The 41,832-nt window shown below is 71.6% G+C and carries 36 protein-coding genes and 1 pseudogene; 14 read left to right on the top strand and 23 right to left on the bottom strand.

Features of this window, described 5'->3' with window-relative positions; genetic code table 11:
- Positions 1-376 precede the first annotated feature (376 nt).
- From AC07DF_RS06740 to thyX, 3 genes are all read right to left on the bottom strand, one after another.
- Positions 377-2,062, bottom strand: a complete 1,686-nt coding sequence (locus AC07DF_RS06740; RefSeq protein ID WP_478967516.1) for a ribonuclease J — start codon at positions 2,060-2,062, stop codon at positions 377-379.
- A 158-nt stretch (positions 2,063-2,220) separates the two neighbouring features.
- Positions 2,221-3,120 carry a 4-hydroxy-tetrahydrodipicolinate synthase gene (gene dapA, locus AC07DF_RS06735; protein WP_478967514.1) on the bottom strand — a complete coding sequence of 300 codons (900 nt, stop codon included), beginning with the start codon at positions 3,118-3,120 and terminating at the stop codon, positions 2,221-2,223.
- A 212-nt stretch (positions 3,121-3,332) separates the two neighbouring features.
- A complete protein-coding gene (gene thyX, locus AC07DF_RS06730) occupies positions 3,333-4,073 on the bottom strand; it encodes an FAD-dependent thymidylate synthase (protein WP_478967512.1) in 741 nt (246 codons plus the stop codon).
- A gap of 175 nt (positions 4,074-4,248) precedes the next feature.
- Between thyX and AC07DF_RS06725 the strand changes: the two genes are divergently transcribed.
- Positions 4,249-4,488, top strand: a complete 240-nt coding sequence (locus tag AC07DF_RS06725; RefSeq protein WP_454362381.1) for a hypothetical protein — start codon at positions 4,249-4,251, stop codon at positions 4,486-4,488.
- A 112-nt stretch (positions 4,489-4,600) separates the two neighbouring features.
- Positions 4,601-5,155 (top strand): PH domain-containing protein, encoded by a 555-nt coding sequence (locus AC07DF_RS06720; RefSeq protein ID WP_478967510.1) that lies wholly within the window; start codon positions 4,601-4,603, stop codon positions 5,153-5,155.
- A 69-nt stretch (positions 5,156-5,224) separates the two neighbouring features.
- On the opposite strand, the gene AC07DF_RS06715 is transcribed toward AC07DF_RS06720, so the two are convergent.
- From AC07DF_RS06715 to rpsO, 5 genes are all read right to left on the bottom strand, one after another.
- A complete protein-coding gene (locus tag AC07DF_RS06715; protein WP_382496714.1) occupies positions 5,225-5,680 on the bottom strand; it encodes a tetratricopeptide repeat protein in 456 nt (151 codons plus the stop codon).
- A 13-nt stretch (positions 5,681-5,693) separates the two neighbouring features.
- Entirely contained in the window at positions 5,694-6,446 is a 753-nt protein-coding gene (dapB, locus tag AC07DF_RS06710; RefSeq protein ID WP_478967508.1) for a 4-hydroxy-tetrahydrodipicolinate reductase, read from the bottom strand.
- A 29-nt stretch (positions 6,447-6,475) separates the two neighbouring features.
- Positions 6,476-7,855 (bottom strand): M16 family metallopeptidase, encoded by a 1,380-nt coding sequence (locus AC07DF_RS06705; RefSeq protein ID WP_478967506.1) that lies wholly within the window; start codon positions 7,853-7,855, stop codon positions 6,476-6,478.
- Positions 7,852-10,068 (bottom strand): polyribonucleotide nucleotidyltransferase, encoded by a 2,217-nt coding sequence (locus AC07DF_RS06700; RefSeq protein ID WP_478967504.1) that lies wholly within the window; start codon positions 10,066-10,068, stop codon positions 7,852-7,854. Before AC07DF_RS06700 ends, AC07DF_RS06705 begins: the two co-directional genes overlap by 4 nt.
- A 295-nt stretch (positions 10,069-10,363) precedes the next feature.
- Positions 10,364-10,651 (bottom strand): 30S ribosomal protein S15, encoded by a 288-nt coding sequence (gene rpsO / locus AC07DF_RS06695; protein WP_391102924.1) that lies wholly within the window; start codon positions 10,649-10,651, stop codon positions 10,364-10,366.
- A gap of 296 nt (positions 10,652-10,947) precedes the next feature.
- Here rpsO and AC07DF_RS06690 point away from each other — a divergent pair, with 296 nt between their 5' ends.
- Entirely contained in the window at positions 10,948-11,244 is a 297-nt protein-coding gene (locus AC07DF_RS06690) for a DUF397 domain-containing protein (RefSeq protein ID WP_399023094.1), read from the top strand.
- 153 nt (positions 11,245-11,397) lie between these two features.
- Positions 11,398-11,724: pseudogene (locus AC07DF_RS06685) on the top strand (hypothetical protein); the annotation flags it as partial.
- Between the two features lie 23 nt (positions 11,725-11,747).
- Here AC07DF_RS06685 and AC07DF_RS06680 read toward each other — a convergent pair.
- Positions 11,748-12,113: a hypothetical protein gene (locus AC07DF_RS06680; protein WP_478967623.1), complete on the bottom strand. Its 366-nt coding sequence runs from the start codon at positions 12,111-12,113 to the stop codon at positions 11,748-11,750.
- A gap of 370 nt (positions 12,114-12,483) precedes the next feature.
- Between AC07DF_RS06680 and AC07DF_RS06675 the strand changes: the two genes are divergently transcribed.
- The 6 genes from AC07DF_RS06675 to AC07DF_RS06650 all read left to right on the top strand — a co-directional run bounded on the left by AC07DF_RS06675 (position 12,484) and on the right by AC07DF_RS06650 (position 21,553).
- On the top strand, positions 12,484-15,420 hold the full coding sequence (locus AC07DF_RS06675) for a MinD/ParA family ATP-binding protein (RefSeq protein WP_478967615.1): 2,937 nt from the start codon (positions 12,484-12,486) through the stop codon (positions 15,418-15,420).
- A 297-nt stretch (positions 15,421-15,717) separates the two neighbouring features.
- Positions 15,718-17,568 carry an ABC transporter substrate-binding protein gene (locus tag AC07DF_RS06670; protein ID WP_478967501.1) on the top strand — a complete coding sequence of 617 codons (1,851 nt, stop codon included), beginning with the start codon at positions 15,718-15,720 and terminating at the stop codon, positions 17,566-17,568.
- Positions 17,569-17,587: 19 nt separating this feature from the next.
- The gene (locus AC07DF_RS06665) at positions 17,588-18,634 is read left to right on the top strand and encodes an ABC transporter permease (RefSeq protein ID WP_478967499.1); all 1,047 of its coding nucleotides are present in this window, start codon (positions 17,588-17,590) and stop codon (positions 18,632-18,634) included.
- Complete coding sequence (locus AC07DF_RS06660; protein ID WP_478967497.1) at positions 18,631-19,545, top strand: ABC transporter permease; 915 nt, start codon at positions 18,631-18,633, stop codon at positions 19,543-19,545. The genes AC07DF_RS06665 and AC07DF_RS06660 overlap by 4 nt, the downstream gene beginning before the upstream one ends.
- Positions 19,542-20,552: an ABC transporter ATP-binding protein gene (locus AC07DF_RS06655; protein ID WP_478967495.1), complete on the top strand. Its 1,011-nt coding sequence runs from the start codon at positions 19,542-19,544 to the stop codon at positions 20,550-20,552. Before AC07DF_RS06660 ends, AC07DF_RS06655 begins: the two co-directional genes overlap by 4 nt.
- Positions 20,549-21,553, top strand: coding sequence for an oligopeptide/dipeptide ABC transporter ATP-binding protein (locus AC07DF_RS06650; RefSeq protein ID WP_478967493.1), 1,005 nt, complete (start codon positions 20,549-20,551; stop codon positions 21,551-21,553). The genes AC07DF_RS06655 and AC07DF_RS06650 overlap by 4 nt, the downstream gene beginning before the upstream one ends.
- A 4-nt stretch (positions 21,554-21,557) precedes the next feature.
- Here AC07DF_RS06650 and AC07DF_RS06645 read toward each other — a convergent pair whose 3' ends face one another.
- The gene (locus tag AC07DF_RS06645) at positions 21,558-22,292 is read right to left on the bottom strand and encodes an NAD(P)-dependent oxidoreductase (protein ID WP_478967491.1); all 735 of its coding nucleotides are present in this window, start codon (positions 22,290-22,292) and stop codon (positions 21,558-21,560) included.
- A 105-nt stretch (positions 22,293-22,397) separates the two neighbouring features.
- On the opposite strand from AC07DF_RS06645, the gene AC07DF_RS06640 reads away from it, so the two are divergent.
- Positions 22,398-23,117 carry a TetR/AcrR family transcriptional regulator gene (locus AC07DF_RS06640; protein WP_478967489.1) on the top strand — a complete coding sequence of 240 codons (720 nt, stop codon included), beginning with the start codon at positions 22,398-22,400 and terminating at the stop codon, positions 23,115-23,117.
- 20 nt (positions 23,118-23,137) lie between these two features.
- On the opposite strand, the gene AC07DF_RS06635 is transcribed toward AC07DF_RS06640, so the two are convergent.
- The 9 genes from AC07DF_RS06635 to rimP form a co-directional block, all read right to left on the bottom strand.
- Positions 23,138-24,094, bottom strand: a complete 957-nt coding sequence (locus AC07DF_RS06635) for a bifunctional riboflavin kinase/FAD synthetase (RefSeq protein ID WP_478967487.1) — start codon at positions 24,092-24,094, stop codon at positions 23,138-23,140.
- 113 nt (positions 24,095-24,207) lie between these two features.
- Positions 24,208-27,693 (bottom strand): trypsin-like peptidase domain-containing protein, encoded by a 3,486-nt coding sequence (locus AC07DF_RS06630; RefSeq protein ID WP_478967485.1) that lies wholly within the window; start codon positions 27,691-27,693, stop codon positions 24,208-24,210.
- A gap of 266 nt (positions 27,694-27,959) precedes the next feature.
- On the bottom strand, positions 27,960-28,865 hold the full coding sequence (gene truB / locus AC07DF_RS06625; RefSeq protein WP_478967483.1) for a tRNA pseudouridine(55) synthase TruB: 906 nt from the start codon (positions 28,863-28,865) through the stop codon (positions 27,960-27,962).
- Positions 28,862-29,314: a 30S ribosome-binding factor RbfA gene (gene rbfA, locus AC07DF_RS06620; protein WP_189728170.1), complete on the bottom strand. Its 453-nt coding sequence runs from the start codon at positions 29,312-29,314 to the stop codon at positions 28,862-28,864. The genes truB and rbfA overlap by 4 nt, the downstream gene beginning before the upstream one ends.
- 45 nt (positions 29,315-29,359) lie before the next feature.
- Entirely contained in the window at positions 29,360-29,653 is a 294-nt protein-coding gene (locus AC07DF_RS06615; protein ID WP_184598380.1) for a DUF503 domain-containing protein, read from the bottom strand.
- Between the two features lie 236 nt (positions 29,654-29,889).
- The gene (gene infB / locus AC07DF_RS06610; RefSeq protein ID WP_478967481.1) at positions 29,890-32,952 is read right to left on the bottom strand and encodes a translation initiation factor IF-2; all 3,063 of its coding nucleotides are present in this window, start codon (positions 32,950-32,952) and stop codon (positions 29,890-29,892) included.
- 146 nt (positions 32,953-33,098) lie between these two features.
- Complete coding sequence (locus tag AC07DF_RS06605; protein ID WP_193482018.1) at positions 33,099-33,395, bottom strand: YlxR family protein; 297 nt, start codon at positions 33,393-33,395, stop codon at positions 33,099-33,101.
- 115 nt (positions 33,396-33,510) lie between these two features.
- A complete protein-coding gene (gene nusA, locus AC07DF_RS06600; protein ID WP_478967478.1) occupies positions 33,511-34,509 on the bottom strand; it encodes a transcription termination factor NusA in 999 nt (332 codons plus the stop codon).
- A 2-nt stretch (positions 34,510-34,511) separates the two neighbouring features.
- Positions 34,512-35,012 (bottom strand): ribosome maturation factor RimP, encoded by a 501-nt coding sequence (gene rimP / locus AC07DF_RS06595; RefSeq protein WP_478967476.1) that lies wholly within the window; start codon positions 35,010-35,012, stop codon positions 34,512-34,514.
- Between the two features lie 206 nt (positions 35,013-35,218).
- On the opposite strand from rimP, the gene AC07DF_RS06590 reads away from it, so the two are divergent.
- Genes AC07DF_RS06590 through AC07DF_RS06580 form a run of 3 tightly spaced genes read left to right on the top strand, consistent with a single transcriptional unit; the run spans position 35,219 to position 37,160 of the window.
- The gene (locus AC07DF_RS06590; protein ID WP_478967475.1) at positions 35,219-35,752 is read left to right on the top strand and encodes a hypothetical protein; all 534 of its coding nucleotides are present in this window, start codon (positions 35,219-35,221) and stop codon (positions 35,750-35,752) included.
- Positions 35,749-36,213: a ferritin-like domain-containing protein gene (locus AC07DF_RS06585; RefSeq protein WP_478967473.1), complete on the top strand. Its 465-nt coding sequence runs from the start codon at positions 35,749-35,751 to the stop codon at positions 36,211-36,213. Before AC07DF_RS06590 ends, AC07DF_RS06585 begins: the two co-directional genes overlap by 4 nt.
- Before the next feature lie 47 nt (positions 36,214-36,260).
- Positions 36,261-37,160: an aminoglycoside phosphotransferase family protein gene (locus tag AC07DF_RS06580; protein ID WP_478967471.1), complete on the top strand. Its 900-nt coding sequence runs from the start codon at positions 36,261-36,263 to the stop codon at positions 37,158-37,160.
- A 42-nt stretch (positions 37,161-37,202) separates the two neighbouring features.
- Here AC07DF_RS06580 and AC07DF_RS06575 read toward each other — a convergent pair whose 3' ends face one another.
- The 4 genes from AC07DF_RS06575 to ispG form a co-directional block, all read right to left on the bottom strand.
- Complete coding sequence (locus tag AC07DF_RS06575; protein ID WP_478967469.1) at positions 37,203-38,903, bottom strand: proline--tRNA ligase; 1,701 nt, start codon at positions 38,901-38,903, stop codon at positions 37,203-37,205.
- Between the two features lie 69 nt (positions 38,904-38,972).
- Positions 38,973-39,503, bottom strand: a complete 531-nt coding sequence (locus AC07DF_RS06570; protein WP_478967467.1) for a GNAT family N-acetyltransferase — start codon at positions 39,501-39,503, stop codon at positions 38,973-38,975.
- 116 nt (positions 39,504-39,619) lie between these two features.
- Complete coding sequence (locus AC07DF_RS06565; RefSeq protein ID WP_478967465.1) at positions 39,620-40,468, bottom strand: GNAT family N-acetyltransferase; 849 nt, start codon at positions 40,466-40,468, stop codon at positions 39,620-39,622.
- Between the two features lie 140 nt (positions 40,469-40,608).
- Entirely contained in the window at positions 40,609-41,766 is a 1,158-nt protein-coding gene (gene ispG / locus AC07DF_RS06560) for a flavodoxin-dependent (E)-4-hydroxy-3-methylbut-2-enyl-diphosphate synthase (RefSeq protein WP_478967463.1), read from the bottom strand.
- Positions 41,767-41,832 lie beyond the last annotated feature (66 nt).

Raw genomic sequence — 41,832 nt, 5'->3', positions numbered from 1 at the left:
TATCAACATATCTGGCGTTGACTTTTGGCACGCTGTTGAGTTCTCAAGGAACGGTCGCTTCCTTTGTACTCACCCTCTCGGGCTTTCCTCCGGGCGCTTCCCTTCGGTCTTGCGTTTCCGACTCTATCAGATCTTTCCGATCCGATTTCCTCGGTGCTTTCCAGGTTCCCGCTTTCGCGTTTCCCTTTCCGGCGGTTCCGACTTTATCAGAAGTTTCTGAGTCGGATTTCCCCTCCCTAGTCCGGAGCATGATCCCCGGCGCTGAGTTGGCCGGGTGCCCCGTCGGGAGGAGTTGTAAACCTACTGGAGCGGGGCTCCTCGATGCAAATCGAGGAGCCCCGCTCCCAGTTGGCGCCTGCTCGGACCCGACGGTCCGTCAGACCTCAACGACCACAGGCAGGATCATCGGCCGGCGCCGGTAGTTGTCCGAGACCCACTTGCCCAGCGTGCGGCGAACGAGTTGCTGGAGCTGGTGGGGTTCGACCACGCCGTCCTGGGCGGATCGTTCGAGCACCTCCGTGATCCGGGGTGCCACGTCGCCGAAGGCGGAGTCATCGATGCCGGAGCCGCGGGCCTGGATGTGCGGGCCGCCGGTGATCTTTCCGGTGGACGAGTCGATGACCACGAAGACCGAGATGATGCCCTCGTCGCCGAGGATCTTGCGGTCCTTGAGGGCCGGCTCGCCCACATCGCCGACCGAGAGGCCGTCGACGTAGACATAGCCGGCCTGGACCTTGCCGGAGATCTTCGCCTTGCCCTCGATGAGGTCGACGACCACGCCGTCCTCGGCGATGACGATGCGGTCGTGCGGGACGCCGGTCAGGGCGCCCAGTTCGGCGTTGGCGCGCAGGTGGCGCCATTCGCCGTGCACCGGCATGAGGTTCTTCGGGCGGCAGATGTTGTAGAAGTACAGCAGCTCGCCCGCAGACGCGTGGCCGGAGACGTGGACCTTGGCGTTGCCCTTGTGGACCACGTTGGCGCCCCAGCGGGTGAGGCCGTTGATCACGCGGTAGACCGCGTTCTCGTTGCCGGGGATCAGGGACGAGGCCAGGATCACCGTGTCGCCCTGGACGATGCGGATCTGGTGGTCCCTGTTGGCCATCCTGGAGAGCGCCGCCATGGGCTCACCCTGGGAGCCGGTGCAGACCAGGACCACCTCGCTGTCCGGGAGGTCGTCGAGCGTCTTGACGTCCACGACCAGGCCCGGGGGGACCTTCAGATAGCCCAGGTCCCGGGCGATGCCCATGTTGCGGACCATGGAGCGGCCGACGAAGGCGACCCGGCGGCCGTACTCGTGCGCCGCGTCCAGGATCTGCTGGATGCGGTGCACATGGCTGGCGAAGCTCGCAACGATGATGCGCTTGCGGGCGCCGGCGAAGACCTGGCGCAGGACGTTGGAGATCTCGCGCTCGGGCGGGACGAACCCCGGGACCTCGGCGTTCGTCGAGTCCGAGAGGAGGAGGTCGATGCCCTCTTCGCTCAGACGTGCGAACGCGTGGAGGTCCGTGAGGCGGCTGTCCAGCGGGAGCTGGTCCATCTTGAAGTCGCCGGTGTGGACCGCCATGCCCGCGGGGGTGCGGATGGCCACGGCCAGCGCGTCCGGGATGGAGTGGTTGACCGCGACGAACTCGCAGTCGAAGGGGCCGATGCGCTCGCGGTGCCCTTCCGCCACCTCGAGGGTGTACGGGCGGATGCGGTGCTCCTGGAGCTTGGCCTCGATGAGGGCGAGGGTCAGCTTGGAGCCGATCAGCGGGATGTCCGGCTTCTCGCGCAGGAGGAAGGGGACGCCGCCGATGTGGTCCTCGTGGCCGTGCGTGAGGACGATGCCCTCGATGTCGTCGAGGCGGTCCCTGATGGACGAGAAGTCCGGCAGGATCAGGTCGATTCCGGGCTGCTCCTCCTCGGGGAAGAGCACTCCGCAGTCGACGATCAGCAGGCGGCCGCCGTACTCGAAGACCGTCATGTTGCGGCCGATCTCACCGAGACCGCCGAGCGGGGTGACGCGCAGGCCGCCTTCGGGGAGCGGCGGGGGCGGGCCGAGTTCGGGATGCGGATGACTCAAAAGACTCTCCTCACCACGCGCGCCACGTACCGGTAGGGCACGTGGCGCGCGTGACGTTCGTGCAGAAGCAGTTGTCTGTGTGGGGTGTGCGCGGGCACCGGTGGCCCGCTTATTCAGTTGTGAAGCACGCGCGCGGGGGTGCCGCGCGAAGTCTGGTGTCAGAGCTGTACCCCGCCGGCGGCAAGATCGATCTTGAGTTGCTCGATCTCTTCGGGCGCGCACTCGACCATGGGGGCGCGCAGCGGTCCGGCGGGCAGGCCCTTCAGGGCCAGCGCCGCCTTGGTCGTCATCACGCCCTGGGTGCGGAACATGCCCGTGTAGACGGGGAGCAGCTTCTGGTGGATCTCGGTGGCCTTCTGGACGTCGCCCGAGGTGTACGCCTCGACCAGGGCGCGCAGCTCGGGGGTGACCACATGGCCGACGACGGAGACGAAGCCGACCGCGCCGACGGAGAGCAGGGGGAGGTTCAGCATGTCGTCGCCGGAGTACCAGGCGAGGCCGGAGGTGGCGATGGCCCAGCTCGCGCGGCCGAGGTCGCCCTTGGCGTCCTTGTTGGCGACGATGCGCGGGTGCTCGGCGAGGCGGACGAGCGTCTCGGTGTTGATCGGGACGCCGCTGCGGCCGGGGATGTCGTAGAGCATCACCGGCAGACCGGCGGCGTCGGCGATGGCCGTGAAGTGCCGGTAGAGGCCCTCTTGCGGGGGCTTGTTGTAGTACGGCGTCACGATGAGCAGGCCGTGTGCGCCGGTGCGCTCCGCCGCGCGGGCGAGTTGGATGCTGTGGTGGGTGTCGTTCGTGCCGACGCCGGCCACGACGTGGGCGCGGTCGCCCACGGCCTCCAGGACCGCCCGTACGAGATCCGCTTTCTCCGCGTCGCTGGTGGTCGGGGACTCGCCGGTGGTCCCGTTGATGATCAGGCCGTCGTTGCCTGCGTCCACCAGGTGGGTGGCGAGCCGCTGCGCGCCGTCGAGGTCGAGTGCGCCGTCCGCCGTGAAGGGCGTGACCATGGCGGTGAGGACCCGCCCGAAGGGGGTCTGCGGAGTGGAGGTCGGAGCCATGGGTTACACGCTACTCGTTGCTCAGGACCGGGTCTGCCCTAGGGGCAGGCGACAAGTCGCGACAAAGGTGGAGCCCGGCACTGCCTGCTCGGGGGTTCAAGCAGTGCCGGACCCGTTCGATCAGGCTAAGTGAACTTCTCGAAATGCCGCAATACGGACACTTCGCACGGCTGAACCGTACATCTGTGCCTGGTCGAGGGAAGCGGGCGGCGTTACGGTGCCACGCGTCCGTTGGCATTGAAGGCGGCGTAGGTGAGCGGCATGAGCCGGGCCCACTCGGACTCCATCTTCTCGCCCACCATCTCGATCTCACGCTGCGGGAAGGACGGGACCTTGGCCAGCTCGTGCTGGGTGCGCAGGCCGAGGAAGTGCATCAGCGAGCGGGCGTTGCAGGTGGCGTACATCGAGGAGTACAGGCCGACCGGGAGGACCGCGCGGGCGACCTCGCGGGCGACGCCGGCGGCGAGCATCTCCTGGTAGGACTCGTACGCCTGCCGGTAGGAGTCCTCCATCACACGGCCGACCAGCTCCTGCTGGGCCTGGGTGCCCTCGACGAAGACGTACTTGCCGGGACGGCCCTCCTGGACGAGCTTGCGAGACTCGTCGGGGACGTAGAAGACCGACTGGAGCTCCCGGTACCGGCCCGACTCCTCGTTGTACGACCAGCCGACGCGGTGCCGCATGAACTCGCGGAAGACGAAGATCGGGGCGCTGATGAAGAAGGTCATCGAGTTGTGCTCGAACGGGCTGCCGTGCCGGTCCCGCATCAGGTAGTTGATCAGACCCTTGGAACGCTCGGGGTCCTTGTCCAGCTCGTCCAGGGACTGCTCGCCGAGGGTCGAGACGCGGGCGGCGAAGAGGACGTCCGCGTCGGACGCGGTGTGCTTGACCAGCTCGACGGTGACGTCGCTGCGGTAGCTGGGCTTGGGGGCGTCGGCGGGGGTGTCGGTCACGGTTGGCAGGGCCTTCCCATCTCGTCGTGTGGCGACGTCACTCTACGGCCCGCCGAAATCAGAGCGATCGGTGGCGTGCCGCAATGAAGTCGGTGAAACAGGGCACCTCTGAGGGAGTTCTTTCGTCTCTACTGGTGAAAGTGATCCGTTCCACTCCGAAGGAGAAGCACCCCTGATGTTCGGTCGGCGTGAACCCGTACCGTTTGCCTTCGTCGCCGAGGCCGACAGGTTCCGCAGCAATATCACTCCCCCACCGCGTGAGCGGCTCTCGGTCAGCCAGCAGGCCGGGCGCTGGCTGATGGGCCTGACCATCGTGGCGGGGCTCGTGGGTTCCCTGGTCATCGGGACACCCGCGCTGACGGTCGACCGCCCGGACTCGCATCCGCAGCAGTCGCAGGCGTCCCAGAACCGCTGAGCCACCGCGGGCCGGCGCTGACTCCATCCGGCCCCCTGGCGGTGGTGACCGCGGAAGCAGATCGGTAGCCTCACCGGGCACAGCCCACGCATGGATCGAGTGAGGACCCGCCGTGCCCCTGCCCTTCCTGACGGCCGACCGCGTTTTCGACGCGGCGGACGACGTTCCGCTGCCGCACGAAGACCGTGACACCTGGCGGCGGCCGTACCGCCCCGGTCCCTGGCGGGTGGGGGCGGCGGCGCTGGCACTGCTGCTCGCCTCGTTCGTGCTGTTCGCCGCGGTCATCATCGCGGCGACGGCCGAACCGACCTCGGCCGGGCTGGTGTTCGCTCTCGCGCTGCTCGTCATCGCCGGAGCGCTGCGGCTGCTGCGCATGGGTGTGTGGGTGAGCGCGCGCGGGCTGCGGTACGTGGGTTTCCTCGCGACGCGTACGGCGCCCTGGGCGCAGGTCGTCTCGGTACGCACGGTGCAGCAGCCGGTGCGCTGGCTGGGGCTCCCCCGGACCTTGCAGGGCCAGGCGCTGCTGCTCGTCCGGCGGGGACAGGCCGCGGACGGTGTGCCGCCGCTGCTGACGACGCACAACGCGGATTTCCTGGGCCGGACGGAGGCCTTCGAACGGGCGGCCGACGCGGTGGAGGCGTGGGCCGACGAGTACGTCCAGCGCTGACGTCCTGGTGACATGCCGGCGGGGCCGGACCGTTTGCGGTCCGGCCCCGCCGGCATGTGTGGCTGCGGCTCAGGCGGCTTCGGGCTGCTTGCCGTCGTGCAGGGCGATCGCGCGTTGCATCGCCTTGCGGGCGCGCGGGGTGTCGCGGGCGTCGTGGTAGGCGACGGCCAGGCGGAACCAGGTGCGCCAGTCGCCCGGTGCGGCCTCCGTCTCGGCCTTGCGCCGGGCGAAGACCTCGTCGGCCGAGTCCCGGTCGATGCGCCCGCTGGGGGTGCGCTTCAGTTCGTCGACGGGCAGACCGCCCTCGGCGTCGAGTTCGGCGGCGAGCTGGTTGGCCCTGCGGACGAACTGCGTGTTCTTCCACAGGAACCACAGGCCGATGACCGGCAGGATCAGCACCGCGACGCCGAACGTGACGGTGAGGGGCGTGCCGGTCTCGATGAGCAGCAGGCCGCGGCTGCCGACCAGGACGAAGTAGACGACCAGGACGGCGGCCGTGAGGGCGTAGGTGAGCTTCGCGCGCATGACGGTCAGGGGCTCAGCTCAGGTCCAGGAAGTGTTCCAGGCCGAAGGTCAGGCCGGGAACGCTCCCCACGCGGCGGGCGCCGAGCAGGATGCCCGGCATGAAGCTGCTGTGGTGGAGCGAGTCGTGCCGGACCGTCAGGGTCTCGCCCTCGGCACCGAGCAGGACCTCCTGGTGGGCCAGTAGTCCGCGCAGCCGGACGGCGTGCACCGGGACGCCGTCGACGTCGGCACCGCGGGCGCCGTCCAGGGCGGTGGTCGTGGCGTCGGGGGCCGGGGCGGTGCCGGCTTCGCGGCGGGCCTCGGCGATGAGCTGGGCGGTGCGCGTGGCGGTGCCGGAGGGGGCGTCCACCTTGTTGGGGTGATGCAGCTCGACGACCTCGACGGACTCGAAGTACGGGGCGGCGAGCTGCGCGAACTTCATGGTCAGGACGGCCCCGATGGAGAAGTTCGGCGCGATGAGCACACCCGTCTTAGGTGACCGGTCCAGCCAGCCCTTGAGCTGCGCGAGGCGCTCGTCGGTCCAGCCGGTGGTGCCGACGACCGCGTGCATGCCGTGGCGTACGCAGTAGTCGAGGTTGGCCATGACCGAGTCGGGCGTGGTCAGTTCGACCACGACCTGGGCGCCGGACTCGGCCAGCGTCTCCAGCTGGTCGCCCCGGCCCAGGGCGGCGACCAGTTCCATGTCCTCGGCGGCCTCTACGGCTCGAACGGCTTCCGAGCCGATCCGGCCCTTGGCACCGAGGACCGCCACACGCAGCTTGCTCATCTCTTGTGCTTCCTTCACCAGGGGGTTCGTCAGGCGACAGCGTCGTGCAGGCGGGCCGCCTGTTTGTCCTTCAGTGGGCCGATGACCGACAGGGAAGGCCGCCGTCCCAGGATCTCGCGGGCCACCGAGCGGACGTCGTCCGGGGTGACCGACGTTATCCGGGCCAGCATGTCGTCGACGGACATCTGCTCGCCCCAGCACAGCTCGCTCTTGCCGATGCGGTTCATCAGCGCGCCGGTGTCCTCGAGGCCGAGGACCGTGGAGCCCTGGAGCTGGCCGATGGCGCGCCCGATCTCCTCGTCGGACAGGCCGTGCTCGGCGACCTGGTCGAGTTCGTCGCGGCAGATCTTCAGCACGTCGTGCACCTGCGAGGGCCTGCACCCGGCGTACACGCCGAACAGGCCGCAGTCGGCGAAGCCGGAGGTGTACGAGTACACGCTGTAGGCCAGGCCGCGCTTCTCGCGCACCTCCTGGAAGAGGCGGGACGACATCCCGCCGCCGAGCGCGGTGTTGAGCACGCCCAGGGCCCAGCGCCGCTCGTCCGTGCGGGACAGGCCCGGCATGCCGAGGACGACGTGCGCCTGCTCGGTCTTGCGGTCGATCAGCTCCAGGCGGCCCGCGGTGCGCAGGGCGCGCCGGCCACCGCGCGGGGCGACGGGCTCGGCGCCCGGTTCCTTGAAGGCACCGGCCTTCTCGAAGGCGGCGCGGACCTGCCGTACGACCTTGGCGTGGTCGACGTTGCCGGCGCAGGCGACCACGAGGTGGGTCGGGTCGTAGTGCTTCTTGTAGAAGCGGCGGATGCGGTCGGCGGTGAGGGCGTTGACCGTGTCGACCGTGCCGAGGACCGGGCGGCCGAGGGGGTTGTCGCCGAACATCGTGTGCGCGAACAGGTCGTGCACGCAGTCACCCGGGTCGTCCTCGGTCATGGCGATCTCTTCGAGGATCGCGCCCCGCTCGACGTCGACGTCCTCCTCGAGGATGCGGGAGCCCGTCAGCATGTCGCAGACGACGTCGATGGCGAGCGGCAGGTCGGTGTCGAGCACGCGCGCGTAGTAGCACGTGTACTCCTTCGCCGTGAACGCGTTCATCTCGCCGCCGACCGCGTCGATCGCGGAGGAGATGTCCAGGGCGGACCTGCGGTCGGTGCCCTTGAAGAGCAGGTGCTCCAGGTAGTGCGTGGCGCCGTTCAGGGCCGGGGTCTCGTCGCGGGAGCCGACGTGCGCCCAGATGCCGAAGGTCGCGGAGCGGACCGAGGGCAGGGTCTCGGTGACGATGCGCAGGCCGCCCGGGAGGGTGGTCTTACGGACTGTGCCGATGCCGTTCGTGCCCTTGATCAGGGTTTGGGTACGGGCGACGGCCCGCCCCTCCGAGGAGGTGCGGGCCGTCGCCGTCGAGCTGCTCGACGTCACTTGTCGGTGTCGTCCTTCGTCTCTGCGTCTTCTTCGCCCTCGATCACGGGGATGAGGGAGAGCTTGCCGCGGGAGTCGATCTCGGCGATCTCGACCTGGACCTTGGCGCCCACACCGAGAACGTCCTCGACGTTCTCCACGCGCTTGCCGCCGGCGAGCTTGCGGATCTGCGAGATGTGCAGCAGACCGTCCTTGCCCGGGAGCAGCGAGACGAACGCGCCGAAGGTGGTCGTCTTCACGACCGTACCCAGGTAGCGCTCGCCGACCTCCGGCATGGTCGGGTTGGCGATGCCGTTGATCGTGGTGCGGGCGGCCTCGGCGGACGGTCCGTCGACCGCGCCGATGTAGATCGTGCCGTCGTCCTCGATCGTGATGTCGGCGCCGGTGTCCTCCTGGATCTGGTTGATCATCTTGCCCTTGGGGCCGATGACCTCACCGATCTTGTCCACGGGGATCTTGACGGTGATGATCCGCGGGGCGTTCGGGGACATCTCGTCCGGCGTGTCGATCGCTTCCATCATCACGTCGAGGATGTGGAGGCGGGCGTCACGGGCCTGCTTGAGGGCGGCGGCCAGGACGGAGGCCGGGATGCCGTCCAGCTTGGTGTCGAGCTGGAGGGCGGTCACGAAGTCCTTCGTGCCGGCGACCTTGAAGTCCATGTCGCCGAAGGCGTCCTCCGCACCGAGGATGTCGGTGAGGGTGACGTAGTGCGTCTCGCCCTCGATCTCCTGGGAGATCAGGCCCATGGCGATACCGGCGACGGGGGCCTTCAGGGGCACACCGGCGTTCAGCAGCGACATGGTGGAGGCGCAGACCGAGCCCATGGACGTCGAGCCGTTCGAGCTCAGCGCCTCGGAGACCTGGCGGATCGCGTAGGGGAATTCCTCACGCGTCGGCAGGACCGGGACGAGGGCGCGCTCGGCGAGGGCGCCGTGGCCGATCTCGCGGCGCTTCGGGGAGCCGACGCGGCCGGTCTCGCCGGTGGAGTACGGCGGGAAGTTGTAGTTGTGCATGTAGCGCTTGCGCGTCACCGGCGACAGCGTGTCGAGCTGCTGCTCCATGCGGAGCATGTTCAGCGTCGTGACGCCCAGGATCTGGGTCTCGCCACGCTCGAACACGGCGGAGCCGTGGACCCGCGGGATGGCCTCGACCTCGGCGGCCAGGGTGCGGATGTCGGTGACACCGCGGCCGTCGATGCGCTTCTTCTCCTTGATGACGCGCTCACGGACCAGGGTCTTGGTCAGCGAGCGGTACGCGGCGGAGATCTCCTTCTCGCGGCCCTCGAACTCCGGGAGGAGCTTCTCGGCGGCGAGCGCCTTGACGCGGTCCAGCTCGGACTCGCGCTCCTGCTTGCCGGCGATGGTCAGCGCGGAGGCGAGCTCCGGCTTGACGGCGGCGGTCAGGGCCTCGAGGACGTCGTCCTGGTAGTCCAGGAAGATCGGGAACTCGCCGGTCGGCTTGGCGGCCTTGGCGGCGAGGTCCGACTGGGCCTTGCACAGGACCTTGATGAAGGGCTTCGCCGCGTCCAGACCGGCGGCGACGACCTCCTCGGTCGGCGCCTCGGAGCCGCCCTCGACCAGCTTGATGGTCTTCTCGGTGGCCTCGGCCTCGACCATCATGATCGCGACGTCGCCGTCCTCCAGGACACGGCCGGCGACGACCATGTCGAAGGCGGCGTCCTCGAGCTCGGTGTGCGTCGGGAAGGCCACCCACTGGCCGCGGATCAGCGCGACGCGGACGCCGCCGATCGGGCCGGAGAAGGGCAGGCCGGCCAGCTGCGTGGACGCGGAGGCGGCGTTGATCGCCACGACGTCGTACAGGTGGTCGGGGTTGAGCGCCATGATCGTGGCGACGACCTGGATCTCGTTGCGCAGGCCCTTCTTGAAGGAGGGGCGCAGCGGGCGGTCGATCAGGCGGCAGGTGAGGATCGCGTCCTCGGAGGGACGGCCCTCGCGGCGGAAGAAGCTGCCGGGGATCTTGCCGGCGGCGTACATCCGCTCCTCGACGTCCACCGTGAGGGGGAAGAAGTCGAGCTGGTCCTTGGGGTTCTTGGAGGCGGTGGTGGCCGACAGCACCATGGTGTCGTCGTCCAGGTACGCCACGGCGGAACCGGCGGCCTGCTTGGCCAGGCGGCCCGTCTCGAAGCGGATGGTGCGGGTGCCGAAGGCGCCGTTGTCGATGACGGCCTCGGCGTAGTGGGTCTCGTTCTCCACTAGCGTTATCTCCTCGTCTTCGTCTCCGGCTGCCCGTGTGGCAGGGAGACGGTTGCGGAGAGCGCGCCGTGCTGTGCGGGCCGGTCTTCGATCGAAGCACCCGGGGCTCGCATTCCCCCGGGGGCCACTACCGAGGACCGGCGGCGGCTAGGTGCGCTTCTCCTCGTTCTGTGTCGCACGTCCTGTGTCGTACGACATGCGTTGTGCTACCACACTACAAAGCCGTGGTGACACTCCGCACGTACAGCAAAGGGAGCGGTCCCGTTTCCCCGGGAACCGCTCCCCTCACGGCGTCTTACTTGGCGCCCGCCGCACCACGGCGGATGCCGAGGCGGTCGACCAGCGCACGGAAGCGCTGGATGTCCTTCTTGGCCAGGTACTGCAGCAGCCGGCGGCGCTGGCCGACCAGGATCAGCAGGCCACGGCGGGAGTGGTGGTCGTGCTTGTGGGTCTTGAGGTGCTCGGTCAGGTCCGTGATACGGCGCGAGAGCATGGCGACCTGGACCTCGGGGGAGCCGGTGTCGCCCTCCTTCTGACCGAACTCGGTGATGATCTGCTTCTTCGTAGCGGCGTCGAGCGGCACGCGTACTCCTCGTAGTCTGTGATGGCCACCGAGTGCCCCCGGTCTGTGTCTCGGGGGAGCTTCCATGACTCGGAAGGCGGGGATCCGCTGGGCGCGGCCTCCAGAGCGGTGAGCTCCGGGGGTGCGTACACAAACGGCCGTCGACCAGGGTACCAGGCGGTCAGGGGCGCCTTTGCCCTGGTCTCCGAACCTCCCGGCCGGGGCGGACGCGGCCACTAGGGTGGGCGGGTTCGGATCGTCCGTACGTCGATGATCCGCACTTCGGGAACGGTACGTCGGGAAGGGGTCGCTGCGGCATGGCGGAGACGGCTGAGGAGATCAAGGCACGCAAGGAGCGGGAGCGGGACGAGCTCTACGCCCTCGACATCTCGGGTGTCGAGTGGCACAGCGCGCCGGGCACCGAGGAGCACGAGGAGCGGGTCGAGATCGCGTACCTGCCCGAGGGGGCCGTGGCCATGCGGTCCTCGCTCGACCCGGACACGGTGCTGCGCTACACGGAGGCGGAGTGGCGGGCGTTCGTGCTGGGGGCGCGGGACGGCGAGTTCGATCTGGAGCCGGGGGCGCACGACGGAGGGCCGCAAGCCGGGCAGTAGGCCCGGCGGGTTGACGAGGGGTGAGCGACTGCCGGCTCACCCCTCGTCGCGTTCTGCGGTCGGTTTCGCATCCCTCAAGCCGCCTGCGGGTCAAGGTGGTTCGACATTCTTCACAGGTATCGCCCTTTTTGTTCACCAAAGTGACTACTGCGTATGTCAGTTCTGAGCACCTTCCGGGCGGGTTGTGACGTGACGGACGGGTGCTCGGGGGTGGACGGGCCTGCCGGGGTGGGGCTTGTGGTGATTAGGCTGGGACGGGGCACGACGTCAGAACCCGTGGAGTGGGCGTCGGTGTCCCAGGGGGAAACGGGGGAGTTTGTGGATCTGGACGACCTCGGACGACAGCAAGGGTCGCCCCAGCACGGCATGAGGGTGCTCGACCACACCAGGAGGAACACTGTGAGCAGCGATCGGGACGGGATCCGCGGGGGCTGGGCGACACCCGGCGATGACCAGCCCGACGCGGAGTCCGCAGCAGAGGTGACGGGCGAGTTCACCATCGACTACGCGCCGCCCGCCTGGTACACGCAGAACGCCTCGGCGAGTTCGAGCTCGGGGCAGGGGGCGGGCGCGTCCGAGGACTCCAGCGCTTCCGGGGCGCCCGCGAACTCCCAGGGCTCCGGGGCGCCGAAGGGTCCGGTGCCGCCGCTGCCGGGGCTCACTCCGCCGCCGCACGCGAATGCCTCCGGCGGGACCTCGTCCCTTCCGGGGCAGACCTCCGGTTCGTCTCCGGCGCCCGCGCCGGCGCCCGGGGCGCCCTTCACGCCGCCCGTGCCGCCGCCCGCGCCGGGCGCTCCGTTCACGCCGCCCGCGCCCGCGCCGGGTACGCCCTTCACTCCGCCCGCCCCCGCGCCGGGTACGCCCTTCACGCCGCCCGCGCCCTCCGGGGAAGGCCCTTCCGCCGTACCCAGGCTTCCGATGAAGGGCGGTTTCGAGCCGCAGGTGTCGCAGTCCGAGGGGCGGCCCGAGACGCCCGCGGCGAATCCGGCCTCTCCTACGGCGCTGCCGAACATCCCCGTCGGTGGGTACCAGGCGCAGTGGACGCCGCCGGCTCCGCCGGAGGCCCCGGCCGCACCTGCCACCCCGGAGCAGCCGCCGGTGGCTCCGGCCGCTCCGGGGGTTCCGGCGACTCCGGATGCTTCGGCCGCTCCGGTTGCCGAGGAAGCCGAGGAAGTCGAGGAAGCCGCGGGAGCCGCGGGAGCCGAGTCGGGGAACGGTGATCTGGAGAGCGGTGCCACCATGCGCTTCTCCGCCGTCGCCCTGAAGCGGGAGATCGCGGAGCGTGCCGCGGAGGCCGAGTCCCGGCTGGAGCCGGTGGCCGAGGAGCAGGACGACGACGAGGCCGAGGACTCGGGCGGTGACGTCGAGGGTGCGCCCTCCGGCGACGCCGAGGAGGACGGTGACGGCGTTTCCTCCGAGCCCGCTGATGCGGTGGACGCGGACGACGTGGCGGACGTGACTGACACGTCCGGTGCGGACGCGCCCGCTTCCGGTGACGCCGAGGACGAGGCTGCGGAGGACGAGGCCTCGGAGGATGCGGCGGCGGCGAATGCGGCGGGGGAGGCCGAGCCCGACGAGGCCGTGTCGCAGGATGCCGAGCCTCAGGACTGGGTGCCTGCGCCCCCGGCGCCCGTGGATGCCGTGCCTGCGGATGAGGACCCTGCTGCTCCCGAGCCGGCCGACGCTCCTGTCGCGGACGCGGACGCCCAGGACGTGAGCTCCGAGCCCGTCGACGCGGAGCCCTCGGACGCCGTGCCCGCCGACGCCGCTCCCGAGGACAGCGTTCCGCAGGACGCCGCCGGGCCGGATGCGACCGACGCCCCGCCCGCTTGGACTCCCCCGGCCCCGCAGGGCGTGCCGCCGCTGCCGCCGTCGTACCAGCCGGCCGCGCCGGCGCCCGCGAGCCAGTGGCCCGCACAGCCGCAGGCGCAGCCGACGGATGCGAACGCGCCGGCTCAGCCGCAGCCGACGGCCGCGCAGGGGCAGCCGCCCGCGCCGCCCCAGCCGTCGGTACCGGCCCAGCAGCCGCCGTTCCAGCCGCAGGCACCGCAACCGGCGCCCGCCGCCTGGAACCAGCCGCCCGCACCGACCCCGCCGCACCAGCCACCCGCCCAGCCCGCACCCCAGCCCGGCGGATACGGCTTCCCGCAGCAGGGCGGTCCGGCCCAGGCCGCGCCCAACGCACAGGGCGGCTACGGCTTCCCGCAGCAGGGCGCACCCGCCCCGGCGGCCCAGCAGCCCGAGACCCCGCCGGCCCCCGCACCCCACGCGCAGGGCGGCTACGGCTTCCCGAACCCGGGCGCACCCAACCCCCAGGGCGGCTACGGCTTCCCCCACCCCGGCGCCCCGGCCCCGGCCGCTCAGCAGCCCCCGGCCCAGCAGCCGGAGGTCCCGCCTGCCCCCGCGCCGAACCTCCAGGGTGGCTACGGCTTCCCGCAACAGGGCGCACCCGCCCCCGCCGCCCAGCAGCCCCCGGCCCAGCAGCCCGACACCCCGCCGGCCCCCGCACCCCACCCCCAAGGCGGGTACGGCTTCCCGCAGCAGGGTGCTCCGGCTTCTGGAGGGCCCAACCCCCAGGGCGGATACGGGTTCCCCCAGCAGCCCCCGGCGCAGGCCCAGCCCCAGCCGGGTGTGCCCCCGCAGGCGCAGCCGCCCTACCCCGGGCAGGCCGAGCAGCCGATGCATCCGGGGCAGCAGCCCGTGGACCCGCGGACGGGGGCCGCCTGGCCGCAGCCCATGCAGCATGACCAGCGGCAGCCGACCAACCCCGGGGCCGCCCCGCTCGGTTACACCGCCGCGGTGGAGCTGTCGTCCGACCGGCTGCTCAACAGCAAGAAGCAGAAGGCGAAGAGCAGCCGTCCGGCGGCCGGTGGCGGCCGGTTCAAGATCGGTGGCAAGAAGGAGGAGGCCGAGCGGCAGCGGAAGCTGGAGCTGATCCGCACGCCCGTGCTGTCCTGCTACCGGATCGCCGTGATCAGCCTCAAGGGCGGCGTGGGCAAGACGACCACGACCACCGCACTGGGCTCCACGCTCGCCACCGAGCGGCAGGACAAGATCCTCGCGATCGACGCCAACCCGGATGCCGGCACCCTCGGGCGCCGTGTGCGGCGGGAGACCGGGGCCACCATCCGTGACCTGGTCCAGGCGATCCCGCACCTCAACTCGTACATGGACATCCGGCGCTTCACGTCCCAGGCTCCGTCCGGCCTGGAGATCATCGCCAACGACGTCGACCCGGCCGTGTCCACGACCTTCAACGACGAGGACTACCGGCGCGCGATCGACGTCCTGGGCAAGCAGTACCCGGTGATCCTCACCGACTCAGGTACCGGTCTGCTCTACAGCGCCATGCGCGGTGTGCTGGACCTCGCCGACCAGCTCATCATCATCTCGACGCCGTCCGTGGACGGTGCGAGCAGCGCGAGTACGACGCTGGACTGGCTGTCCGCGCACGGATACTCCGACCTCGTCTCGCGGTCCCTCACCGTCATCTCCGGTGTGCGCGAGACCGGCAAGATGATCAAGGTCGAGGACATCGTGTCGCACTTCGAGACGCGCTGCCGTGGCGTCGTCGTCGTGCCGTTCGACGAGCATCTCTCCGCCGGTGCCGAGGTCAACCTCGACATGATGCGGCCGAAGGTGCGTGAGGCGTACTTCAACCTCGCGGCGTTGATCGCCGAGGACTTCACCCGCCACCAGCAGGCGCACGGCCTGTGGACCTCCGACGGCAACCCGCCGCCGGTGGCCGCCCCGCCCCTGCCCGGCCAGCACACCCCGGGCCAGCCCCCGTACCCCGGCCAGCCGGGCCCCGACCAGCAGGTCCCCGGGCAGCCGATCCCCGGCCAGCCGGGCCCGTACCCGCAGCAGCCGCAGCCCGGCCAGCCATACGCGCAGCCCGGACAGCCGTACCCCCAGCCGGGCCAGCCCCCGGCCCAGCCGGGTCAGCCGTATCCGCAAGCCGCCGGTCAGCCGCCGTACCCGCAGCCGGGTCAGCAGCCGCACCCCCAGCAGCCGCAGCAGCCACAGCCCGGGCAGCCGTACGCGCAGCCCGGGCAGCCCCCGGCCGCGCCCCCGCAGCCGGGCTACGGCTACCCCCAGCAGGGCCAGCCCGGTCAGCCGGGATACCCGGCCCAGCCCGACGGCCAGACCCCGCCGCCTCCGCCTCCGACGCAGTAACCGCCTCACCCGATCGGCCCCTTTCGAGGGGCCGATCGCCGTCCTGGCCCGCGCCGTTCCCACTCGGCGCGGGCTTCGGCGCGTTCAGGGGCGAAATCCGTTGCCAGCCCCTGGCCAGGAGGGCGTCAGTGGTCTCGACCAATGGGTGCGGAAAGCTCGCCAATTCGTTATTTCCGCAGGCCACAAGGGGTGAACGCGCCGTTGACGGGTGGAGACGGCCGCTGATACACACTCATCAAACGTCTGACAGCTGATCAACCCGTCCTTCCCGTCCGAGCGATGACGCGAGGTCCGACCATGGGCACGAACGATCAGACACGCAGCCTCCCGCGCGGCCTCCGGCTCGTCGCCGTGGCCGGGGCGGCCGCGCTCACCCTCACCGCCGGGCTCGCGACCCCGCTCGATCCGGCGCCCCGGCAGGCCCGGGCGGCCGACGACGGCAAGGTGCTGACCGTCGCGGTGGCGCAGAGCGTGGACTCGCTCAGCCCGTTCCTGGCGGTCCGGCTGCTCAGTACGAGCATCCACCGGCTCATGTACGAGTACCTGACCAGCTACGACCCCAAGGACAACCACGCCATCCCGGGCCTGGCCACCAAGTGGGAGTCGTCGCCGGACAAGCTGACCTGGACATACACGATCCGCTCTAACTCCAAGTGGTCGGACGGCAAGCAGGCCACCGCCGAGGACGCGGCGTGGACGTTCAACAAGATGATGACCGACGACGGCGCGGCCACGGCGAACGGCAGCTACGTCGGCAACTTCAAGAAAGTGACGGCCCCCAGCCCCACCGAGCTGGTCATCGAGCTGAAGAAGCCGCAGGCCACGATGACGTCCCTCGACGTGCCGATCGTGCCGAAGCACGTGTGGGAGAAGGTCTCGGACTTCTCCGAGTTCAACAACGACAAGAGCTTCCCCGTCGTCGGGAACGGGCCGTTCACGCTGACCGACTACAAGGCCGACAGCTACGTCCGGCTCAAGGCCAACAAGGGGTTCTGGCGCGGGGCGCCGAAGTTCGACGAGGTCGTCTTCCGCTACTACAAGGACCAGGACGCGGCGGTGTCGGCACTGCGCAAGGGCGAGGTGTCGTTCGTCGCCGGGTCGCCGTCCCTGACACCGGCTCAGGCGGCGTCCCTGGAGGGCGCGGAGAACATCCGGGTCAACGACGCCCCCGGCCGCCGCTTCTACGCCCTGGCCACCAACCCGGGCGCGAAGGCGAAGAACGGCAAGAAGTTCGGCGACGGCCACCCCTCCCTGCTGGACCAGCGGGTGCGCAACGCGCTGTTCATGGCCGTCGACCGCGAGGCCATCATCGAAAAGGTGTTCCAGGGGCACGCCGTCGAGGGCGAGGGCTACATCCCGCCGCGCTTCTCGCAGTACCACTGGAAGCCGTCCGCGGACCAGAAGCTGGCGTACGACCCGGCCGAGGCGGCCCGGCTGCTCGACCAGGCGGGTTACAAGAAGAACGGCGACGGCAAGCGCGTCGGCAAGGACGGCAAGCCCATCAGCTACCGGGTGCTGTGCCACGCCACCGACCCGAACGACAAGGCGGTCGGCAAGTACCTCCAGGAGTGGTGGGGCGAGCTCGGCATCGGCGTCCAGCTCAACTGCCTGGACAACGTGACCGACCCCTGGCTCGCCGGGAAGTACGACCTGGCGTTCGACGGCTGGTCGGTCAACCCCGACCCGGACTTCGTGATGTCCATCCACACCTGCGGTGCCCTGCCGGCGACCCCGGAGGACACGGGGGCCACCGACAACTTCATCTGCGACAAGAAGTACGACGAGCTCTACGCCCGCCAGCTCGCCGAGTACGACCCCGCCAAACGGGCGGACATCGTCCAGCAGATGGAGTCGCGGCTGTACGACCTCGGGTACATGAACGTCATGGCGTATCCGAACGCGGTCGAGGCCTACCGGACGGACCAGATCAAGTCGATCACCACCATGCCGGCGAAGGCGGGGAACATCTACGGCCAGGACGGCTACTGGAGCTGGTGGTCGGCGGTCCCGGCGGACTCCGGCGGCTCGTCGGACAACGCGTCGTCGACGGGGGTCGTGGTCGGGATCGTCGCCGCTGTCGTGCTCCTCGCCGGGCTCGGCGGTTTCGCTGCCATTCGGCGGCGTGCCACCGCCGAGGAGCGCGAGTAGCGCGGGCGAGCGGGCACACATGACCGCTGACGCGACACCCGCGCTGGTCGAGGAGAGGGAACCGGCGGCAGGGCCCCGGGTACGCAAGGGCTCCGCGTACCCGCGGTACCTGGCGGGCAAGGTGGCCGGGGCGGCCGTATCGCTGCTGGCCGTGCTCGTCACCAGCTTCTTCCTCTTCCGGCTGATCCCCGGCGATCCGGTGAAGACCATGACGGGTGGCCGTCAGGTGTCGGCCGAGCAGCTTGCCGCCTACCGCAAGGAGTTCGGGCTCGACCTGCCGCTCTGGCGGCAGTTCACCGGCTACTGCGGCAAGGCGCTCACCGGCGACTTCGGGACGTCGTACCAGTTCCACTCGCCCGTCGTCGACAAGATCACCGAGGCCCTGCCGAACACCCTGCTGCTCACCGGGGCCGCCTTCGTCCTCTACACCGCGCTGGGCATCTTCCTCGGCACCCGCTCGGCGTGGCGGCGCGGCACGGTCGGGGACCGGGTCAACACCGGTCTCGCGCTGACGCTGTACTCCATCCCGTCCTTCTGGCTCGGGCTGCTGCTGATCATCGTGCTGTCGGTGGGCATCGGCCCGCTGCCCGGGATGTTCCCCACCGGCGGCATGGAGTCGGGCGGCAAGGAGGGCTTCGCGTACGTCCTCGATGTGGCGCACCATCTGGTGCTGCCGGTGCTGACGCTGGTGGCCGTGGAGTACGGGCAGACGCTGCTGGTCACGCGGTCGGCGCTGCTGGACGAGATGGGCAGCGACTATCTGACGACCGCGCGGGCCAAGGGGCTGCGCGACGACCTCGTGCGCCGCCGGCACGCCGTGCCGAACGCGCTGCTGCCGACCGTGACGCTGATCTTCATCAACCTCGGCCGGACGGTGGCGGGCGTGATCCTGGTGGAGACGGTGTTCTCCTGGCCCGGCCTCGGCGGGCTGTTCTACCAGGCGCTGAGCGTGCCTGATCTGCCGCTCGTGCAGGGGCTTTTCTTCGTGTTCGCCGCCGCGGTGATCCTGATGAACACCCTCGCCGACCTGGTCTATCCGCTGCTGGACCCCCGGGTGGCCCGATGACGACGACGACCGAACCGGCCCCGAGCCCGCGCGCCCTCGCCCGGCAGCGCCGACGGGCCTCCGTCGCGCGCTTCTGGCGGCAGTACCGCGCGGAGCGGGCGGGGCTGTACGGCCTGACCGCACTGGCACTGTGCGCGCTGCTGGCGTTGTTCTCGCCGCTGTTCGTCGGCTCCGACGTGAGCAGTGTGAGCGACGCTCCGGGGCGTCCGATGCAGAGCCCGAGCTCCGAGTTCCCGCTCGGCACCGACCAGTTCGGCCGGGACCTGCTGGGCCTGGTGATCTGGGGCTCGCGGGTGTCGCTGCTGGTCGGGCTGCTCGCCGCGGTGCTGTCGGTGGCGATCGGCACGCTGATCGGGGTGACGGCCGGGCACTTCAAGGGCTGGTACGCGACGGTGATGATGCGGATCACCGACTGGTTCCTGGTCATGCCGACGCTGGTGCTGGCGATCGCGCTGGCGACCGTGATGTCCCGCTCGCTGACCACGACCGTGGTGGCGATCGGCGTCACCACCTGGCCGACCACGGCCCGGCTGGTGCGGGCACAGACGCTGGCGGTGGAGACCCGGCCGTACATCGAGCGTGCGCAGGCGCTCGGCGGCGGGCACTGGCACATCATGTCCCGGCACGTCCTGCCCAATGTGATGCCGCTGGTGCTGGCCCAGACGACCCTGATCATCTCCTCGGCCATCCTCGCCGAGGCGACACTCGCCTTCCTCGGCCTGGGCGACCCCACGGTCGTGTCGTGGGGCGGGCTGCTGCAGGACGCGCGGGAGGCCGGCGCGGTCAGTGCCGGGGACTGGTGGTACCTGGTGCCGCCGGGCATCGCCATCGCCGTGGTGGCGCTGGCGTTCACGCTGTGCGGACGGGCCGTGGAGTCCGTCCTCAACCCCAGGCTGGGGGTGTCGCGTTGAGTCTGCTCGACGTCAGGGATCTGACGGTGACGTACGCGGGCGGGGCGGCCGCCGTGCGCGGCGTCGACCTGCGGCTGGAGGCGGGCCAGAAGCTCGGCCTGGCCGGCGAGTCCGGCTGTGGCAAGTCCACCCTGGCGCTGGCCCTGCTGCGGCTGCTGCCGACGGGCACCCGGATCACCGGCGAGGTGCTCCTCGACGGCGAGGACGTGCTGACGATGAAGTGGGGCCGGGTGCGGGCGGTCCGCTGGGCCGGGGCCTCCGTCGTCTTCCAGGGCGCGATGCACTCCCTGAACGCCGTGCACCGCATCGGCGACCAGATCGCCGAGCCGATCCTGCTGCACAGGAAGGCGACTCCGGCCGGGGCGAAGAAGAAGACCGGCGAGTTGCTGGAGCACGTCGGGCTTCCGGCGGCCCGCGCGGACGCCTATCCGCACGAACTCTCCGGCGGCCAGCGCCAGCGCGTCATGATCGCCATGGCACTGGCCTGCGACCCCCGGCTGATCATCGCCGACGAGCCGACCACCGCGCTCGACGTGATGATCCAGGCGCAGATCCTGCGGCTCATCGAGCAGCTCGTGGCGGACCAGGACCTCGGCCTGATCATGATCAGCCACGACCTCGCGGTCCTCGCCGACACCTGCGACCGGCTCGCGGTGATGTACGCGGGGCGGGTGGTCGAGGAGGGCCCGGCCGCCGAGGTGTACGAGGACGCCCGGCACCCGTATGCCAAGGCCCTGTCGGCCGCGTTCCCGCGCATCGGCGACCCCGCGTCCCGGTTCGCGCCGCGGGGACTGGCGGGCGACCCGCCCGACCCGGCCGCGCTGCCGTCCGGCTGCACGTTCCATCCCCGGTGCCCGGTGGCGCCGGCGTCGTGCGCCGAGGAGGACCCGGTGCTGCGCGAGGCCGGGCCTGAACGCCGGGCGGCGTGCGTCCTGGTCGGCGATCCGGCGAACGAAGCACGCGAGAAGCCCGATGCCCTGGAGGAAGCGAGGCCCGGCACGCCATGACCACGTCCCCCACGGCATCCGACGTCACCACGGCACCCCTGCTGAGTGCCAAGGGCCTGTACGTCACCTTCCCCGGCCGGCACGGCGGGCCCCGGGCCCGCGCGGTGGACGGAGTGGACCTCGACATCCGGCCCGGCGAGATCGTCGCGCTGGTCGGCGAGTCGGGCTGCGGCAAGACGACCCTGGCCCGCTCGCTGCTGGGCCTGGTCGAACCGACCGCGGGCCGCGTCACCTTCGACGGCCGCCCGCTGGAGTACTCCGGCCGCTCCCTGAAGGCGTACCGCAAGCGCGTCCAGCTGGTCCTGCAGGACCCGAGCGGCTCGCTCAACCCGCGGCACACGGTGTACGACGCGGTCGCCGAGGGGCTGCGCATCCACGGTTACGGCGGCGACGAGCGGACCGCGGTCGCCGAGGCCCTGTCCCGGGCCGGGCTGCGGCCCCCGGAGCGCTTCTTCCTGCGCTATCCGCACGAGCTGTCCGGCGGGCAGCGCCAGCGGGTCGTCATCGCGGGCGCGCTCGTCCTGGAACCCGAACTCCTCGTCGCCGACGAGCCGGTGGCGTCCCTGGACGCCTCCGTGCGCGGCGAGATCCTCGCCCTGCTGCTGCGGCTGCGCACCGAGCTCGGCCTGTCCGCGCTCGTCGTCACGCACGACCTGGGCCTGGCCTGGAACATCGCCGACCGGGTCGCCGTGATGTATCTGGGCCGGATCGTGGAGACGGGCACGGTGGAACAGGTGCTGACCGCACCCCGGCATCCGTACACCCAGGCCCTGCTGTCGGTGCTTCCCGAGGCGCCCGGCGACCCGGTGGTCCTCACGGGCGAGCCCCCGGACCCCTCGCGGGTGCCGTCCGGCTGCCGCTTCCATGCGCGCTGCCAGGTGCTGGCGAGCGGCGAGGCGGAACGGGCGGGCGTGGCAGACGCGTGCCGGGGCCAGGACCTGAGGATCCTCGACGGAACCGGCACGGCCCAGGTGGCGTGCCACTGGGCGACGACGTCCTGAGGGCTCAGCCGGACGAGGGCTGGGAAGCTCCGTCCTGAGGGCCGCCGGTGTGGGCGAGGGCGCTGGGGGTCCGGCAGCCGACGATCGCCGGGGCCTCCCGGACGAGTGTGTCGTCGGTGAGTGCCTCCACCATGAACAGCGCGAAGTCCACCCGGCGTGTCAGGTCGCTGGCCAGGACCGGATCGCCCACGTGCCGGCTCCACACGGGCAGCCCCTGGCTCTCCCCCTCCTCCAGGCTGCTACCGCGCACCACGGTCCACCGGGTGTCGCTGGCGAACACCCGTCGGCACGCCTCGACCTGGTCGTCGATCTCGACGGCGCGGACCAGCTTGCCCAGGACCGCGGCGATCCGGACGCCCAGGGTGAACCTCCGCGAGTACCGGTCCTCGCCGTCGCGGGAGATGTGCCAGCCGCAGGAGAAGACCAGACGCGCGCCCGGCCGTGCGTGGTCGAGCACCGCCTGCGCGGTGCCGGAGGCGTACTGCCGCACACCCCATGGCACCAGCACCGTGAGCACCCCGTCGCACCCGGCGACCGCACGCCGGATCACCTCCGGGTCGTTCGTGGGCCCGGGGACGATGGTCATCCGGTCCTCGAACGCGGCCAGTTTCGGCACGCTGCGCTCCCGGCAGACCCCGACCACCTCGTAGCCGCGCGCCAGTGCGTGCCCGACCATGTACTGCCCGAGCTTCCCCGAAGCCCCGATGACGCAGACCTTCTTCACACGATCCGTACCCATGGCGCAGCCCCTTCGCCGGGATGCCTACCTTATCTTGTAAGGCAAGCTAGCCTTATGCTGTAAGGCGGTCAAGGGGAGCGGCAACGGAAGTGAGGAGAGGCTCGGATGCCTGAGGGAAGCAAGACCCGGCGCGCGGGATCGGCGCGCACGCCGCTCAGCCGCGAGCGCGTCATCCGCACCGCGATGGCCGTGGCCGACGACAAGGGCGTGGCGGCACTCACGATGAGGGCCGTCGCCGGACCGCTGGGCGTCGAGGCGATGTCGCTCTACCACCACGTCGCGGGGCGGGACGACATCCTCGACGGCATGGTGGACGCGGTGTTCGGCGAGATCGACCTGCCGCCGCGTGACACGGACTGGAAGAGTGCTCTGCGTGCCCGCGCGGACTCCGCCCGTGCCGTCCTCCGGCGCCATCCCTGGGCCGTCGGCCTCATGGACTCCCGCTCCCAGCCCGGCCCCGCGACCCTGCGTCACCACGACGCCGTCATCGGGGCGTTGCGCGCCGGAGGGTTCTCCGTCCCGATGGCCGCGCACGCCGTCTCACTGATCGACAGCTATCTGTACGGCTTCGTGCTCCAGGAGCTGAGCCTGCCGTTCACAGGGGCGGCGGAGCTGGACGAGGTCGCGGGCGCCATCCTGCGCGAGATGCCCGCCGACACCTACCCCCATCTCACCGAACTGGCCACCGAACACGTGCTCAAGCCGGGCTACGACTACGCCGACGAGTTCACCTTCGGCCTCACCCTCATCCTCGACGCCCTCCACCCGGACGAGACCCGCGAGACCCGCGAGATCGACGAAACCGGCGAGACCGCGAGCGCATAGCGAGGACGCCGCCCGGGGCGCTAGGCGGACCGCTCGGCCGCGCCGACCAGCTCCCGGCACTGCTTGACGTCCTCGGCCATCTGCTCCAGCAGCGCCTCGAGCGTGTCGAACTTGGCCTGCCCCCGCACGAACGCCAAGAAGTCGACCGCGACATGCAGCCCGTACAGATCCAGCCCCACCCGGTCGATGGCATACGCCTCCACCGTCCGCTCGGTCCCCTCGAACTGCGGATTCGTACCGACGGAGATCGCGGCCGGCATCACTTCGCCCTGGGCGTGCAGCCAGCCGGCATACACACCGTCGGCCGGGATGGCCGTGTGCGGCAGCGTCTCGACGTTGGCCGTCGGAAATCCCAGCTCGCGCCCGCGCTGGGCACCTCGGACGACGACACCCTCGACCCGGTGCGGACGACCCAGGATCTCCCCCGCGCCCTCGACATCGCCCTCGGCGACCAACCGCCGCGTCAGCGTGGAGGAGAACGGCTCCCCACCGCCCGCCTCACCGGTGACGTACAGGTCGACGACCTCGACCTCGAAGTCGTAGGTCTTGCCCTGCGTGGCCAGGAACTCCACGTTGCCTGCGGCCTTGTGCCCGAAGCGGAAGTTGGGGCCCTCGACGACGGCCTTGGCGTGCAGCTTGTCGACGAGGACCTTGACGACGAAGTCGGCCGGGGAGAGCTTCGAGAACTCGGTCGTGAAGGGGAGGATGAGCACCGCGTCCACGCCCAGGTCGGCCATGAGCTCGGCGCGGCGGTGGTGCGGGGCGAGCAGCGGAGGGTGGCTGCCGGGCCGGACGACCTCGCTGGGGTGCGGGTCGAAGGTGACGACGACGGCGGGCACCCCCAGCTCCCTGGCGCGGTTCACGGCATGCCGGATGATCAGCTGGTGTCCGCGGTGGACTCCGTCGTAGGAGCCGATGGTGACGACGCTGCGCCCCCAGTCCTGGGGGATGTCCTCCAAGCCACGCCAGCGCTGCACTGTGCCTGCTCCTTGTCGAAAGCTCGTCGAACCGTGTCCGTGGTTGTCCGTGGTTGCCTCGTGCGCAGGTCTAAGGGTGCCATGCCCCATGCCTCGGGCCCGCATCGGCATGGTCACGCGGGGACGCGTACTCCCGCCAGGTTCTCGATCGTGCGGTGTGAGCTCGGCCCGACCACCGCCGCCCACTCCTCGGGCGCTTCGGCCAGCCAGCCGGCCGCGCGGGCGGCGAAGCCGGGCACGTGCCGGCCCAGGTCGACCAGGGCACGGTCGAAGCGGCCGGCGCCCTCCGGGGTGCGCACGAGGAGCAGGCCGACGCGATGGACGAGGTCGCGCAGGTCGTCGCCGCTGTTCCGGGCGGCGGCCTGGAGCAGCGCGTCCAGCACGTCGATGTCGTGCTCGCGGGCCAGGAGCGCGTCGCGCAGCTCGCGGCGCAACGGGCGGGAGGCGGGGATGCCGGGCGGGGTGAGGACGGCGGCGAGGGCGCACCGCAGCCTTACCGCCCCGCCGTCCAGCAGGCCGGTCACCAGGGGCAGCAGCACGGCCCGGGCTTCAGGGCCCCGGTCGAGCCGCTGATCGACGTACGCGGCCATGTGCCCGGCGAGTTCCGGCCGCTGCTCCGTCGCCTCCCGGACCAGTGCGGCGACCCGCCGGGCCAGTCCGGGCGGGGTGGCGTCGGCGAGTGCCCGCAGTGCCTCCTCCGCGTCCGGCCGCCGCAGCCGTGCCGCGAAGGCGTCGAGGACCGGCTCGGGGTGGGCCAGGAGGGCGCGGGCCGGTACGTCCTGAGGGAAGCGCGGGTCGCCCGCCGCGAAGCGCTCCAGCGCCCGCGGGAGGTACTTGGCCTGGGTGTGCGGGTCCTGGACGAGGAGGGCGAGTGCGCCGCCGTGCAGGGCGTGGCCGGCGGGGCGGGCGAGCAGGGCGAGGGCCGCGTAACGCAGGAGGGCGCGGTCGTCTCCCGTGCTCACGTGGGGTGCGACGCGCAGTCCGTTCGCCACCGCGGCGTCCCGGCGCGCGGGCCGCTCGTCGAGCGCCCACCGGTCCACGGCCCGGCACACCGCCGACGGTTCCTCCTCGGCCAGCACGGCGAGCAGTTCGTCGGCGCGCCGGTGAGCGCGGTCGACGAGCACGTCCGTCAGCTCGTCCAGGGCCCGGCGGCGATGGGTGTGCAGCAGCGCCTGCGCGGCCGTGGCCACCGTCGCGTGCGGGGTGGCGGGCAGCGGCCGCTCGTCGTCGAACCAGTCGGCGAGCAGCGGTTGCACCCCCGTGGGGTCGGCGGTGAGCAGCCGCGCCACGGCGTCGAGGAAGCGGGGGCCGGCCTCGCACGGCGGGCCGTCGGCGTGGACCAGCCGCCGCAGCAGGCCGAGGCGCACGTCCTGCGGAAGCCGTACGCCGGTCCAGAAGGCGGGCCCGACCTCCTCGGGCACGGGCCGCCGCTGCCGCCGCCAGGCCACGATCCGGTCGGCGAGCAGCCGCAGCACCTCGGTGTACGGCGTCGCGTCGGGCACGGCCGACAAGGTCCCGGCGAGCAGCCGGGCGGCCCACCAGGACCGCGGGTCGGCGTCCAGAGCGTGGACCAGGTCGGCCAGACGGGAGGCAGGCCGGCCGGTGCCGTGCTGGCGGGCGAGGAACAGCAGGGCCTGGACCACGGGCCCGATGCGATGGTGCGGTACGGGGTCGGACTGCGGTTCCCGGCCACGGTGGACGAGGGCCCGCAGGGCCTCGTCGAGGTCGAGGTGCATGCCCTGGAGCCAGTCGGCGAGTTCCTCGTGGGCGAAGCGGTAGCCGGATCCGGCGGGCACGAGCAGGCCCTCGGCGAGGACGGCCTCCGCCCAGCCGGTGCCGCCGCCGAGCCGCGCGGGGGCGGGCCCCCACGGGAACACCGCCTCGAAGGCCTCCCGGTCCACGTCCCCCGTCCCGGGACCGAGGCCGCGCCGGGCGGCCTGGTGCACCTGCCCCGAAACCTTGGCGGCCAGCCGGCGTACGGCGGTGCCGCGCAGTCCGTTCCGGGCGGCCAGGCGGGCGGCGATGCGCAGGGACATCAGGTCCAGGTAGGCGGCGAAGACGTCGTGCCGGTCGACGCCGGCGGCGGGCACGTCGGGGGCGGCGTCCAGGGCGGTCCGCAGCTCGGCGAGCAGCCGGATGGCCAGGGGATGCCGGGCGTCCGCCTCGGCGAGGGCGCCGTCCGGGATGCCGTGCCGCAGACGGGCCTTGCGGGCCTCGTCCTCGGTGAGATCCCCGAGGCGCACACACGCGGGCCGCGCTTGCGGGCCTCCCGGCCCGTGCAGTACCTCGTCCGGGAACGGCACCCCTTCCCAGTGCTCCGCCCGGCACGCCACCACCAGCCGCACTCCCGTCTCCCGCAGCCACCGCACCGTCCCGTCCGTCCACGAGGCCAGACGGCGGGCCAGGGCCGGTGGCATCTCCTCGGGGCCGTCGAGGACGAGCAGCAGGGGGCGGCCGAGGGCACGGGCGAGGCCGGCGAGGCGCTCGGGCGTGGTGTCGCCCAGGTCGGCCGGGAAGGGGGCGCGGTCGGCTGCCACAGCCAGGGCGGCCCGGGTCAGCGCCCGGCCGGCAGCGTCCGCCACCGACACGTCGTCGTCCCGCAGTTCGGACCCACGCAGCCACAGCGTGGGGAGTCCGCTGCGGCTCCGCCGGGCCGCGAGCGCCGCGAGTTCCGTCGTACGACCGCTGCCGGGCGGCCCGACGAGGCCGAGGACGGCGGCAGGGCCCGCCGTGAAGGCGCTGAACTCGGCCACCACAGCGGCCCGTTCGACCGGTTCCGGGAGGCAGGCGGGGCCGTCCTGTGCCACCGTTGTGCCGGTCAGCTCCAGCACCCCGGCCAGGTTGAGGTCGTCGCCGTACGCGGGGACCGTCGCCGCGTTCTCGGCGAGCAGTTCGGCGAGCGGGTCCGCCCCGGAGACCGGGGGACGCAGCGGCACGGCGAATCCGACGTCGCGGTGGTCGGAGCTGAGCGCCGTACCGAGCACACCGACGACGGCACCGGTGGCGGCGTCGACCACGGGGCCGCCGGCCGCCCCGCCGGCCGGCCGCAGCGCGTCCCGCCCGGCCGTGCCGACCGCAAGCTCCAGCGCGTCGAGGCGGTGGACACGGTTCGTGGCCGTGTACGTCGCGGTGGCCGGGCCGAGGACGCGTGCCTCGCGCCAGCCGCCGGCGGCGATCCGCACATAGGTGCCCGTCCGGGTTCCGTCCCGCACGGTGACCGGCAGCGGCGGCACGTCGAGGCCGTCGGTCCGTACGAGGGCCAGGTCAAGGGCGGGCAGTGGGAGCACCGCGTCGGCGGTCACGACCCGGCGGCGGTCCCCGGCCCCGCACAGGACGAGCCCGGGCAGTCCGTCGACGGCCTCGTGGCTGGTGACGAGCGTGCCGCGGTGGTCGGCCAGGAACCCGGTGCCGCGGGGGCGGCCCGCGAGGTCGTGGACGCGGACCAGGGCTTCGTCGAGGGCGCGGCCCGCCTGCTCCGCTGCCGCCGTTGCCTGATCGGCCGTCGCCTCGCACGCTGTTGCCTGATCCGCTGTTCCGGCGCGGTCCTGGGAGTCTCGTGCGCTGCCGCCCCACTCCCCGGACCGGTTCCGCGACGCCATCGTCGAGCCTCCCCGCCGTACACCCGTGCCCTCGCGGTCGACGGTAGGGGCGAGATGATCAGCCGGACAGGCCGCTCGGCGAAAGCGCCCCCTTCCGCTCCCCCCGTTCACTCCGAGCGCCCGCACGGACGGGTGAACCGACGGGGACGGCTGGATACACCTAGGGGTGGGGGAACCGAGGGGGGCCGTGGAGCGGCGGCAGTGGAGGTACCCCGTGGTCGCCGCTCCACGGGCGGACACCGGTCCCCCGGGTCCCCCGGTCCGCGTCAGGCGAAGACGGCCAGGCTCTTGGCCTTGCCCCGCTGCTCCTCGACGAGGGCGAGGAAGCGGCCCTCCGGGTCGAAGACGGCGACGGGGCCGGAGCCCGCGTACTCGTCGGGCATCTCCAGCCGTACACCGTTGGTGAGCAGCTTGGCCCGCCGGGCGTCGACGTCCCAGCGCGGGAAAGCGGCCGTCGCGGCATCGGCGATCGGCATCACGGCCAGCTCCTGCTGGTGCTGGTCGAGCGTGCGCGCCGCGTCCAGCTTGTAGGGGCCGACGCGGGTACGGCGCAGGGCGGTGAGATGACCGCCGACGCCGAGGTCGGCGCCCAGATCGCGGGCCAGGGCCCGGATGTACGTACCGGAGGAGCAGACGACCGACACGACCAGGTCGAGTACGGGCGTGCCGTTCTCGGCGACGGCGTCCCTGACGTCGTACACGCCGAAGGAGGAGACCGTGACGGGCCGGGCCGGGATGTCGAACTCCTCGCCCTCCCTGGCCCGCTTGTAGGACCGCACCCCGTTGATCTTGATGGCGCTGACCTTGGACGGCACCTGCATGATGTCGCCGGTCAGCTTGGCGACTCCGGCGTCGATGGCGTCGCGGGTGACCCGGGAGGCGTCGGCGGAGGAGGTGATCTCCCCCTCGGCGTCGTCCGTGAGGGTGTTCTGCCCGAGCCGGATGGTGCCCAGGTACTCCTTCTCGGTCAGCGCGAGGTGGCCGAGGAGCTTGGTCGCCTTCTCGACGCCGAGGACGAGGACGCCCGTCGCCATCGGGTCGAGGGTGCCGGCGTGCCCGACGCGTCGTGTTCTGGTGATGCCGCGCATCTTGGCGACGACGTCGTGCGAAGTGAAGCCCGACGGCTTGTCGACGATGACGAGGCCGTCGGGCGTGGTGTGCTTCTGGGTCATTCGGCGGTGTCGTCCGTCTCGTCGTCCTCGTCCGGCTTCCGGTACGGGTCGGCTTCACCGGCGTACTTCGCGCCGGCGGACGCCTCGCGCACCTTCTCGTCGGACTGGCGCGCCTTGTCGAGGAGGTCCTCGATGTTCCGGGCCGTGTCGGGAAGGGCGTCCATGACGAAGGTCAGGGTCGGCGTGAACTTCACACCGGCGGCCCGGCCCACCTCGGAGCGCAGGATGCCCTTGGCGCTCTCCAGGCCGGCGGCGGCCTCGTTGCGCTCCTCGTCGTCCCCGTACACGGTGTAGAAGACGGTCGCCTCCCGCAGGTCACCCGTGACCCGGGTGTCCGTGATGGTGACGTGCGAGCCGAGCCGCGGGTCCTTGATCCCGCGCTGCAGCTTCTGGGCCACCACCTCTCGGATGAGGTCCGCCAGCCTTTTAGCCCGCGCGTTGTCGGCCACTGGTCCGTCTCCCGTTCTTTCCTGTCTGGGTCGTTCTCTGGGTCGTCAGTCGTCTTCGCCGTGGAAGCGCCGCCTGACGGACAGCAGTTCCACCTCGGGGCGGGCGGCGACCAGCCGTTCGCACCGGTCGAGTACCTCGCTCAGGTGCCCCGCGTCGCCGGACACCAACGCGAGGCCGACGACGGCCCTGCGATGGAGGTCCATGTGGTCCACCTCGGCCGCGCTCACCGCGTACTTGCGCTGGAGCTCGGCGACGATGGGGCGGACGACGGAGCGCTTCTCCTTCAGCGACCGGACGTCGCCGAGGAGCAGGTCGAAGGACAGAGTCCCCACGTACATGTGTATCCGGATGACCCGCCGGTCCGGGATCGATGGCCCTGCGGTTTGGGTGGCAGGGACATCAAGAACGGTACCGCGAACCTGCCGGTGGCTCGACGGGGTTTTCCTTTGCCCGCCCACCCGCCCGACACGGTGGGTTCGAGGTGCTGCCCGGGGCTCCGCCCCGGACCCGCGTGCCAACGGCCAGCCGGCCGACGCGGCGTGTGCCGCGTCGGCCGGTCGGTGGAAACCGTGGGTCAGACCCGCGGCTTCTCGCGCATCTCGTACGTCGCGATGACGTCGTCGACCTTGATGTCGTTGAAGTTGCCGAGGTTGATACCGCCCTCGAACCCTTCGCGGATCTCGGTGACGTCGTCCTTGAAGCGACGCAGGCCCTCGATGTTGAGGCTCTCCGCGATGACCTTGCCATCGCGCAGCAGGCGGGCCTTGGTGTTCCGCTTGACCTCGCCGGAGCGGATGAGAACACCCGCGATGTTGCCCAGCTTGGACGACTTGAAGACCTCGCGGATCTCCGCCGTACCGAGCTCGACCTCTTCGTACTCCGGCTTGAGCATGCCCTTGAGGGCCGCCTCGATCTCCTCGATCGCCTGGTAGATGACCGAGTAGTAGCGGACGTCCACGCCCTCGCGCTCCGCCATCTGCTGGGCACGTCCGGCAGCGCGGACGTTGAAGCCGATGACGATCGCGTCCGAGCCCATCGCCAGGTCGATGTCGGACTCCGTGACCGCACCGACGCCGCGGTGCAGGACCCGGATGTCGACCTCTTCGCCGACGTCCAGCTGGAGCAGGGAGGACTCGAGGGCCTCGACCGAACCAGAAGCGTCACCCTTGATGATCAGGTTCAGCTGCTGGACCTCGCCGGCCTTGAGCACCTTGTCCAGGTCCTCCAGCGAGACACGGCGCGTGCGCTTGGCGAACGCGGCGTTCCGCTCACGGGCGGCGCGCTTCTCGGCGATCTGACGGGCCGTACGGTCCTCGTCGACCACCAGGAAGTTGTCACCCGCACCCGGGACGTTGGTCAGGCCCAGGACCTGAACCGGCGTCGAAGGACCGGCCTCGGCGACGCTGTTGCCGTTGTCGTCGTGCATCGCCCGGACTCGGCCGTACGCGTCGCCGACCACCATGGTGTCGCCGACCCGCAGCGTGCCTCGCTGGACGAGGACCGTCGACACGGCACCACGGCCGCGGTCGAGGCGGGACTCGATCGAGATGCCCTGCGCGTCCTGGTTCGGGTTGGCCCGCAGGTCGAGCGAGGCGTCGGCCGTGAGGACCACGGCCTCCAGCAGGGAGTCGATGTGCAGACCCTGCTTGGCGGAGATGTCGACGAACATCGTGTCGCCGCCGTACTCCTCGGCCACCAGGCCGTACTCGGTCAGCTGACCGCGCACCTTGGTCGGGTCGGCGCCCTCGACGTCGATCTTGTTGACCGCGACGACGATCGGGACCTCGGCCGCTTTGGCGTGGTTGAGCGCCTCGACCGTCTGCGGCATGACGCCGTCGTTGGCCGCGACGACCAGGATCGCGATGTCGGTCGACCTCGCACCACGGGCACGCATGGCGGTGAACGCCTCGTGACCCGGGGTGTCGATGAAGGTGATCTTGCGCTCTTCCTCGTTGACCTCGGTCGCGACCTGGTAGGCACCGATGTGCTGGGTGATGCCGCCGGCCTCGCCCGCGATGACGTTCGTCTTGCGGATGGCGTCGAGGAGCCGGGTCTTACCGTGGTCGACGTGACCCATGACGGTGACGACGGGCGGGCGGACCATCAGGTCCTCCTCGTCGCCCTCGTCCTCGCCGAACTCGATGTCGAAGGACTCGAGGAGCTCGCGGTCCTCCTCCTCCGGGCTGACGATCTGAACCGTGTAGTTCATCTCGCCGGCGAGGAGCTGGAGCGTCTCGTCGGAGACGGACTGCGTGGCCGTGACCATCTCGCCGAGATTCATCATGACCGCGACGAGCGACGCCGGGTTGGCGTTGATCTTTTCCGCGAAGTCGGTGAGGGAGGCACCGCGCGACAGGCGAACGGTCTCGCCGTTGCCGCGAGGCAGCATCACACCGCCGACCGACGGGGCCTGCATGGCCTCGTACTCCTGGCGCCTCTGCCGCTTCGACTTGCGGCCACGACGGGCCGGACCGCCGGGACGGCCGAAGGCGCCCTGCGTGCCACCACGGCCACCGGGACCACCCGGACGACCGCCGAAGCCGGGACGACCGCCGCCGCCGGGACCACCGGGACGACCGGCGAAACCGCCGCCACCGCCACCGGGACCACCCGGACGACCGGCGAAGCCGCCGCCGCCACCGGGACGACCGGCGAAGCCGCCGCCACCCGGGCGACCGCCGCCGCCACCGGGACGACCGCCGCCACCGGGACCGCGGCCGCCGGGGCCACCGCCACCGGGACGCGGGCCGGCAGCCGGACGCTGCGGCATCATGCCGGGGTTCGGACGGGGGCCGCCGGGGCCGCCGCCGGGACGCGGGCCGCCGCCCTGCGGACGCGGCATCGAGCCCGGGCTCGGACGGTTGCCGCCCGGAGCCTGCGGACGCGGACCGCCGCCGCCCTGGGCGCCGGGCGCCTGGGGACGGGGACCGCCACCCTGGCCGCCGGGGCCGGGACGGCCACCCTGCGGACGGGGCGCCTGCGGGCGCGCCATGCCGGTGGAGCCACCGGAGGTGAAGGGGTTGTTACCCGGACGCGGACCGGCCGGACGGGAACCGCCCTGACGCGGCGCCGGAGCACCGGGACGCGGACCCCGCTCGCCGCCGGGACGGCCCTGGCCGCCCTGGCCCTGGCCGGGACCGCCGGAGGGACGGCCGCCACCGGGCTTGGGGGCGCCGGGGCGCCCGCCGCCGGGCTTCGGCGCGGCCGGGGACGGAGCCGCCGCGGGCGGCGCCGTGAACTCGGGCGCGGCCGGGGCCGGACGCGGCGCGGGCTTGGGGCCCGGCGTCGGACGCGGACCCGGGGTCGGCGCGGGGGCCGACGGGGCCGAGGGGGCCGACGGCTCCTGGGCCGCGGCGGGCTTGGGTGCGGCCGGCGGCTTCGGGGCAGCCGGACGAGCCGCCTGCGCCGGAGAGGGCGCGGCGGGACGGGGGGCGGCCTTCTTGGGGGCTGCGGGCTTCGCGGCGGACTTGCCGTTGCCACCGCCCTGGAAGGCGTCAGTAAGTTTGCGTACGACGGGCGCTTCGATCGTCGAAGACGCCGAACGGACGAATTCACCGAGTTCCTGGAGCTTGGCCATGACGACCTTGCTCTCTACACCGAACTCCTTGGCGAGTTCGTAGACCCGGACCTTAGCCACTTCGCTCCTTTGAGGTCCGGGTTACGTCCGGACCGTCGCTAGTTCATGGGCGTACTCATCGCGTACTCATCGAGTGCTCATCGCAATCTCGACCTGCTTTCGACTCGCGAGGTACCAAGCCGCACGGTGTTCCGTGCGACACGTCTTTACCGTGTTGCCTGGTCGGCAACTGTTGTCTGCTCGACGTATCGGCGCAACGCCTTTGTGTCGAGCGGTCCCGGGGCGCGCAGTGCCCTCGTGAACGCCCGTCGGCGTACCGCCTGGTCGAGACAGATCTGGGCGGGGTGTACGTACGCACCCCGGCCGGGCAGCGTACCGCGAGGATCAGGGACGCATGCGTCCTCGATCAACACGATCCGCAACAGATCGGCCTTGGCCGCTCGCTCCCGACACCCCACACAAGTGCGTTCAGGGCATGCGCGGACGCGCGTCCGGCCAGACACTGTTAAGTCTACCTCCCCGTACGCGCCTGACCCCTTTGGGGCAGGAATCGAACAGTTGCCGCGCATGAACCTGTCGTGATCTGAACGACCCGCGGCTTGGATCTATTCCCCGGAGCTACTCTCCGGAGCCGTTCGCCGCCGGTTCCGTGTCCGGGCGGATGTCGATCCGCCAGCCGGTCAGCCGGGCGGCGAGCCGGGCGTTCTGCCCTTCCTTGCCGATGGCCAGGGAGAGCTGGTAGTCGGGCACGGTCACCCGGGCCGACCGGGCCGCCATGTCCACGATCTCCACCTTGGAGACACGGGCCGGGGACAGCGCGTTCGCCACCATCTCGGCCGGGTCCTCCGACCAGTCGACGATGTCGATCTTCTCGCCGTTCAGCTCGCCCATCACATTGCGCACACGGCCGCCCATGGGGCCGATGCAGGCGCCCTTGGCGTTCAGGCCGGACCGGGTGGAGCGCACGGCGATCTTCGTCCGGTGACCGGCCTCGCGGGCGATCGCGGAGATCTCCACGGACCCGTCGGCGATCTCCGGCACCTCCAGGGCGAACAGCTTCTTCACCAGATTGGGGTGCGTGCGGGACAGCGTCACGGACGGGCCGCGAACACCCTTGGCCACCCGGACGACGTACGACCGCAGGCGCATGCCGTGCTGGTAGGTCTCGCCCGGCACCTGCTCCTGCACTGGCAGGATGGCCTCGAGCTTGCCGATGTCGACGAGCACGTTCTTCGGGTCGCGGCCCTGCTGGACGACGCCGGTGACGATGTCGCCCTCACGGCCGGCGTACTCACCGAGCGTCGCGTCGTCCTCGGCGTCGCGCAGGCGCTGCAGGATGACCTGCTTGGCCGTGGTGGCGGCGATACGGCCGAAGCCCGTGGGGGTGTCGTCGAACTCGCGGGCCTCCTGGCCCTCCTCGAGGTCGTCGGGGTCCTCCTTCGCCCACACGGTCACATGGCCGGTCTGCCGGTTGAGCTCCACGCGCGCGTGACGGCGGCTTCCCTCGGTGCGGTGGTAGGCGATGAGGAGGGCCGACTCGATCGCCTCGACCAGCAGGTCGAAGGAGATCTCCTTCTCCCGAACCAAGCCCCGCAGGGCGCTCATGTCGATGTCCACGGCTACGCCTCCTCTTCCTTCTTGTTGTCCTTGCGGCTGAACTCGACCTGGACACGCGCCCGGACGATGTCGTCGAAGGCGAGTCTGCGTGCGGTGGGCTTGCGGCCCTTGACTCCGGGGATCTCGGTGTCGACACCGTCGTCGTCGACCTTCAGGATCCGGGCGACCAGCTCGCCGCCCTCGGCGAGCTGGAACTTCACCAGGCGGTCCGTGGCGCGCACGTAGTGACGGTGTTCCGTGAGGAGGCGCTCCGCGCCCGGGGTGCCGACCTCGAGGGTGTACTCCCCCTCGCCCATCGCGTCCGTCTCGTCGAGCTTCGCCGAGAGCGCGCGGCTCACATCGGCGATCTGGTCCAAATCGGCGCCCGTGTCCGAGTCGACGACCACGCGCAGCACACGCTTGCGTCCGACGGAGTCCACTTCGATCTCTTCGAGGTCCAGGCCCTGAGAGCTGACGAGCGGTTCCAGTAGTTCTCGCAGCCTCTCGCTCTGGGTGGTGCTCATCCGGGTGACTCCTCGGCCGCGTGTGCTGTTGTGGGATGGGGCGCGTGTCTGGTCAAAGGGTATCCGGTCGCAGGGAGTGTTGCCGTCCACCCGGTGACGAACGGTGCCGCTGAGTGGTCCCGGGCGAAGGCCCGGGTACCGTGATCACGGGCGTGCAGCCCTGCCAGTCGCTTCTTTCTCGTACGAGCCCCCCGAGGACGTCTGAAGTGCCGTTTTCCCCATCGCCGCGCGCCCGCTCGGGGCCGCGCAGAAGGAGTCTGCTCGCCGTCGGCCCGGCGGCCCTCGCCCTGGCCGGCTGCACCGCCGGCGACGAGGACTCCGGTGACCCGGGCGACGGCCCGTCGGCCGCCGACCGCAGGGCACGCGCGCGTGCGGCGCGGGACAGCGAGGAACTTCTCGAGCGGTACGACGCGGTGATCGCCGCCCGCCCGGGGCTCGCGGAGTGGCTGCGGCCGCTGCGGGAGGAGGTCGTACGGCACGCGCAGGCGTTCGGCGGCCGGAAGGCGCCTGCCTCCCCCGCCCCTTCCGCCTCTTCCTCCCCCTCCGCCTCTGCCCCCGCGGCCGCCGTGCCGGGGAACGACCGGGACGCGCTCGCCGTCCTCGCCGCCGCGGAGCGGGAGCTCGCCGACCGGCGGGCCAAGGCACTGGTCGGGGTGCCGGGCGAGCTGGCGCGGCTGCTGGCGTCGGTGGCAGCCGCCGGAGCGGCGCACGTCTATCTGCTGACGGAGGGTGACGCGTGAGCGACGCGAAGGACCAGGAGCTGCGGGCCCTCCAGGCGGCGCTGGCCGCCGAGCACGCGGCGGTGTACGGGTACGGAGTCGTCGGCGGGCGGATCGGCGACCGGCAGCGCGTTGAGGCACGGACGGCGTACGACGCGCACCGGGCGCGCAGGGATGCGCTGGCGCGCGAGGTGAAGGACCTGGGCGGCAGGCCCGCGGCCGCGGCCGCCGGGTACGCGCTGCCGTTCCCGGTACCGGACGCCGCGGCCGCCGTGCGGCTCGCCGCCGAGCTGGAGGACCGGGTGGCCGGGGTCTACTCCGACCTGGTGCGCGCGGCGGCCGGCGGGCGGCGGGTGCTGGCCGCCGAGGCGCTGCGGGAGGCCGCGGTGCGGGCGGTGCGCTGGCGCGGCGAGAGCGTAGCCTTCCCTGGGCTCGCCGAGCGGGCGGACACGGCTCCGCCCGCGGCCGCGCCCACGGCGTGACCCCGTAGGGCACGCACCGCGGACAGCACGAAGGGAACGACTCGCGCATGGTTTTCGAACCGCCGAAGCGCCTGGTCAGGGCGCTCGGTGAGACGGCGCCGGACGGTGACGACTGGCTGGAGAAGCTGCCCGAGGCGGCGCGGCGGGCCGTCGCTCTACGCGAGTTGACCGTGGAGCGGGTTCAGGTGCCCGGCGGGCGCAGCAGCCTGGTCGTGCTGGTGCGGACGGCCGAGGGGACGCCCGCGGTGCTCAAGCTGGCGCCGGCCCGGGCCCGCCCGGAGGCGGAGCGGGCCGCGCTCGCGCACTGGGGCGGCCTGGGTGCCGTACAGCTGGTGGAACCCTTCACGGCCGAGGGGGCGCTGCTGCTGGAGCGGCTGCATCCCGATGTGTCGGTGCGGTCGCTGCCGGAGGCGAAGGCGCTGCTGGAGGCGGCGGGGGCGCTGCGGCGGCTGTGGGTGGAGCCGCCCGCCGATTTCCCCTTCGAGACCGTGGCCGAGCGGACCGGGCGGCAGGCCGGGGCGATGCGGGCGCGGGCGCAGGCCGATCCCGAGGTGGCCCCGCTCGTCGATCTGGCGCTCGCGGCGCGCGAGGAGCTGCTGGCCGCGCCGCCCGAACACCGGTTGCTGCACGGCACGTTCCGGCAGAGCAAGGTGCTCGCCGGGGAGCGGACGCCGTGGCTGGCCGTGGGCCCCGACCCGGTGGTCGGCGAGTGCGCCTTCGATCTGGCCCGGCTGGTTCGCGACCGGGTGGAGGACCTGATCGCCCAGCCGTCCGGCGCGGCCACGACCCGGCGCCGGGTGAAGCGGCTGGCCGAGTCCCTGGACGTGGACCAGGAGCGGCTGCGCGGGTGGACGCTGTTCCGGGCCGTGGAGTCCGGTGTGCGGGCGGGGCGGGTCGGGCGGCCCCGGGACGCGGAGCTGCTGCTGGAGTTCGCGAGCTGGCTGTGAGCGCCCCGGGGAACCGGAGCGCTCACAGGGCAGCAGGGACGCTCAGGCGGTGAGCCGGGCGATGGCCTCCTCGACCGTCAGCTCCTCGCGCTCGCCGGTGCGGCGGTCCTTCAGTTCCACCACGCCGTCGGCCGCGCGCCGGCCGGCCACCAGGATCTGCGGTACGCCGATCAGCTCGGAGTCCGTGAACTTGACGCCCGGGGAGACGCCGGCGCGGTCGTCGACCAGGACGCGGACACCGGCCGTCGCCAGCTTCTCGGAGATGTCGAGGGCCAGTTCGGTCTGGAGGGCCTTGCCTGCCGCGACCACGTGGACGTCGGCCGGGGCGACCTCGGCGGGCCAGCACAGGCCCTTGTCGTCGGCGCTCTGCTCGGCGAGGGCGGCGACCGCGCGGGAGACGCCGACGCCGTAGGAGCCCATGGTGACGCGGACCGGCTTGCCGTTCTGGCCGAGGACGTCGAGCTTGAGGGCGTCGGTGTACTTGCGGCCCAGCTGGAAGATGTGGCCGATCTCGATGGCACGGTCGAGGACGAGGCCGGTGCCGCACTTCGGGCAGGGGTCGCCCTCCTGCACGACCACGACGTCGACGTACTCGCCGACCTCGAAGTCACGGCCGGCGACGACGTTCTTGGTGTGCGTGCCGGCCTTGTTGGCGCCGGTGATCCAGGCCGTGCCGGGTGCCACGCGCGGGTCGGCGATGTAGGTGACCTTCTCCAGGCCCCGCGGTCCGACGTAGCCGCGGACCAGGTCGGGGCGGGTCGCGAAGTCCGTCTCGGTGACCAGCTCGACGGCGGCCGGGGCGAAGTGCGCCTCGACCTTGTCCATGTCGACCTCGCGGTCGCCGGGGACGCCGACGGCGACGATCTCGCCGTCGACCTTCACGAGGAGGTTCTTCAGCGTGGCCGAGGCCGGGACGCCGAGGGAGGCCGCGAGGGTCTCGATGGTCGGGGTGTCGGGGGTCGGGATGTCCTCGGCGGCCGGCAGGTCCGAGCCGTCGACGGGCTTCAACTCGTACGTGATCGCCTCGGTGTTGGCGGCGAAGTCGCAGTTCGGGCAGTCGGCGAAGGTGTCCTCGCCGGCCTCGGCCGGGGCCAGGAACTCCTCGGACTTGGAGCCGCCCATCGCACCGGCCGTCGCGGCGCAGATGCGGTAGTCGAGGCCCAGGCGCGCGAAGATCTTCTGGTAGGCCTCGCGGTGCAGGGCGTAGGACCGGGCGAGGCCCTCGTCCTCGGTGTCGAAGGAGTAGGAGTCCTTCATCAGGAACTCGCGGCCGCGCAGGATGCCCGCGCGGGGGCGGGCCTCGTCGCGGTACTTGTTCTGGACCTGGTAGAGGATCACCGGCAGGTCCTTGTAGGAGGACGCCTGGTCCTTCACCAGCAGGGTGAAGATCTCCTCGTGGGTGGGGCCGAGGAGATAGTCGCCGCCCCTGCGGTCCTGGAGACGGAACAGCTCGGGGCCGTACTCCTCCCAGCGGCCGGTGGCCTCGTACGGCTCACGCGGCAGGATGGCGGGGAGCAGCACCTCCTGGGCGCCGATCGCGTCCATCTCCTCGCGGACGATGCGCTCCACGTTGGCCAAAACCCGCTTGCCGAGCGGCAGCCAGCTCCAGATGCCGGCGGCGGTACGGCGCACGTACCCGGCGCGGACGAGGAGCTTGTGGCTGAGGACCTCGGCGTCCGCCGGGTCGTCGCGCAACGTCTTCGCCATCAACTGGGACATGCGCTGGACCGGTACGTTCGCCATGGTTTAGCTCCTGCTGCGTGTGGGTGATGGCAGGAGGTTATCCGGGGGGTGCGGGGCGGTGGAAATCGGTTAGCGGCGCAGGAGCGGGAGTGGGGCGCCCATCACGGCGTACGGCTTCGGGGCGCTGGGGAACAGGACCTGGCGGGCGAGGTCCTGGTAGCCGAGGGAGCGGTAGAGGGCGCGGGCGGGGCTCTCGGTGTCGATCGCGGAGAGGATCGAGCGGGGTTCGGCGGCGCCGTCGGTGATGGTGGTGATCAGGGTGCGTCCGATGCCACGGCCCTGGTGGGCGGGGTGGACGTGCAGTTCGGTGATCACGAAGGAGTCGTCGAGCCAGTGGTCGTGGTGGTTGGCTCTGAGGTAGGGCTCCACGACGGTGGACCACCAGTGGGTGCGGTCGTTGGGCATGCCGTAGACGAAACCTACGAGGTTGCCGTCGGCTTTCGCGCCGAGGGCGCGGGCGCCCGGGTAGGTCATGTGGCGCAGGACGATCTGGCGGCGGACGGCTACCTCGTCCGGGCCCAGGCCGAAGGCCACGGCTTGGACGGCCAGGGCCTCGTCGACGTGGGCGGGAAGGTCGAGTGGGCCGATCACGAGGTCCATGGCGGGGAGCCTACAGGTGGGTTTTCGTCGTCGTACGGGTGCGGGCCGCCTGTGGTTGCTCGCGCCCACGCGGCGGAGCCGCATATCGGGCACAGCCCCGCGCCCCTCAGGGCGTTTCAGAACAGCACGCTCATGAAGGCGCCGACCTCCTGGAAGCCCACTCTCGTGTACGTCCGCCTGGCCGCCGTGTTGAAGTCGTTCACGTAGAGGCTGACCACCGGCGCCACGTCGGCGAGGGCGTAGCGCAGCACGGCTGCCATGCCGGGGGCCGCCAGGCCCGTGCCCCGGTACTCGGGGGCGACCCACACGCCCTGGATCTGGCAGGCGCGGTCCGTCGCGGCGCCGATCTCCGCCTTGAAGACGACCTTGCCGTCCGCGTCGAAGCGGGCGAACGCGCGGCCGGAGCCGACGAGTTCGGCGACACGGGCCTGGTAGAGGAGGCCCCCGTCGCCGGCGAGCGGGGAGATCCCGACCTCCTCGGTGAACATCGCCACACACGCCGGCATCAGCGTTTCCATCTCGTCCTTGCGGACGCGACGGACGTAGGGGTCCGGGGCGATGCCGGCCGGCAGGCTGTCGGTGACCATGAGCGGCTGCCGGCGGCGGACGTCGCGGGCCGGGCCCCACTGGGGTTCCAGCAGCCGCCACAGGTCGGCGGTGGACCCGGCGGGCCCGACGATCGAGGAGCAGCGACGGCCGGCCCGGCGGGCGCGGTCGGCGAAGGCGCGGACGGCGCGCGGGCCGGCGCAGATCGGGACCAGGTTGGCGCCCGCGTAGCACAGGGACGTCAGCATGCCGTCCTCGTACCAGCCCCACATCTCGCCGCCGAGCCGCCACGGGTCGAGGCCGGCGATCTGCACCCTGGACGTCACGAAGGCGTTCGCGACCGGCTCGCGGTCGAGTACGGCGAGCGCGGCGTCCAGGTCGCTCGGTTCGAGGACCCGTGAGGTGGTCTGCGTCAACAAGTGCGGGGCCTCACACACTCCGGGGGTTGCTGGTCCCCGCACTATAGCTGCGCTGCTTGGGTGGGGCGCCTTCGAGCTCGGGAGGGACGGTTTGTCGGCGGGTGCGGGTGCTGCCCGACCCGCCGACGGCGTGGAAAGGGTCAGCCCGCGACCGCCACCGACGGCTCGCCGGAAGCGACGCCGTCCGCTTCCATCTGCTCGGCGATCTTCATGGCCTCTTCGATGAGTGTCTCGACGATCTTGGACTCGGGGACGGTCTTGATGACCTCGCCCTTGACGAAGATCTGGCCCTTGCCGTTGCCGGAGGCGACGCCGAGGTCGGCCTCGCGGGCCTCGCCGGGGCCGTTGACGACGCAGCCCATGACGGCGACGCGGAGGGGGACCTCCATGCCGGTCAGGCCGGCCGTGACCTCTTCGGCCAGCTTGTAGACGTCGACCTGGGCGCGGCCGCAGGACGGGCAGGAGACGATCTCCAGGCCGCGCTGCTTGAGGTTCAGGGACTCCAGGATCTGGTTGCCGACCTTGACCTCCTCGACCGGCGGGGCCGACAGGGAGACGCGGATCGTGTCGCCGATGCCCTGGGAGAGCAGCGCGCCGAAGGCGACGGCCGACTTGATCGTGCCCTGGAAGGCCGGGCCCGCCTCCGTCACGCCGAGGTGCAGCGGGTAGTCGCACTGGGCCGCGAGCTGGCGGTACGCCTCGACCATCACGACCGGGTCGTTGTGCTTGACCGAGATCTTGATGTCGCGGAAGTCGTGCTCCTCGAAGAGCGAGGCCTCCCACAGGGCGGACTCGGCCAGCGCCTCGGGCGTCGCCTTGCCGTACTTCTGCAGCAGACGGCGGTCCAGGGAGCCCGCGTTGACGCCGATCCGGATCGGGGTGCCGTGGTCCTTGGCGGCCCGCGCGATCTCCTTGACCTTGTCGTCGAACTGCTTGATGTTGCCCGGGTTGACGCGGACGGCGGCGCAGCCCGCCTCGATCGCGGCGAACACGTACTTCGGCTGGAAGTGGATGTCGGCGATGACCGGGATCTGCGACTTGCGGGCGATGGTAGCCAGGGCGTCGGCGTCGTCCTGGGTCGGGCAGGCGACGCGGACGATCTGACAGCCGGAGGCGGTCAGCTCGGCGATCTGCTGGAGGGTTGAGCCGATGTCGGACGTACGCGTCGTCGTCATCGACTGCACCGAGACGGGGGCGTCTCCGCCGACCGCCACGGTTCCGACCTGGATCTGGCGGCTCTTCCGGCGCTCGGCGAGCCTGGTCGGTACGGACGGCATGCCGAGAGAAATCGCAGTCATCTGCTGTGCAACCCCAAGTCGTGGATCAAGGTCCGGTCCCGTGAGCAGCGGGCTCCGAGCTTCGAG

Source organism: Streptomyces sp. NPDC044719 (assembly GCF_056433405.1).
The sequence above is the reverse complement of the archived record's forward strand: the minus strand, read 5'-3'. Positions and strand labels throughout refer to the sequence as shown.

Coding starts and splice junctions, on each gene's coding strand:
- dapA (WP_478967514.1), bottom strand. CDS start 3,120: ATGGCTCCGACCTCCACTCCGCAGACCCCCTTCGGGCGGGTCCTCACC.
- AC07DF_RS06725 (WP_454362381.1), top strand. CDS start 4,249: ATGTTCGGTCGGCGTGAACCCGTACCGTTTGCCTTCGTCGCCGAGGCC.
- AC07DF_RS06715 (WP_382496714.1), bottom strand. CDS start 5,680: ATGCGCGCGAAGCTCACCTACGCCCTCACGGCCGCCGTCCTGGTCGTC.
- dapB (WP_478967508.1), bottom strand. CDS start 6,446: ATGAGCAAGCTGCGTGTGGCGGTCCTCGGTGCCAAGGGCCGGATCGGC.
- AC07DF_RS06690 (WP_399023094.1), top strand. CDS start 10,948: ATGGCGGAGACGGCTGAGGAGATCAAGGCACGCAAGGAGCGGGAGCGG.
- AC07DF_RS06675 (WP_478967615.1), top strand. CDS start 12,484: ATGCGCTTCTCCGCCGTCGCCCTGAAGCGGGAGATCGCGGAGCGTGCC.
- AC07DF_RS06670 (WP_478967501.1), top strand. CDS start 15,718: ATGGGCACGAACGATCAGACACGCAGCCTCCCGCGCGGCCTCCGGCTC.
- AC07DF_RS06665 (WP_478967499.1), top strand. CDS start 17,588: ATGACCGCTGACGCGACACCCGCGCTGGTCGAGGAGAGGGAACCGGCG.
- AC07DF_RS06660 (WP_478967497.1), top strand. CDS start 18,631: ATGACGACGACGACCGAACCGGCCCCGAGCCCGCGCGCCCTCGCCCGG.
- AC07DF_RS06650 (WP_478967493.1), top strand. CDS start 20,549: ATGACCACGTCCCCCACGGCATCCGACGTCACCACGGCACCCCTGCTG.
- AC07DF_RS06645 (WP_478967491.1), bottom strand. CDS start 22,292: ATGGGTACGGATCGTGTGAAGAAGGTCTGCGTCATCGGGGCTTCGGGG.
- AC07DF_RS06640 (WP_478967489.1), top strand. CDS start 22,398: ATGCCTGAGGGAAGCAAGACCCGGCGCGCGGGATCGGCGCGCACGCCG.
- AC07DF_RS06630 (WP_478967485.1), bottom strand. CDS start 27,693: ATGGCGTCGCGGAACCGGTCCGGGGAGTGGGGCGGCAGCGCACGAGAC.
- truB (WP_478967483.1), bottom strand. CDS start 28,865: ATGACCCAGAAGCACACCACGCCCGACGGCCTCGTCATCGTCGACAAG.
- AC07DF_RS06615 (WP_184598380.1), bottom strand. CDS start 29,653: ATGTACGTGGGGACTCTGTCCTTCGACCTGCTCCTCGGCGACGTCCGG.
- rimP (WP_478967476.1), bottom strand. CDS start 35,012: ATGAGCACCACCCAGAGCGAGAGGCTGCGAGAACTACTGGAACCGCTC.
- AC07DF_RS06580 (WP_478967471.1), top strand. CDS start 36,261: ATGGTTTTCGAACCGCCGAAGCGCCTGGTCAGGGCGCTCGGTGAGACG.
- AC07DF_RS06575 (WP_478967469.1), bottom strand. CDS start 38,903: ATGGCGAACGTACCGGTCCAGCGCATGTCCCAGTTGATGGCGAAGACG.
- AC07DF_RS06570 (WP_478967467.1), bottom strand. CDS start 39,503: ATGGACCTCGTGATCGGCCCACTCGACCTTCCCGCCCACGTCGACGAG.
- ispG (WP_478967463.1), bottom strand. CDS start 41,766: ATGACTGCGATTTCTCTCGGCATGCCGTCCGTACCGACCAGGCTCGCC.